Here is a 57671-nt window from a genome sequence, read left to right on the forward strand (position 1 = left end):
CCGTTGCCGTTGCCGTTGCCGTTGCCGTTGCCGTGATCATTATGACCACCCTGTCCGCCACCGCCATGGCCACCTTGCCCATTTTCATGCCCGCCACCGCTGCCGCCGTGACCATCATGGCCTGAGCTGCATCCCGTATGGCAAGAATTATCCGCAATAACAGGATCTATGCTGTTTCCTGCCCATGCCGCACTGCCGATTGCAAATAGAATGCTTACAGCCAGCATTTTAGGCATTGCTTGCGCAACTGGTGAATGTGGTTTTGGTTCACGCATCATGCTGTTTGAGAAATGAGTTGAATCTTCAAGCCCTGTAACTCTCAAACCATTTTCAGGAAGTTTCCTACTTTTGGAGCAGGTATTTATGAATACTTTTCTTAATATTCTATTCATGTCCTTATCCTTTTTTTGTACTTCTCCCCTCCTATTACACACATTCATTTATGTGACGTAAATCACATTTAATTACACTTTAGAGATTTAATTATTAGTAAAGATTTCAGGTTATTATTTATTTTTCTTGTGAATTTTTATTTGTTTTATTGAAATAAATCTTTTTGGAATGATTTGTTTGGCAAAAAAAAACCCGCAAAATTTGCGGGTTTTTTTCTATTAAAGCTTAAACTTCAACAGATACGTAGCGACGACCGAATTGGCCTTTCACTTCGAATTTGATTACGCCGTCAGCAGTAGCGAACAAAGTATGGTCACGGCCCATACCTACGTTTGCACCAGCGTGGAATTCTGTACCACGTTGACGAACGATAATGTTACCAGCAGTCACAGATTGACCGCCGTACATTTTAACACCTAACATTTTAGGATTCGAGTCACGACCGTTTTTAGTCGAACCACCGGCTTTTTTAGTTGCCATGTCTATTTACTCCTCGTAATTAGCCTGAAATAGCTGTAATTTTCAACTCAGTGAACCATTGACGGTGACCTTGTTGTTTACGATAGTGTTTACGACGGCGCATTTTGATAATGCGGATTTTGTCGTGACGACCATGGCTAACTACTTCAGCAGTAACAGTAGCGCCAGCAACAACTGGAGCACCGATTTGAATGCTGTCACCGTTAACAAGCATCAACACGTCATCAAACGTAATTGTTGCGCCAGTTTCAGCTTTCAATAATTCTACTTTAAGGGTTTCACCCTCAACCACACGGTGTTGTTTACCACCGCTCTGGATAACTGCGTACATAATGTACTCCAAACATGCCCGTGTCGCCGTGCCGGTAAAGGAATATACCGATCTTAAGACGATCGCCACTGGGGTCATACAAGGGCAAGGATTTTAAGCGATCTGCATAAAAACAACAAGCCATTTGCACAAAAAATTATCCAAAAGCAGCGGCTGTTTTATAAACAAATATTTTTAGCGCCTGCACATTCGCGCAACTGCAGAAAACATCTTTCAAAAATTCAAATAGATTTTTAAAATCAATTCGCTACTATAAGGCTTAAGATGAATCACAAAATGCCAGCCAGACTTACTTCACTCAGCATTTTATATTCACATCAGGTGATCTGAACTTAGCCTGATTTAAAATTATCATCTAATTTTAAATCAGCCGCCGAGCTTCATATCTGTAATTATTATACGAAATTGCTAAACTATAGTGGCAATTCAAAATTACTGAGGTTCTTCTTCACATGACCATCGACTTCAAGCAAGACATTCTCGCTCCTGTTGCTACTGACTTTGCCGCGATGGACAAATTTATCAATGAAGGGATTACCTCAAAAGTTGCTTTAGTCATGGCCGTCAGCAAACATGTGGTTGAAGCTGGCGGCAAACGCATGCGTCCCATTATGTGCTTACTTGCCGCCAAAGCCTGCGGCGCAGAAGACATCGCAGAGCACCGCAAATTAGCCGCCATTATTGAAATGCTGCATACTGCAACCCTGGTGCATGATGATGTTGTCGATGAATCAGGCTTGCGCCGCGGGCGCCCGACAGCCAATGCCACCTGGAATAACCAGACTGCGGTTTTGGTCGGAGACTTCCTGATTTCACGCGCATTCGACCTGCTGGTCGACCTGAATGACATGGTGCTGCTGAAAGACTTTTCTACTGGCACCTGTGAAATTGCAGAAGGCGAAGTCTTGCAGCTGCAGTCTCAGCATCAGCCGGATACTACGGAACAGACCTATTTAGATATTATTCACGGCAAAACTTCACGCCTGTTTGAATTGGCAACAGAAGGCGCAGCTATTCTTTCAGGTAAACCCGAATACCGCGAGCCGCTGCGAAAATTTGCCGGCCACTTTGGCAATGCCTTTCAAATCATTGATGATATTTTAGATTACACCTCAGATGCTGAAACATTAGGTAAAAATATCGGTGATGATTTAATGGAAGGCAAACCCACTTTGCCTTTAATCTCTGCACTGAAGAATACCTCTGGTGAAGAGCACGACATAATCCGCCGCAGCATCGCTACTGGCGGCACGGCAGACTTAGAACGGGTAATTTCCATAGTTCAGACTTCTGGCGCCTTGGATTACTGCAGCCGGCGCGCCACCGAAGAAACCAACGCAGCGCTGGATGCATTGAATGCGCTTCCTGACAGTGAATACCGCCAAGCGCTGATTAATCTCGCAAATTTGGCATTGCACCGCATTCAATAAACTAAAGAATCGTAACCGCTTGCTTATGCATATAAAATTGAATGATTTATTCCTGCAAATGCAGCACCAGCTTGACACCCGTCAGGCTGTGCTGGATCACAATCTATTGATCGAGCTGGTGAACCGCATCCGACCAGCAGACACCAAAAACACAGAAGAAATACATCAAAAATTTAAAGCCTTTTACACAGCCTTATTGTTGACGCCGGATGCCGCCTCTACGCTGCAAAGTTTTGTTCTTAAATTAATTAGCCGCTATAAGCAAACCAGCCTCTATGCGGATACCGGAATTCTGTCTTTAGATGGATTCTTTAATCAGCTGATGCAGCGTTTGGGCGCCCACTTTTTACCTTTAATTCATGACGAAAGCCAGCTGCAGGAACTATTGCGTCAAGTTTTTCATCAGCGCAGCGATAAATACTGGCTGGATGAAATTGACGATGCAGAATGGCAAAATCTGTTTAGGCTGTTCAATCAAGGCCATGGCAATCAGGATGAAAAAAAGCAAATCCGCCGTGAATTGATTAAAGCCATCACAATTTTGTCATACCGTGTCAGCGGCATCGGCTTATACCCTGAATTTATCAATGCGCACCCAGAATTGACCGAGTATGAATCGCCGTTTTTAGTTCAGAACCGTGAAATTAATGAGTTTATTCAGCAATATAAGCATCTGCACCAAAATGCGGAGCAAATGAGCGCCGTCGAGCCACCAGATGCATCGCAAGCGCTGGTGATGCTGGATCAATGCCGTGAAGTAACGCTTAAAATCCGCAGAGCCACCAAGCGCAGCGGGGTCAGCGTCAGCCTGACTTATTTACTGTCGTTACTGGAACAATGTTTGGAACGCATTGAAATTCTGCTGAACCTGATTGTGGAAGAAGATGATGTCCGCTACAGCTCGATTGGCGCATTGCTGGTTGATGTTACCGACGCCCTGTATAGTGAACGCAGCGTCCGTTCTTTATTAGCGACAAACAGTGAGTTGATGGCGCTGCAAGTCACCGAGAATGCCAGCAAGACAGGCGAACATTACGTCAGCAGCGATAAAAAGGGCTTTATTGCCATGTATAAAGCTGCTGCTGGCGCCGGCGTTATCATCGCGGTCATGGCGTCACTGAAAATTCTGGCAGCCCGCTTAACATTGGCGCCGCTGATGCAGGCCTTTCTGTTCAGCATGAACTACTCTTTTGGCTTTATGCTGATTCATGTGCTGCATTTTACCGTCGCGACCAAACAGCCGGCAATGACTGCAGCCGCATTGGCGGCCACGGTGCAACACCGGAAAGGCTCAAAAAATGCGCAAATAGCAGAATTGGCTGCGCTGATTATCAATATTATACGAACCCAATTTATCGCCATTTTGGGCAATATCTCAATTGCGATTCCAACGGCCGCACTGATTACTTATTTTTGGCAAGCCGCCATGCATGAGCCTTTGCTGAGCCATGCCAAAGCCTCTCACCTGCTGCACAGCTTAGACCCCTTTACCTCACTGGCGATACCGCATGCTGCGATTGCCGGCGTCTGCTTGTTCTTGTCTGGCTTGCTGGCCGGATATTTTGACAACATGGCCATTTACCGCAAAGTCGGGCCGCGCATTCAAGCCCACCCTGCGCTTAGGGAAATCATGGGGCAAGAGCGTTTAAATGCATTCGCGGCTTATATCGAACGCAATTTAGGGGCTTTGGCAGGCAACTTCTTATTTGGCATCATGCTCGGCAGCATGGGAACGCTGGGGTATATTCTCGGCTTGCCGCTGGATATCCGCCATATTGCCTTTGCATCCGCCAACTTTATTCAGGGTTTGATGTGCATCAATGGCGGACCTGAAATCGGCTTGGCGATTGTCTCGTTCTTAGGAGTGCTGTGCATCGGCCTGACCAACTTATTTGTCAGCTTTACCCTCACCATTATTGTGGCGCTGCGGGCGCGCCGTGTGCGCTTTGAGCAATGGAAACCCTTGGCAAAATTGGTGCTGACGCATTTCCTGACCCGCCCTAGCGACTTTTTCTGGCCGCCGAAACAGCCTTTGGAAATTGAAGATTCATCCCATGGGCAGAAGTAAAGTCATTAAAAAAATTGTTAATTTATATTATCAAGTGTTAAAAAAACACAAAAAAGAAATTAGCATAATTTACACACACTTGAAATAAAGTGTACTGATGAGTACACTTTACCACTTAATTTATTCGGACTTGTTCCTTATAAAACAACAAGGATTCAAGCATGCCGAAACTCTTGCTTTTCCTGAGTTTGTTATCATTGACAATCAGTATGTTGCTATACAAATCACCTGCCTTTAGCGCTTATGATTTAGGCGCTGTGGCATGGATGTACGAACACAGAACCCCTGTCTTAAATATCGCAGCTCAAGGGTTTTCTATCGCAGGCGGCATGCCATTTGTATTATTTTTAGCCACACTATGGTGTTTACGCCAAGCATGGTATAAAAAATATTCAGATATTGTTTTTATCAGTATAGGATTGGTTGGAAGTATTTGCATCGCTTGGGTGCTTAAGTATTTCGTCTCTAGACCGCGTCCACCTGAAATGTATTTCTTGGTGAAAACCTATGGAGATTCATTTCCAAGTGGACATAGCCTTTATGCGGCTGCTTTAGGCTGTTTGGCGATGTACATTTCCCAGCAGCATCCACGGCATAAACTGATCTGCCTCATTGCAAGTCTATGGATTTTGCTGATGGGCATTTCAAGAGTCTATGCCGGCGTGCATTTTCCTTCCGATGTCTTTTCTGGCTGGAGCATAAGTTTTATTTGGATCACGCTGCTGTATTTCGCACTCGTAAAATACCAGCAGCCTAAATAAATAATTTTAGATAAAAATCTAATATAGAGGTGAAAGAATGATGTCTGCAAAGCTTTGGGCTCCTGCCCTGACTGCTTGCGCATTAGCAACAAGTATTGCACTTGTCGGTTGTAGCAAAGATCCAAAAGACGCACAGCAAGCTGGCGCTGCTCAGCAGATGCCTCCAACTGAAGTTGGCGTGCTTGTTGCCCAGCCGCAAAGCGTAGAACAGTCTGTAGAACTTTCAGGCCGCACTACAGCATATGAAATTTCTGAAGTGCGGCCGCAAACCAGCGGTGTCGTTCTGAAACGTCTATTTGCTGAAGGCAGCTATGTCCGTGAAGGCCAAGCGCTTTACGAGATCGATTCCAGCTCAAACCGTGCGAATGTTGACAATGCGCGCGCGGCGATTGCCAGCGCTGAAGCAAATTTAAATGTTCTGCGTGTAAAAGAAGGGCGTTACCGCCAGTTGGTGGGTTCAAATGCCATTTCTAAGCAAGAGTATGACGATATTGTCGGTCAGGTAAAACTGGCTGAAGCAACGCTGAATGCTAACCAAGCGGTCTTAAAGAATGCGCAAATCAACTTGGGCTATTCAACTGTCCGTGCGCCAATTTCAGGTCAAACCAACCGCTCAACAGTCACTGTCGGCGCATTGGTAACCGCCAATCAGGCAGAACCGCTGGTGACCATTCAGCGCTTAGATCCAATCTATGTGGATATCAACCAGTCCAGCGCAGAATTGCTTCGCTTGCGTCAGCAGCTGAGCAAAGGCGCAGTGGACAGCAGCAACAACACCAAAGTGCAGCTGAAGCTGGAAGATGGCAGTGACTACCCTGTGGAAGGCCGTTTAGCATTCTCTGATGCCAGCGTGAATCCAGATACAGGCACAGTCACTTTGCGTGCCGTATTTTCCAACCCGAGCCACTTGCTGCTTCCAGGCATGTTCGCGAACGCAAAAATTGTACAGGCCGTTATTCCAAATGCGTACCTGATTCCGCAAGCCGCGCTTACCCGCACACCGACTGGCCAAGCAATGGCTATGTTAGTAAATGCAAAAGGCGCTGTTGAATCCCGCCCAGTAACCACTGTTGGCGTTCAAGGCAAAGACTGGATTGTCACTGACGGCTTAAAAGCCGGCGATAAAGTCATTGTAGACGGCATTGCGAAAGTGAAGCCTGAACAGCAAGTTACAGCTAAACCTTACCAGCCTCAAGCTGCTCAAGGCGCCGCTGGCCAAGCAAAACCAGCTGCTCAAGCTGCTGCCAAGCCTGAACAAAAAGCTACTTCAAATTCATAAGGGGTAGACTGAATGGCTCAATTCTTTATCCATCGCCCAATTTTTGCTTGGGTGATTGCGTTAGTCATTATGCTGGCGGGTATTCTCACGCTGACAAAAATGCCTATCGCGCAGTATCCAACCATTGCCCCGCCAACGGTAACGATTTCTGCAACTTATCCAGGTGCATCTGCAGCGACTGTTGAAAATACAGTAACGCAGATCATCGAACAGCAAATGAATGGCCTTGACGGTCTGCGCTATATTTCATCAAACAGCGCAGGCAATGGCCAGGCTTCTATTCAGCTGAACTTTAACCAAGGTGTTGATCCGGATATCGCGCAAGTTCAGGTGCAGAACAAATTACAGTCTGCAACTGCGCTTTTGCCTGAAGATGTTCAGCGTCAAGGGGTAAAAGTCACTAAATCAGGCGCAAGCTTCCTGCAAGTTATTGCATTCTATTCGCCTGACAGCAGCTTATCTGCAGATGACATTAAAGACTATGTAAACTCGAATATTTCAGAACCGCTCAGCCGTGTTGCCGGTGTCGGTGAAGTACAGGTATTCGGCGGTTCATATGCGATGCGCATTTGGATGGATCCTGCCAAAATGGCAAGCCTTCAAGTAACGCCAAGCGATATCGCCGCAGCATTGAAAACGCAAAATGCTCAAGTGGCTGTCGGCCAACTGGGCGGCGCACCGTCTGTGCAAGGCCAAGTGCTGAACGCAACTGTGAATGCGCAAAGCCTGCTGACAACGCCTGAAGAATTTAAAAACATCTTCTTGAAAAACACAACAAGCGGCGCACAAGTGCGTTTGGGCGATGTTGCCCGCGTCGAATTGGGTGCAGACAACTATCAGTTTGACTCCAAATTCAACGGCAAACCTGCCGGCGGTGTGGCCATCAAGCTCGCTACTGGCGCGAATGCCTTAGATACAGCCGCTGCAGTTGAAGCCCGCCTTGTAGACCTTCGTAAAAACTACCCGACAGGCATGCAGGACAAACTTGCATTTGATACAACGCCGTTCATTCAATTGTCAATTGAGAGTGTGGTTCACACCTTGGTTGAAGCGGTGATTCTTGTATTCCTGGTCATGTTCCTGTTCTTGCAGAACTGGCGCGCGACCATCATTCCAACAATGGCTGTGCCAGTCGTAGTATTGGGCACATTTGCTGTTATTAATGTCTTCGGCTTCTCTATCAACACGCTCACCATGTTTGCCATGGTGCTTGCGATTGGCCTTCTGGTCGATGATGCAATTGTTGTCGTGGAAAACGTTGAACGGATTATGGCCGAAGAGCATCTGGATCCTGTGGAAGCCACAGAGATCTCGATGAAGCAAATTTCCGGCGCATTGGTCGGCATTACTTCTGTACTGTCAGCGGTATTCGTACCAATGGCATTTATGAGCGGGACCACAGGTGTAATTTACCGCCAGTTCTCGATCACGCTGGTTACAGCCATGGTCCTGTCACTGCTTGTCGCGTTGACCTTTACCCCTGCCCTGTGTGCGACCATCCTGAAACAGCATGATAAAAATGCGGCGCCAAGCAACAGCTTGCCTGCGCGTTTCTTCCGCTGGTTTAATGAAACATTCGACAAAGTCGCCGGCAAGTATCAAAACGGCGTAAACCGCATGACGCACCATAAGCTGTTTTCAGGCTTACTGTATGGCGCCGTGATTGTGGTTTTAGGCCTTCTGTTTACTAAACTGCCGTCTTCGTTCCTTCCGGATGAAGACCAGGGTGTCGTGATGACACTGGTGCAATTGCCGCCAAACGCGACATTGGACCGCACAGACAAAACCATCAGCACCATGACTGACTACTTCCTGAACAAGGAAAAAGATTACGTTGAATCCGTATTCAGCGTATCGGGCTTCTCGTTTACAGGTGTCGGTCAAAATGCTGGTTTAGCTTTTATTAAATTAAAAGACTGGGAAGACCGGACCACACCGGAAGCTCAAATCGGTAAGATTATTCAGCGCGGCATGGCATTGAACATGATCGTTAAAGATGCTTCTTACATCATGCCATTGCAGCTTCCAGCAATGCCTGAATTGGGTGTGACTGCTGGCTTTAACCTGCAGCTGAAAGATTCAAGCGGTTTAGGCCACGAGCAGCTGCTAAATGCGCGTAATGCCATTTTAGGCATGGCTGCACAAGACAAGCGCTTAACTGGCGTGCGTCCGAACGGTCAGGAAGATACCCCTCAGTACAAAATCATTGTTGACCAAGCGCAAGCTGGCGCTATGGGTGTGAGCATCTCTGAGATCAACACCACAATGGGTATGGCATGGGGCGGTTCTTACATCAATGACTTTGTTGACCGCGGCCGCGTGAAAAAAGTTTATGTTCAGGGCGAAGCGGATTCCCGCATGATGCCTGAAGACCTGAATAAATGGTATGTCCGCAACAACCAAGGCACCATGGTTCCGTTCTCGGCATTTGCAACAGGCGAATGGACTTACGGTTCACCGCGTCTGGAACGCTATAACGGCATTTCATCGATGAACATTCAAGGCACACCTGCTCCGGGTGTCAGCTCTGGCGATGCAATGGCGGCGATGGAAGAAATCATTGCGAAACTTCCGTCTATGGGCCTAAAAGGCTTTGATTATGAATGGACAGGCTTGTCACTTGAAGAGCGTGAATCTGGTGCTCAAGCGCCGATTATTTACGCGCTGTCTTTATTGATCGTATTCCTGTGCCTGGCTGCGCTGTATGAAAGCTGGTCAATTCCATTCTCTGTACTTTTAGTTGTCCCTCTAGGTGTTGTCGGTGCAGTCGCATTAACCTTCCTTGGCATGGTATTGCTTAAAGATTCAAATCTTTCAAATAACATCTACTTCCAAGTCGCGATCGTAGCAGTCATTGGTTTGGCTGCCAAAAACGCGATTTTGATTGTAGAATTTGCGAAAGAACTTCAGGAAAAAGGCGAAGATCTGTTTGAAGCGACAATGCATGCCGCAAGAATGCGTTTGCGCCCAATCATCATGACAACCCTAGCCTTTGGTTTTGGTGTACTTCCGCTTGCGTTAGCATCTGGCGCGGGTGCAGGCAGCCAGCACTCTGTAGGTTATGGCGTACTGGGCGGCGTAATCAGCTCGACCTTATTAGGTATCTTCTTTATCCCTGTGTTCTACGTATGGATTCGAAGCATCTTTAAGTACAAACCAAAACAACAAAATAATCAGGAGCACACATCGTGATGCAAAATATATGGTCTATTACAGGTCGTAGCATTGCGGTTTCTTCACTTGCGCTTGCTTTGGCTGCCTGCCAAAGCATGCGCGGTCCAGAACCAGCAGCACAAGCAAACATTCCGCAAGGCTATACAGCAAGCGCGTCTGGCACTTCTGCTGCAGAGCAAGGCTATAAGGACTTTTTCTCAGACCAGCGTTTGGTTCAAGTTCTGGATTTAGCACTGGCAAACAACCGTGATTTGCGCACTGCAGCCCTGAACATTCAGCGCGCACAGCAGCAATACCAAATCACTGAAAATAACCAGCTGCCGACCATTGGCGCAAGCGGCAGTGTGCTGCGCCAAGATACCCTAAACTCACAAAAGCCAGTTACGTCGTATAACGTTGGCCTCGGTGTGACAGCGTATGAACTGGACTTATGGGGCCGTGTCCGCAGCTTAAAAGACAATGCCTTGGACAGCTACCTTGCAACTGCAAGCGCACGCGATGCAACTCAAATTGCATTGATCGGCCAAGTTGCGCAAGCATGGCTCAGCTATTCATTTTCAAATGCAAATTTGAAACTGGCTGATCAAACGTTAAAAACACAGCTTGAATCTTACAATCTGAACAAAAAACGTTTTGATGTCGGCATTGACAGTGAAGTTCCTGTTCGCCAGGCGCAAATCTCTGTAGAAACCGCCCGCAATGACGTTGCAAACTATAAGACTCAAGTGGCGCAAGCGAAAAACTTGCTGAATCTTCTGGTCGGCCAGCAAGTGCCTGACAACCTGATGCCAAATCAGCGGGTCACCCGCATTACCTCAGCCAGCGCTATCGGCTCTGGCTTGCCAAGCGACTTGCTGAACAACCGTCCTGATGTGCGCGCAGCGGAATACAAACTGTCTGCAGCTGGCGCAAACATTGGCGCAGCCAAAGCGCGCCTGTTCCCGACCATCAGCCTGACCGGCACTGCGGGTTATGCATCGACTGATTTGAGTGATTTGTTTAAATCAGGCAGTTTTGTCTGGGGCTTAGGGCCAAGCCTAGATATTCCAATCTTCGACTGGGGCACACGCAAAGCCAACATCAAAATTTCAGAAACAGAGCAGCAAATTGCGCTGTCTGATTATGAAAAATCAATTCAGTCTGCATTCCGTGAAGTCAACGATGCTTTGGCTGTGCGCCAAAACATTGGTGACCGCTTGTCTGCCCAGCGCCGCTTGGTGGATGCGACCAATACAACTTACAAACTGTCGAATGCCCGCTTCCGTGCAGGGATCGACAGCTACTTAACCGTATTGGACGCGCAGCGTACCTCATATGCCGCTGAACAAGGCTTGCTGTTGCTTGAACAAGGCAATTTAAACAGCCAAGTTGAACTGTATAAATCTTTAGGCGGCGGCATTAAAGCCAATAGCGGCGATGCTGTTCAACAGCAGCCCTCTACCGCTGAACGCAAGGCAGATGCCGCGAAATAAGCAGATTGCTTAAAACATAAACAAGCTCACTCCGGTGGGCTTTTTTATTGCCCAGCTGATTTATCAATCAGCAATCTTGCTTTTATTCAATACATTGCCTATCTTCAATGCATCTAAAATACACACATGAATCACCCTATGATTTTAAGCAATCTTGAGACTGTGCCTGGACATACCATTACCCAGCAATTGGATGTTGTCTATGGCAGCACCGTGCGCAGCAAACACGCTGGCCGCGACTTTATGGCTGGGCTGAAAAACATTGTCGGCGGCGAACTCAAAGGCTATACCGAACTGCTGGAAGAGTCACGCCAAGAAGCCATGAGCCGCATGATTGAAAAAGCCCGCGGCTTAGGCGCCAATGCCATTGTCGGCATCCGTTTTTCGACCTCAAACATTGCGCAAGGCGCATCTGAATTATTTGTTTACGGCACTGCCGTGCGGGCGGAAGCCAATATGCCGAAACTGGCTGACCCTTTCCCTGCCCAAGGCTAAAGCGATGGATGCTTTTTTATTTAAAGTCCTTGTTTTTGTGATTTTGTTTACGGTGGGATGGGCTTTCGGCCGCCATGCAGAACGCAAGCATTTAAACGAATTGGAGCTGCAGGAACGGCGCTTGGCCTACATCCGCATAGACAATAACCGCTTCAAAACCAGTGAGCATTTAGGTCAGCTGGTTTCAAGCAATGTGGTAATCTCGCATGATTATTTTAAATATGTGATTGCCAATATTCAGAACTTTTTCGGCGGCCGCCTGACCAGCTATGAAAGTGTCGTTGACCGCGCGCGCCGTGAAGCTGTCGTGCGTTTAAAACTGGAAGCTGAAAAAATGGGCGCCACCCATATCATGGGGCTGCGTTTGAGCACCACTGAATTAGGCATGCAAGGCGGCATGATTGAAGTCTTTGCATATGGGACCGCCATTCAAGGTCCTTAAATAGCGACTATTTACCCATCATCCATTCACTAAACTCAAACAGCATGAGCTTTCAAAATAGCTCATGCTCTCTCACCTTCTACCGCACACCTTGATGGCAGATTTCTCGCTAGAGCATAACGCTCTACACTGAACACAATAAAAATGGACATCACCTACACTGCAAAGAGGCCACAGATAATGAAATCTTTAGCACTGAAAATAAGTATGAGTGTACTTATTATGCTTCCACTTGCAGCCAAAGCTGAATTAATTGTACTGGCATCCCCTCAAAGCAATGATGCTTACTATGCAAAAATGATTGATGATATTTTCGATTTTCATGTCGATTATGCAAAAAAAATTATTAAAAACGGAGACAATGTCGTTGTTCTGGCGGATAAACATCTCTACCCCGACTATGTCAAAGCCTTGGGCAAAAAACATGTGGCGATCGCGCCGATGCATGATATTTGGATGCGCGACTTCACCAGTGCCAATCCAGCCCAGCCTGTCATGTTCCGCTACACGGCCGCAGGACAAGGTGGCGCTAAAAAAGCTCAGGCCATTTCAGATGAAGTGCAGGACGAGTTTAAATACTACAGCCAAAAGGCAGGCTTACAGTTTATTCAAAGCAAACTGTTGAATGATGGCGGAAACTGGGTTGAAGATGGTTATGGCAATGTCGTCCTCAGCACCAAATTCCTAGCGGATAACAAGCTCACTGAAAGCGAAGCCCGTAAAAAACTCATGGCATTGACTGGTGCCAAGCAGATTGCGTTCATTGAAGCCGATGAACAAGGGGGCTTGGAACATGCCGATGGCGTAGTCAGCTTTGTCGACCAAAACACCTTGGTGATTAATTCCTACCCAGATAATCCTGACTATGCCAAGCAGCTTAAAGCAGATTTAAAGCGCGGCCTTCCCAATGTTAAAATTCATGAAATCATCACGCCTTATGACGGTAGCGAAATCTACGATGAAAAATTTGGTTCTGCATGTGGCTTATACACCAACATGTTAGTTACGCCTGATCGGATTTACTTCCCGCAATTTGGTATTAAAGAGGATGCTGTCGCTTTACGGCAAATTCGCAGCGTAACCAAACGCACCGTGATTCCTGTACAGTCTTCTCATGTCTGTCATATGGGCGGCGGTGTGCGCTGTATGTCCTGGCAAGTGCGTGGGAAAAATGCGGAATTGTTCTTAAACTATTTAAATAACATCAGTAAGTAGGGCTGCTCTGTTCCCCTATCAAAACATCGGGGATGGAATATGGGAACAGCATGATCCCTAAAGGCAGGTGGAAGTGGCTTTCCTCCCGCCTTTTAAATTTACTTCACCTGCGCTTTACGGATCATTTTATACAGCATGCTTGGCGATAAACGCGAGACCCAAGTCCCCAAGACTTCTTTACGGCCGCCGACAACAATATATTCCTCACCTTTCAGCAATGCTTTTACTGTCATTTGCGCAAATTCATCGGCTTCCAAACCATTGGCTGTTGCTTCATTATCATAGCCCTGCGCCTTGCCCTCACCATTGAGCGCATTAATCGACACATTGGTTTTAACAAAACCCGGGAAAATTACCGAAACATTTACCCCGTCGTCAGCAACTTCTGCACGCAAGCTATTGGCCCACATGTGAATCGCCGCTTTGGCTGCAGAATAAGATGCGCGGTATTGCGTGCCTAATAAACCAGCCACACTGGACACAAAGACAATGCGTCCGGATTTTTGCTTTAAGAAAGCTGGCAATACGGTTTTGGTTAAAAAGACTTGAGAGAAATAATCCACTTCCATAATGGCGCGTTCAGTCTGCATGGTGGTGTCGGCAATCAAAGCGCGCTGGCTTAAGCCTGCATTATTCACCAGCCAGTCAATTCGGCTCTTGCATTCCAGCACTTTTTCATAGGCATGGCGGACTTGGCCCTCGTCGGTAATATCGGCTGGAATAGATACATGCTGATCCGGGTTCAGCAAACCGACCCGGACATTTTCCAGCTCCTCAAAACGGCGCGCCGTCAACACCACTTGCGCGCCCTGCAAAGCGCATTCCTGCGCCAAGGCTTTGCCCAAACCGGATGAAGCGCCTGTAATCCATACGACCTTACCCTTTAAATCATCCAGCTTTGCCATGATGCATTCCTTATGAAATCATTGTTTTATTAAAAAGTTGCTATCCCGCAGTTTAATCGTTTTTTTGCGTCTGCTCATTATTCAAAAAAACCAAAAAGTGGTCAAAATAACCGCTTATCGAGTTGGCATCATAAATTTTACCCAATTTATCAAAACGCTTATAGCCCAGCTGGGTCGTCACATGAATCACGCCATTGAGCGTTTTATCCACCACCACATTAAATTTCAGCATTTTTTTCGGCTCGCGGATTAAATGCGTGACCCCTTGATCCACCACTTCTGTAAATGCTTTTAATGCCGGCGGAACGCAGGCATTGTTGCCGTCTTTCATTTTCTCGACATGCCCCAGCAGCTCATTGGCCAAGCTATGGTCTATGGGATAGGTCACATAAAAATGCCCGTTCTTCTCTATGGTCAAATCACGCAGATAATTCACCATCGGCACCAGACGCTCATTAGCGAAAAATGAGACCGACCATGGCATATATTTACGGGTGGTGTCTAAAATCTGCTGAATTACTTTTTCAGATTCATGATCCCCAGAGGTCGACATTTTGGCAATATTGCCAAAGACCTGATCAATAATTTCACAGGCAATATCCGCCAAATTCTCCCCGAGCGGCTTTGCCAGGCTTTCTTGATCTCCTGCATTCAGCTTTCGATGCAAATCGGTAAAACGCTGATGTGTTTCCGGCAAAATTTTCAAAGAGATAGAATAACTCATGCACTGAACTCCTTTTTTTATAATGTGCTGCGAACCTTGCGCTTATATCTGCCCCTATCATAAAGCCTTAGATGAAAACTGCCAACTGGTTCTTATTTTCAGGCTGCAAACGGATAAAGTTTCCATGCGCGCAAAGTGCCTAAACCCCGTTTTTTTTTGCTACAATAGATGCAATTTTTTATCTACTTTTGATCTGTTTAGACTATGACTGATTCAGCGCAAAATATTGCTACGACCTACGATCCTACCGAGATCGAGAAAAAATGGTACAAGACTTGGGAAGAACGCGGCTACTTTAAGCCCTCTAAAAAAGGAGAATCATTCTGCATCATGATTCCGCCGCCTAACGTCACAGGCAATTTGCACATGGGTCATGGTTTCAACAATGCCATCATGGATGCCCTTACCCGCTACAACCGCATGTCGGGTAAAAATACTTTATGGCAGCCAGGGACTGACCATGCCGGTATTGCAACGCAAATGGTGGTTGAGCGCCAGCTGGGCGCGCAAGGTGTCAGCCGTCATGACTTGGGCCGTGAAAAGTTCATCGAAAAAGTGTGGGAATGGAAAGAACAATCGGGCGGCAACATTACCAACCAAATCCGCCGTTTAGGTTCATCTGTAGACTGGTCTCGTGAACGCTTCACTATGGATGAAGGCCTTTCAAACGCGGTTAAAGAAGTGTTTGTAAAACTTCATGAAGAAGGCTTGATCTACCGCGGCAAGCGCCTTGTAAACTGGGACCCTAAACTGCAGACTGCCCTTTCTGACTTAGAAGTTGAATCGGATAAAGAAGAAGCGGGTTCATTGTGGCACTTCAAATACTTCTTTGAAGACAAGTCACTGCGTACTCACGACGGCAAAGACCACATTGTGGTTGCAACCACTCGTCCTGAAACATTGCTTGGCGATACAGCCGTTGCGGTTGCCCTAGATGATAAACGCTATGCTGCATTGGTTGGCAAAAACATCATCCTGCCGATTACAGGCCGTGCTGTTCCTATCGTTAAAGATGAATATGTAGACAAAGAATTTGGTACAGGCTGTGTAAAAATCACCCCTGCGCACGACTTCAATGACTATGAAGTCGGCAAACGCTGCGAATTGCCAATCATCAACATCTTCAACAAAAATGCTGAAGTGCTGGCTGAGTTTGAATACATCGCAAAAGCGGGCGAACAAATTTCTAAAACCATCCCTGCCCCTGCAGACTACATTGGCTTAGAGCGTTTTGAAGCGCGTAAAAAGCTAGTCGAACAAGCGGAAGCGGAAGGCTGGTTAGACCAAATTCAACCGTATACACTGAAACCGCCTCGCGGTGACCGTTCGGGCGTGATCGTTGAGCCGTTACTGACGGATCAATGGTATGTAAAAATTGCACCATTGGCTGAACCTGCAATTAAAGCAGTGAAAGACGGCGACATCAAATTTGTCCCTGAGCAATACAGCAACATGTACATGGCTTGGATGAACAACATTCAAGACTGGTGCATCTCGCGTCAATTGTGGTGGGGCCACCGCATTCCTGCTTGGTATGACGCAGATGGCAACATCTATGTGGGCCGTAACGAAGCTGAAGTTCGTGAGAAAAATGGCATCCCTGCGGATGTGCAATTGGATCAAGACGAAGATGTACTCGATACATGGTTCTCTTCTGCGCTGTGGACTTTCTCAACATTGGGCTGGACTGGCGACGCGAAAAAAGATGCAGAAAACTATTTCTTAAATACTTTCCACCCGACGGATGTATTGGTGACTGGTTTTGACATCATCTTCTTCTGGGTTGCACGTATGATTATGTTTACGCTGCACTTTATGAAGAATGAAGACGGTACGCCGCAAGTGCCGTTCAAAACTGTATACGTACACGGTTTGGTGCGTGACGGTGAAGGTCAGAAGATGTCTAAATCTAAGGGCAACGTGCTTGACCCATTAGATTTGATTGACGGTGTGGATCTTGAAACTTTAGTACAAAAACGTACAACAGGTTTGATGAACCCGAAACAGGCATCGAAGATTGAAAAATCAACGCGTAAAGAATTCCCTGAAGGCATTCAATCTTACGGTACTGACGCTGTTCGTTTCACTTTCTGCGCGCTTGCCAATACAGGCCGTGACATTAAGTTCGACATGAAGCGTGTTGAAGGCTACCGTAACTTTGCCAATAAAATCTGGAATGCAACGCGTTTCGTAATGATGAATATTGAAGGCCAAACCATTGGTACTGAAGTTCGTCAAGACCTTTGGGAATTGCCTGAACAGTGGATCGTGAGCCGTCTGCAAAAAGCAGAACAAGCGGTGCAAACAGCGTTTTCAACCTACCGTTTAGACTTGGCTGCGCAAGCGATCTACGAGTTCATTTGGAATGAATACTGTGACTGGTATGTAGAATTAACCAAACCAGTTCTGAACGATGAAAATGTTTCTGAAGAGCGTAAAGCGGAAGTTCGCCGTGTTCTTCTTGCTGTAATGGAAGCGTCTTTGCGTTTAGCGCATCCGTTAATGCCTTACCTAACAGAAGAAATTTGGCAAACGCTTGCACCGAAACTCGGCATCTCTGGCGAAACGATTATGTTGGCGCAGTACCCTGTTACCGATGAAGCGAAAATCAATGAACAAGCTGAAGCAGATATGCAATGGCTGCAAGGTTTGATTGGCGCGGTACGTAACATCCGTGGTGAAATGGGCTTAGGTAATGCTCGCTTGTTGCCTGTTCTTCTTCAAAACACGACTGATACTGAAAAAGCGCAGATCGCTCGTATTGAGCCATTGTTCAAAGCATTGGCAAAAGTTGAAAGCATTACTTTCCTTGCTGATGGCGAACAACCGCCATTGTCATCGTCATCTGTAGTCGGACATGTGTCTGTATTCGTTCCAATGAAAGGCTTAATTGACCCGAAAGCGGAATTGGGCCGTCTGCAAAAAGACTTAGACAAAGTGCAAAAACAGCATGACCAAATTGCCACTAAACTTGGCAATGAAGGTTTTGTAGCGAAAGCACCTGCTGCAGTGGTTGAAGGCGAGAAAGTGAAACTTGCTGAATTTGCTGACCAGTTAGCGAAGATTAAAGCGAATATGGAGCAAATTGCAGCGCTTTGATGTGTTGTTAATTTAACCTAACCTGTAGTATAAAGGGCTGATTATTCAGCCCTTTATTTTTATAAATATGAAAGACTTATTAGAACCTATTTACCTTAATGAAAAGATGCTTCTCAACTGTGCTGGATATTTATTTGATGGAGTCGAAACCTCAACCAATATATCTCATACTAATTCTGATCAAAATAATAAGAGACTAAAAGGTACTGCCAATATTGGTACAAATGGCATTCTTGAATGGTTAGCGAAGGCTGAAGGAAATTTTGAAGGAAACTTAGATAATCAAAGCCATAACAATTATTCTAAGAGTTCAACAAAGTATTTAACCCTCGGTGCTATTCATATGAAAGTACTAAAGGAGTTATATGTAAATGAATATGTTCATGAAATTAAAGATCTTACAAAGATTGAAAGTGATATACCTTATAAGAAAATTGAGGGTATTTTACAACCTGTCGACTTTTTCGAAATTATACAAATAATTAAGTCTCTAACACCTCACTTTGAAACCATTTTCAATCTATTTGGTAATGAAATTTTTAGTAATAAAACAATTCCTCAAAAAGGGAATAAACCAAGTAATCAAGCCCTAAATGCAAAAAATGGTATTCAAATTTTAACTGGTGTTATCAATGAACTAGAAAAAAATTATTTAGAATCTAATTTACTTGAAATGATGATTTTAGATAATCAAGGAAAATGTATCGGTATTGTTGATTTAGACATTAATGATCAAGACCCTAAAAGAATCAAAGCCCAACTCACTGATGGATACTTTCACATTTATGGGAAAATCACAAAAACAGTTAGCCCTGATGGTGAAATTGATTTAATTCAACGTAGTTTAATCTCCCCATTACTTCGTATTCTTGAACAAGGTTTTATCGCTTGGCAAGAACATCAAAAAGCTATTCAATTTTTATTAGTGAAAGAATTTATTATGCAAAAATTAAATCAAGTTCTTAAATTAAAAATTCAGGGTCCCGCTGTGAGAATTCGAGCTATGTCGATTTGTATCTAATACCCTCACCCCAGCCCTCTCCCATAGGGAGAGGGAGCAACCTTTGTGAATTTCAGCGTTGTTTGACGCTCAATGAATGTTCCCTCTCCTTTTAGGAGAGGGTTAGGGAGAGGTCTGTTTTAATTCAGAATATCTCTGCCACAAATCCTCCAAAACTACATCCGTCCGCCCCAACACATCATGATTCCAATACCGTACAACTGTTAAACCCAAAGCCTCTAAAAACTTGGTTCGTTCAGTATCATATTCAATCGCATCGTCTGTGCCATGCTGACTGCCATCTAACTCAATGACTAAACCCAACTCATGACAGTAAAAATCCACAATATATGGTGCAATCACATGCTGTCTGCGAAATTTAAGGTTCATAAAACGCTTATTACGTAAAAGTTGCCACATTAAAATTTCAGCATCGGTGGCGGTGTGGCGCATGGATTTGGCAAACTCTAATAATGCAGGATCTATTTTCATTTTTATTTCCCTCTCCCCCTTGCGAAGCAGTGCTTCTCATCCCATAGGGAGAGGGAACTTTCATTGTGAATCTAATTTTTATTATGAAATTTTAGCCCCACCAATATATCGAAATTTATAACTTAAATTTGATATGTAATGGATTTCCCCTCTCCTTTCAGGAGAGGGTCAGGGAGAGGTGAATCTAAAAACAACCCCTCACCCCGACCCTCTCCCAAAGGGAGAGGGCGAAAAGCTTAAAGCACTTGATGCTCCAACAACATCTCCAACCCACTCTCTTTTCCCATATAGCCTAGCCGTTGCTTTTCTACTTTCACTTGCTGTTTTAAAGCCGAAGTGTCTGCATCAATCTGCTTATACAAGTCCTCAATTTTTAGTTTGCCTTTAGACTTTTGCACGGTAATTTTAGCGCTTTCAGACCATACCAAAGCATCAATCAAATCATCTATTTGGCTTTGCAGTTTCTGACATTGCGCATCCAGCGCCATTTTATAAAACTTGACCTGCTCGGCACTTAAACCCTTTTGCGAACTGCTTTGACTGGATTCCACCTGCAGCTGCAATTTCAGCAGATAAAACAAATCCTGCTGTTCATAGGCTTCATTGGCGCGCTGGAATAATTTGGTTTTTTCTAATTTTTTAGTTTCATCAGGTTCGCGGTCAGGGTGAATGCTGGCCGCAATTTTTAAATACACCGTTTTCAGCGACTGCTCGACTAGCTTTTCTGCCTGTTCGCGTTTTTCTTGCTGGCGTTTGAATTTGGCCTGTTCACGCGCTTGACTGTAATGCTCTCCGTTCCAATCCTCATGCTCCCACTCGGTATTTTCCCAATCCTCAGCCTCGTCCATTTCATTGGCTTCTTTAAAATCACCATTCAGATCTGAATACGCTGCATCATTTTTCTTTTTAGATTTCTTATTGAGCTCATACTCAGCCATTTGCTGATAATATGCATACAGCTCATCCACCTTTTCCAGCTGCGCTTGATTCAGCAGCTTTGAAGATTTCAGTATTTTGGCCAAGGCATAAATTTTATCATCCAGCTGCGCAGCATCGGCTTTGCTGAACTCATAACGGCTTAGGCTATTCCAAAGCTGTTCTAATTGCTTAAATAACACTTCATGCAGCGCTGCATACACCGGCATAAAGCGCTTGCGGCTATATAGTTGAATATCTGATTTTGCATTTTCCCATGCCGCCAGTTCCCGTTTCAGCTGTTCAATTTGATCAATTAAACGGTTGAGCTTTTTCTCAGGAGTAGAGCGCTCGATATTGGGCTGAACCGTGGTTTTTAAATCAAAAGCCATAAGTAAATGCAAAGCAAAAGAGCGATTATAGCGCAACTTTATGAATGAACACCCAAAGCCTGAATCGGCTATTAATGCCATATCGTTTCCATGCAATAGTTGGCACAATCAAGACAACAATAAAATGAGAATATTCAATGCCAACACAAGCAGATTTAATATTTAATCAAGAACTAGCCGCGTGGGTGCAAGCCGTCGGTTCCGTCATTGCCATTTTCGTGGCCATTAGTGTACCTCTATATTTAAACCATTTAGAACTACAGCGTGACCGCACATTGCAAAACATACAAAAGCAAAAATATTTTGTGACACTCCTGCCCACGCTCTACCGCATTAAGCGCTACAGTGACGATTTCCTTATACAAATGCAGCAAAATAAACAAAGTACCGAAAATATTTTGCATACCCTAGAAACCGAATATTTAGAACTCATTCCAGTCTTTGCCAAAGAACTGCATATTTTTGTGCATAGCCAAATATACGATGCCAATTTAAACCAGCTGGCTTTTGAACTGTTTCATTCTGAAGAAATCCTGCAACAGCATTTATTGTTAGCCAACGACAAAAAACAGATTAAACATCAAAATGCATTAATAGAGCATGGACAGCATATTCATCGCCTGAGCATGGCTTTAATTGAACACATAGAACAATATTATGAAACATCTAAATAAAGGCAACATCTGAATAATTGATTCAACAGAATAGTTTATTCTAATCAAAGCGAGCCTTAACCTTTTTACTTCTGCATCCCATAGTTCTATTTTTTTAAAAATAGCAGCCCTGTTCAGCAGGCTACTTTTGTCTAAATTGAAATTAAAAATCAGCATAGCTGGCACATATTGTGCTGTACTTTTCTTATATTTCTGCGCCATAAAAACTGTTTAAATCATAACCATTTACCGTTAACAAATCGTAAAAAAATTTGCTTGAGCAATTCTTCAAATCTCGCTTAAGATGAAATCTAATGTACGGTTTTTGTACATGTCAGAAATCATCTTTGCAACAACCTGATGGCTTTAAACCATCGACAATTAAAGCAATTGATGAACAAGCAATAAAAAGGAGTTTTGCCAATGATCTATAAACGCACCATGACCTCCCTGTTCTGTGCAAGTGCTCTCATGCTCGGTCTGAGTGCCTGCAGCGACAATAAAGCTCCATCTTCTGATAAGCCTGCGGGCGGCGAAGCAACAGCTTCCGACTCAGGTACTTTAGATAAAATCAAAAAGTCCGGCACCATTGTCTTGGGCTACCGCGACTCCTCTATTCCATTTTCATATATTGCCGATAATCCAAACCAGCCCGTTGGCTATGCGCATGACCTGCAGCTGAAAGTGGTAGAAGCGGTCAAAAAGAAATTAAACATGCCGGATTTAAAAGTCCGCTATAACCTTGTCACCAGCCAGAACCGTATTCCTTTAGTCTCTAACGGCACTGTCGATTTAGAGTGCGGTTCCACCACCAACAACAAAGAACGCCAGCAGCAAGTGGCCTTCTCTACAGGCTTCTTTGAAGTCGGTTCCCGCCTGCTTACCGCCAAAGATTCCGGTGTCAAAGACTTTGCTGACCTTAAAGGCAAAAAACTGGTGACCACTGCGGGCACAACATCAGAGCGCTACATCCGCCAGCATGAAAAAGAGCTGGGCATTGGTGAAGTCATTTCGGCCAAAGACCATGCGGAATCGTTCTTAATGCTGCAGAATGGCCGCGCGGCAGCCTTTATGATGGATGACATTCTACTGGCAGGTGAAAAATCGAAGGCACAAGATCCAAATAAATGGGAAATTGTCGGCACTGCGCCGATTCATGAGATTTACGGCTGCATGATGCGTAAAGGCGATACAGGCTTTAAGCAGGTTGTTGACGATGCCATTAAAGCGACTTACAGCTCAGGCGAAATCAACGAAATGTATAAGAAATGGTTCCAAATGCCAATTCCGCCTAAAAATATTAACTTGAATTTCCCAATGTCCGATCAGCTGAAGGCGCTTATCAGCAATCCGCATGACCGTGACGAATAATCATCCCTAAACATTCTGTAAATGCTTAAGCCAAAAGGAATTTGGCTTAAGCTAAAAAGGGAGTTTCTATGAATTATAGCTGGAATTGGGGTGTGCTCTTCCAATCCACAGGTGTGGGAGATTCCACATATCTGGAGTGGATTTTAATTGGCCTGGGCTGGCTGTTTGTGATTGCGCTGGTCGCATGGAGCATTGCCATGGTGCTCGGCAGCATTTTAGGCATCATGCGGACTTTGCCCAGCCCGGTTGCCCGCGGCATCGGTACGGCCTACGTAACCATTTTCCGAAATGTGCCGCTGTTGATTCAACTCTTTATCTGGTTTTATGTGGTGCCTAATTTCCTGCCGGCTGGAATTAAAAACTGGTGGATGAATGATTTAGGCGCCAACACCACGGCGTTAATCTCGGCCAGTGTCGGCTTAGGCTTATTCACCGCCGCCCGCGTTTGTGAACAGGTGCGTACGGGCATTGAAGCTTTGCCTGTCGGGCAAACCAATGCGGGCTATGCGATGGGTTTTTCCACAGCTCAGCTGTACCGCCACATTATTTTGCCACAGTCTTTCCGCACCATTTTGCCGCCGCTCAGTTCTGAACTGACCAACTGTGTAAAAAATACCTCGGTCGCCTCTTTGGTTGGGGTCGCAGAAATTATTGCGCAAATGAAAACTATCAGTGAGTACACGCAAAACACCATCGAAATTTACACCTATGTCACCATTATTTTCATGGTCATTAATGTTTGCCTGATTGGCTTTATGACCTATCTGGAAAAACGCCTGCGTGTTCCTGGCCTAATTGCAGGAGATAAATAATGGATTGGCTGACTTCATTTATTCAAGATTTGCAGCAGTCTGGCCCTGCTCTGTGGCATGGTTTAAGCATCACGCTCAAAGTGGTGATCAGCGCAACGATCGGCGGGGTCTTTATTGGCACGCTGCTCGCATTGATGCGTTTGTCTTCCATTAAAGCGCTGAATTGGTTTGCCAAAGGCTATGTCAATTTATTCCGCTCCATTCCACTGCTTTTGGTCTTAATGTGGTTTTATTTTGCGGTGCCTTTTATCTATACCGGAATTACAGGCAATTACCTCACCATCGACACGGCGCTGGTATCCAGCATTGTGGCCTTTATGCTGTTTGAAGCGGCCTATTTTTCTGAAATTGTCCGTGCCGGCATTCAGTCCATCCCTAAAGGGCAAACTTCAGCGGCTTATGCGCTGGGCATGAGCTACAGTCAAGCCATGCGCTTGATCATTCTGCCTCAGGCATTCCGCAAAATGACGCCTTTGCTGCTGCAGCAAACCATCATTCTATTTCAGGATTCCACCATGGTTTACGCCATTGGACTTTTGGACTTTTTCCGCACCAACTACGTGCGCGGCGACTTAATGTCCCTGCTTACTCAATATATTTTATTCGCTGGTTTGGTGTATTTCACCATCAGCATGATCGCAACGTATGCAGTTAAAAAATTGCAGCGGAGGTTAAGTGTATGACAGATCAAAAAGTAATGATTGACCTCCAAAATGTCAGCAAATGGTATAAAGACTTTCAGGTATTGACTGACTGCACTACGCAGATTTGCCAAGGCGAAGTGGTTGTCGTTTGCGGGCCTTCAGGTTCTGGAAAATCGACCCTCATTAAAACAGTGAATGGTTTAGAGCCTTTTCAGTCCGGCACCATTTTGGTAGATGGCATTTCCATTAATGATCCGAAAACAGATTTAAATAAGCTGCGCAGCCGTGTCGGCATGGTGTTCCAGCATTTTGAGCTATTCCCGCATTTATCCATTACTGAAAACCTGACCATTGCGCAAGTTAAAGTTTTAGGCCGTTCGGAAGAAGACGCCAAGAAAAAAGGCTTGGCCTATTTAGATCGTGTCGGCCTCAGCGCGCAGGCCGCTAAATTCCCTGCACAGCTGTCTGGCGGACAGCAGCAGCGTGTTGCCATTGCCCGGGCGCTCAGCATGGATCCGATCGCCATGCTGTTTGATGAACCGACCTCGGCCCTAGACCCTGAAATGATTAATGAAGTGCTGGATGTAATGGTGCAGCTGGCCAAAGAAGGCATGACCATGATGTGCGTCACGCATGAAATGGGCTTTGCCCGGCAAGTTGCCAACCGCATTATTTTTATGGATCAGGGCAAAATTGTCGAAGACTGCACCAAAGATGAGTTCTTTAATACTCAGCGCGGTGAACGGGCGCAGCAGTTCCTTAACAAAATTTTGCATTGATTCAGCACCATCAAAAGCAGATCTGCGGATCTGCTTTTTTTTTATCCATCATTAGACCTCAGCATGTTGCAAGCCAAATCTCCCCGTGTATTCACCCGTACAGCATGCAATCCTAAAAGAGCATTGCTGCCATCACAGCACATTTTCACTGAAGGCTAAAATAAGATTGCTTTGATTCATATGCCTGCTCCAGTGCCGCCGCTGATGCATTGCAGAGTTTTCATAAGGGATAGTTTTCACGTGCAAATACGGCTTATTGGAGTGACAGGCTTTTTTTAATTTTTAATCATTGCGCCCAATGCGCTTAAAATTCACATCATAAAAAATAGATGTTAACGGCCTTGAGCTAAAATTGGTTTATCTCGGTGCATTAAGCGCGGACTACTCTGAATAATTTTGCATTTTGTTTATGCAGCGGACATTCGTTAAATTGGGGACAATGATGCACCTTTGCAAAACACTGAAATAAAATCCACTATTTAATAAATATAAATATATGAAATAAAATAAATTTATAGAAATTAATTAACATAAAAAACGCACTAATATAGTGCAACATCTAAGTATTTGCTTTATATCGAGTCTTGCATATTTTTAATCTAAATTAATCAAAATTTCCCTTAATCAATCCTCTTTTCGAAATCGCCTGCATCGATATACTGGGTTTCTTTTGTGACACTACGCACTAAATTAGGACTCACAATGCAAAATATTGACTTACTTTTTCTCCTCCTTGGTGCAGTTTTAGTGCTTGCAATGCATGCTGGATTCGCGTTTCTTGAACTCGGCACTGTACGCCATAAAAACCAAGTGAATGCGCTCAGTAAAATTTTAACGGACTTCTCCCTTTCCGCCATTGCCTATTTTTTTATTGGCTATTATATCTCCTACGGTCAGCATTTTTTCCATGCAGGCGCAGCCCTGGCTGCCGATCACGGCTACAATTTAATGCGCTGCTTCTTTTTACTGACCTTTGCCGCAGCCATCCCCGCCATCATTTCAGGCGGCATTGCGGAACGCGCCAAAATGCGCTCTCAGGCGCTGGCCACTTTACTGCTGGTGGCCTTGGTTTATCCATTTTTTGAAGGCATGATCTGGAACAGCAACTTTGGCTTCCAAAGCTGGCTGCAGCATACTTTTGGCGCCAGTTTCCATGACTTTGCAGGTTCCGTCGTGGTGCATGCCATGGGCGGATGGATTGCGCTGGCGGCGGTGCTTTTGCTTGGCCCGCGCTATGGGCGCTATAAAAAAGATGGCCGCATCAGCGCTCACCCGCCCTCTTCTATTCCATTTCTGGCCCTCGGTTCATGGATTTTAATCGTCGGCTGGTTTGGCTTTAACGTCATGAGCGCACAGCGTCTAGATGCCATTTCAGGGCTGGTGGCCATTAATTCACTGATGGCCATGGTGGGCGGCACGATTTCAGCAAACTTCATGGGCAAAAATGACCCCGGCTTTTTGCATAATGGCCCACTGGCAGGCCTCGTCGCGATTTGCGCAGGCTCAGATATTGTTCATCCTGTAGGCGCATTAATCATTGGCGCGGCGGCAGGCATTATTTTTGTCAAACTGTTCACATATACCCAAAATAAGCTGAAAATTGATGATGTTCTGGGAGTCTGGCCATTGCATGGCGTATGCGGCGCATTCGGCGGCATTGCTGTGGGAATTTTCGGTCAGCAATGGCTAGGCGGCCTCGGCGGCGTTTCTTTGCTTTCACAAATTCTTGGCACCGCTCTGGCGATTGCTATTGCGCTTGCAGGCGGCTTTACGATATACGGCCTTCTAAAAGTCACCATGGGGATCCGCCTCAGCCAAGAAGAAGAATTCCGCGGCGCAGACCTCTCTATCCACCGCATCAGCGCCAACTCAGAAGATGCTATGTTCTAAGTAAAGGAATCCTGTCCGGCAATTTAAGCAAAGCGGCCAAATTCAACCGCTTTGCTTAAATTGCCTGCCTTTTGATTGCAGCCTAGCCTAAAAATGTCCAGATCTGATCCAGCTGCTGTATGCGGTTAGAAACCATCAGCTGATCTGTATCTGCCGGATGAAAACCTTCCAGCAGAATGGCCTGCATGCCTGCACCTAAGGCCCCCTGCACATCATTCACGGGATGATCGCCAATAAACAGGCAGCGCTCTGGCGCTATGCCCAACTTCGCGCTGGCCTGCAGAAAAATTTCAGGTTTCGGTTTACTGATCCCCGCCAATTCAGAACTGACAATTTCATCAAAATAATGCGTAAAGCCTAAACCCTGCAAAATATTCAGCCGTGTAGCATGGCCGCCATTTGAAATGACGGCCAATTTATAGCGTTTTTGCTTTAAATTTTGCAGTAAAAACTCTGCACCCGGCATTGCAACCGCATGCCGTCCAAAGTGTTCAAACCAGAACGCGCTCAATTCCTTCAAATCCGGCACGGTTTTCCAGTGCAGTTCCTGCAATAAGGCATAGGCAACCGATGCGCCAATGCTGGGATGCGTTAACTCTTCTTTTTTAGGATAGCCGCCATTGTCTATGCGGTTAATAATGCGCTGAATTTTAGGCAAATCCATCTCCAGCAGCTGTGCTGCATAGCGCTGCGCAAGAAACTGGCTATAAGCGCCGATACTCTGCCCGCGGTGAGTCAAGGTATTGTCCAAATCAAACAGTACGGCTTGTATGCTCATAAGGATTCATTCGCTATCGGCATGTTTTGACTTACTTTAGCATGGCTGGCTTTCGCGCCTTTGCCGCATGTCTGATAAGCATATTACAAAGCTGAAAATAGCTTTCCATGCTGCCATTTTAAGCGCAATTTAAGCTGACTTTGCTGCAATGAAGCATCCTTAAAATTCATACACGTTACATGACTGATCAACAGCGTTTTACTTTTATTCAAGCCAGCCTGCTGCTCTGCTGCAGCGCCGTGCTTTGGGTGTTTTTTCCTGTGGGCGGCGCGCTGGACTTAAGCCTGATTGAACCCTGGATGAGTGAAGCCGGTGAATTCCCGCTGCGCTATGATTGGGCCTTGGCCGTATTGAATCACAGCTGGGTCAAAAATGTGCTGATTGCCGCCTATGTGGTGATTCTTCTGCAATGGCTGGCCTCCTTTAAATTTGCCCCCTTAAAGCCTCGACGATTTGAATTAGGCTATTTCTTTTGGGTGGCTATGCTGTGCACGGCTGTCGTTGGCATTTTAAAGTCTCAGTCTGCGCATGCCTGCCCTTGGTCGATGACCGCTGCTTTGCCGCACGGATTTCTTTGGGTGCTTAAAAATGAAAACGGACACTGCTTTCCTGGCGGGCACGCTTCTACTGGCTTTGCTTTTATGACAGGATATTTTGTCTATCGACTCTCCAATCCCAAACGCGCCTATTTCTTTTTATTTTCTGGATTTATTTTAGGCTTTGCCATGGGCTGGGCGCAAATGATGCGCGGCGCGCATTTCCTCAGCCACAATCTATGGACGGCATGGGTGGTATGGCTGGTCAATGTCCTTATTTACGGCATTTTCTATAAGCGCATTGCGCTGCAGGCGCAGCCGGTCAGCCGTCTGAGCAGCGGCGGCGCTGAGCCGCATACGCCTCTGCCCTAACCCTTTAAATATTAGGCTTTGGGCAGCTGCACATTGACTTGCAAACCGCCCAAACTGGCGCTGCTGCCAAAACTTAAACGGCCATTCAAGCGCTCTACGGCTTTATCGACAATAGACAGCCCCAGCCCGCTGCCCACTTCCTGATGGTGATGCACGCGGTAAAACCGCTTTAAAATTTGCGCATGCAGGGCGGGATCAATCCCCGGCCCGCTGTCCTCTATCTGCAGGATAGCCATGCCATCTTGCTGAAAGACAGAAACATTAATCACGCCATGCTCCGGTGTATATTTAATGGCGTTATCTATTAAATTATAGATCACTGAATGCACCGCCGTTTCTTGCAGATTGACCATGAGCGCTTCATTGCGCTCCATGCCCAGATCAATATCTTTCTGCATAGCCAAATGCATCAGAGCTTCAACGCAATGCACCGCGGTTTCATTTAAATAAAATGGATGCTTGTTTTCCAGTTCAGGCAAAGACGCATCCTGTTTTGCCAAACTCAGCAGCTGCGCAACCAAATGCTGCATGCGGATTAAGCCTAAAGCTAAATTATTTAATGCTTTATGTTCTGGAAATTCCTGCAGCAGCACTTTAACTTGCAATGTTAAAGCTGTGATTGGCGTACGCAGCTCATGCGCGGCATCGGCAATAAATTGGCGCTGTTCCTGCTGCGCCAATGAGATGCGCTCAAACAGAGCGTTCATTTCGTCAATGGTGGGCGCAATTTCAATAGGATAATGCTGCGATTGAATCGGGTTCAGTGCTTTGGAATCGCGCTGCGTCAACTCAGCTTTAAAGTCATCCAGCGGCTGTAAAATCCGGCTGATCATCCAGCCTAATCCCCAAAGCATAAACGGCATAAACAGTAAATAGGGAATAAACATGCTGCCCGCCAGCTCAATCGCCAGATTTTGACGCACAGACTGCTGCTGGCTGACCTGAACCTGATAGTCTTTTAAAGGCAGGACATATGTGCGCCATGTGCCATGGGATGTTTTATGAGTATAAAAGCCTGCTTTACGGATAGGCTGAATCAACAAGTTGAATTCATGATACTGATGCGACTGCTGCGAATAAGGCCATACATCCACAAACAAATCTTCTTCATGATAATGCTTTTCAGGATCAAACTGACTCTGCATCAATTCTGGCGAATGCGCAGCAACCCGCTCTGCCAAATTTTTCATCTGCGCATCTAAAATTTCTTTGGTCTCTTCCAGTGAAATTTTGTACGCAGACACCATCAGCAGGCAGCCTAGAACCACACTGAAAAATGAAGTGTACAGAATCAGCTTCCGCTTTAACGAATTGCCTGTCAGCAGCGCCATATTTTGAAAGATCCTAAAGGTTTAAAGCTGCCCCAGACGGTAACCCAAGCCACGAATTGTCCGGATGAAATCTTTACCCAGCTTATTGCGCAAATGATGCACATAGACTTCGATAGTATTGCTGCTGATTTCACTGTCGAAGTCATAAAGCTTATCTTCCAAATTGGTTTTGGAAAAGATTTTATTCGGATGCGTAACCAAGGGAATCAGGATTGCCCACTCCCGATTCGAGAGATCAATATATTCGCCTTTAAATTTGGCCAAATGCTGTTCAATATCCAAGATCAAATCGCCATAGCTTAAAATTGACTGGCTGTTTTGCAGCTGTACTTTTCCGCTGCGGCGCAGCAAGGCATGCAGGCGCGCCAGCAATTCATCAAATTCGTATGGCTTGATCAGATAATCGTCGGCCCCTTGATTCAGGCCATCCACCCGCTGCTGCAGCTGGTCGCGCGCCGAGATGATCAATACAGGCAGTGCCGGATGGATTTGCCGGATCTGCTTCAGCACCTGCATGCCATCCATCATTGGCAAGCCTAAATCCAGCAGCACAGCATCAACCTGCTCCTGCTGGATCTTTTTAAGACCATCGATGCCGTTATTCACCCAAATCACCTCAAAACCCTGATATTGCAGCAGGGTTTGAGTCGATTCAGCAATCATAAAGTCATCTTCAATGATTAGTATCTTGCTCATCAGTTCAGTACTCTCTTAAGCAGCCGGTGCGCAGTGTTGCAGCATGTTATTTTTTTCATCAATGACGTTGCTTTGCACGTCCAGCAGGCTCAGCAAGCTCGAAAATAAATTGTCTTGGCTTAATTCTTTGCTTTTTTGCGCGCTGAGGCAAGCAATTTGCTGTGCATTTTTCGTTTTCCAGTCTACCGAAAACCACATCAGCATCGGCACATGCGTTTGCTGCTCAGGGGCAATGGCATACGGCGCGCCATGCAGATACATGCCATGTTCACCGGTTGATTCTCCATGGTCTGACAAATACCAGAATCCTGTTTGGTATTTTTGGCTGCCCTGCAATGTGCCGATAATTTTGCTCAGCACATAGTCCGTATACACAATGGAGTTGTCATATGTATTGATTAAAGCCTCCTGCGTGCAGCCCTGAATGGCATTGGTGTCGCAAGTCGGCTTAAATGGCTGGTGCTCCGCGGTGGTGCGGGCATAATACGCCGGGCCATGGCTGCCCATCTGGTGCAGCACAATCAGGCGCGGCGTCAAGTCATTCGCCGGAATGGCATCAAGATACTGCTTTAAACCGTCTGCCAGAATTTCGTCTTGGCATTCCCCTTGGGTGCCGCTGCACCATTTTTTCTTTAATTCAGGGCTGAACTGCACTTGCTCAATGCGGTTGCATGTCCCTTTACAGCCTGAGTTATTGTCCAGCCAAGCCACTTTATAGCCTGCACGCTTAGCAATATCCAAGAGCCCCTCACGGTGGCTGGCCAGCTGCTCATCATAGTCTTTGCGCGGCATGCCAGAGAACATGCATGGTACAGAGACTGCAGTTGCAGTGCCGCAAGAGCTGACTTGGCTGAAGTTAATGATGTCTAATTTAGAGAGCTGCGGATTGGTATTTTTCGCATAGCCATTTAAGGAAAAGCTTTCAGCCCGCGCTGTTTCACCGACAACCAGCACCATCAGCTTAGGCTTGCCGCCATGCGATGCAGGCACATTGCGGTGCGCATCTGTGCCGTAAGCAACCAAAGGCAGGTTTTCTTTTGGCGCCTGATGACGGTAATATGACACGCCCGATGCAATGGCATTTTGCGGTGACAGCATGCCTTTCAAATCCCGGTGCTCACGAAAAATGGCTGCGTAATCAACATAAAAGACGAACAGCAGCCCGCCAATAACTGCAAATGACGCAGCAATGCTGAGCGCTTTTTTCAGCAGCACCTTTGATATTTGCTCTTTTTGAATTTTGATTTGCGAAAAAACAGCGATCGGCAAAATCACCATCAGCACAGTCCAAAACAGCAGATGGACCGAAGCTAAATCTTTTAGCTCATTGGGATCTGTTTGCACCGCATTTTGAATTTGATCAGGAGAAATGACCACGCCTAGACTCGCCACAAAATATGCGCTGAAGCCGCCAATAAAAACCCAAATGAAAGCCAGAATCTTGGCATTCCAGCGCCATTGCAGCAGCTGAAGGAGCGCATTATACAGTGCAATAACCACCGCAACCGTAGCCGCGATAAAGAGCTGCGCCTTGATCCCTTGATAGGGCGTGAGCGCTTGAATTTTTTGATAAAAAACCACATTGAGCGCCAAGCCAAGCCACAGCGCTACAAAAAAATTAAACCAGCCTAAAGAGATTGGCGGAATTTTGTTCTTCAAATTCGTTAACTGTGTCAGCATCTAAATTCATCATGGGCTTTCATGGATGCTGTTAAGGTAAATGTTCAAACTTAAAACTGGCTTAATTGTTTTTCAGGCCAGCCTTTGACGCGCGCATGCACCGATGGAATGCTTTTCTTTCACTCTTTCCAATTGAACGCCGATATCAGGCCTGCATGCTTCCATCGGCAGATTTAGCCTGCAAAAATTTCCAGCCCCATTCGGCCAATTAAGAACAGCAGCAGAATAAAGAAAAATATTCGGATAAAACCGCTGCCGTAACGCAGCGCCAAAAAGGTACCGCAGATAGAACCGGCAATATTGCATAGCGCCACCATGCCGCCGATCATCCAAAGTACATGCCCAGAAGGAATAAAGAACAAGAGAGATGCGCTGAATGTGCCTAAATTGACCAGTTTGGCCGATGCAGAAGCATTCAAAAAATCAAATCCGAATACTTTTACAAACAAGAAAAGCAGAAAACTGCCGCTGCCGGGGCCAAATACACCGTCATAAAAACCAATCAGCGCGCCAAAGCCAATGCCCAGCATAATTTGTTTTTTCCCGCACTGAATTTGCGTGTGCAGCTTGCCCAGATCCTTTTTTATAAAGGTGTAAACAGCCATCACAATCAGCAGAAAAAACACTGCATATTGCATCAAAGCCTTTGGAATATAAGCCACAGACATTGCGCCAAAAAATGCAAAGACAAAGGCCGCCAGCATAGTCTGCAGCAGCAGCGCCCAAACAATTTTTATCCTCTGCATATAGCTGAAGAATGATGAAAAGGTTCCGGCTAAAACCGCCAGTTTATTGGTGCCGAACACTGTCGCAAGGCTGTATTGAGGCAAGGCATGCATCAATGCCGGCAATTGAACCAGCCCTCCGCCGCCCACGGCGGCATCAATCAATCCGCCGCAAAATGCAAAAAAGCCTAACGCGATAAAGACCGGTTCAATATCCATATTGAAATATGCGCAAAATATACTCAGCTATCTTTGGCTATTCTGCCGGCTCTGTCAATTCACGCGTTTTAAAAATACAGCGTCCCCAGCGATAAATCGGAATTAAGCACACCGCAGCAATCAGCGTAATAATAATCAAATAATTGCTATACCCCAAAGCATCCGCCGCAATACCGCTTAAGCTGTACAGCACGCCGCTGACGGTCGCCAGCAGCGACACATGAAAGGTAAAATCTGTAGCGGCCAAATGCCTGCGGCTGTATTGCATGACCACCGTCAGCATCACCACCAAAAGCATGGCAGACACCGTATCTTCCAATGCATTAATGGCATAAATGACCCGCGGCGGCACCGATTGCTGGGTATCATATTGCCAGGCCAGCCATGCATAAGCCGCTAAACTGCATACTTTAAGCATGGAAAAAATCAGCAGCGCCTGAAAACGCGAGCAATACTTTAAAGCAATGCCTGCCAAACCGGCGCCTGCAAGCGCAGCAGCGGCCCCCAGCATGCTGACATAAACGCCTATTTGGCTGAAACTCAGCCCCATATCCACCATCAGCGGCTTTAAAATAGGCCCCGCCAAACCGTCAGCCACCTTGAAAGTGATCAGTACCCACAGCCATCGCCTCAGCTCAGCGCTTTCAACGAAATAGCCCAGATAATGCCGGATCTCCGCCCACTTTTGTTGCAGCGGCGCCGGCTGTTGAGCATTCATTAAAGCGGACACATCATGCGCAATTGCACTCGTGCGCGGCGCTTCCTCATATATCAAAACAGGCCAAGTATTGATCAGCACCAAGCCAGCCAAAATTAAAAATGTAGGCTGCCACTGCAGCCAGTCCAAGGCCCATAAAATCGCCCCGCCGCCAACAATGAAGCCAAGGCGGGATCCCACCACCTGAAACGTATTGCCCCAATGCTGCTGTTCGCCTTTCAAGATATTGACAGCCAGGCCGTCTGTCGCAACATCCTGTGTTGCTCCAATCAAATTCATGCTCAGCAAAACTGCAAAAAAAACCAGCAGATACAGCGGCTGATTTAAGGCCTGAATGGGTAAAAAAGACAGTCCGATGAGCACAAATACTGTCAACAGCTGCGCTGGAATAATCCATGACCGGTAATGGCCCTGCTTCGCGCTGCCGATGCGGTCGACCCAAGGCGCCCAGAAAATCTTGATTGACCACGGCAGCATCAGCAGGCCAAAACCGCCAATATGCGCCAAAGACACCCCCTGCGCTCTTAAAACCACTGGCAGCGCATGCGTCATAAAGCCGACAGGCAAACCCTGCGCCCAATACAGTGAAAACAGCAGCAGATAGACATTGCGCATTTGAAGCATGAAATTTCCTTGCGGTTTTGGAAAGCATCGGCAGAGACTGCTTCGGCACGTGACACCGCTGATCAGGGCCATTGGTCAGACTGCACAATCTTGCCAATGCAGTCCCAAGATCAACAGCCTATGATAATGTAAATAAATGGATATCAATGATAAAAACAATGACCCAGTATTTTCCAGCATTGCCAGACCAAGTGCCTGCACGCGGTTCTGCATTAACCAAACGGATCTTTAGGCAAATTTTTTTGGCTCAAGGCTGGAGCTTTGAAGGCGAATTTCCCAATTTGCCTAAAGCGGTCGCCATTATTTCACCGCATACCTCCAATATAGATGCATGGCATGGCTTTACCGCCCTGCTCGGACTCGGCATTCAAATCACGATCTTTGGCAAGCACACCTTGTTTAATACGCCTTTAAAGCCGCTGCTGGAATGGATTGGCGTAATTCCGGTCAACCGTGCCAGTCAGCAGGGCCTGACCAAACAGATTGCCGAAATTATTCACGCAAAAGACCGGATTTGGGTAGGCATGGCGCCTGAAGGCACCCGTAAAAAAGCCGATAAAATCAAAAGCGGCTTTTATTATATTGCCTATGAGGCCCGCATTCCGATTGTGATGTTCTCCTTTGATTATGAAAATAAAACAATTCATTGCTTAGGCGTTTTTGAGCCGACAGGCCATTTTGAACAGGATTTAGAGCAGATTCTGCAGCGCTACGAAGGCAAGTTTTCCCCTAAAAATCCAGATTGGCTGGCCAAGCCGTTACAAAAGCAATGGAAAAAACACTAGCTATATCTGCATTTTTTTGCTGAGATGTGCGCCTATTTGAACAGAACTTAATCAGTTTTAATTTTATGAGATTATTGCATTACTCTTTGATTGGGCTGCTGGGCCTTAGCCTTGCAGGCTGTGACAAAGTTGTGAACACCCCCGTCAAAACCACGCCGATTAAAGCCCGTGAACCCGTGATCGCCATTGCGCTGGGCGGCGGCGGCGCCAAAGGCTTTGCCCATATCGGCGTTTTAAAAGTTTTAGAATCGCACGGCATTAAGCCGAAAATCGTCACTGGCACCAGCGCCGGCAGTTTCGTCGGCAGCCTGTACGCCAGCGGCAAAACACCGTATCAGATGCAGCAAATTGCTCTTGGCTTCAAAGAATCCGATATCCGTGACCTGACCTTAAACCGCCAAGGGGTAATTTTGGGTCAAAAGCTGCAAGACTATGTCAATAAAAACGTCGGCCATAAGCCAATCGAAAAATTTCCAATCCGTTTTGCCGCTGTAGCCACCCGCTTAGACAACGGTCGTAAGGCAGATTTTATGAAAGGCAATGCAGGACAAGCCGTGCGCGCCTCCTGCAGCATTCCCAACGTCTTTGTCCCTGCCACGATAGGCGGTTTAAAATATGTTGATGGCGGCTTGGTCAGCCCTATTCCTGTCAAAACGGCAAAAGATATGGGCGCTGACATCGTGATTGCCGTCGATATTTCTGCCCGTCCAGACGGAAGCAAGGCGCTGAATATGCTTGGCGTGCTGGATCAAACCCTGAATATTATGGGCCAGCAAAGCATTAATGAAGAATTGGACCGCGCGAATATTGTGATTCAGCCCAAAGTCGGCCACATTGGCACACTGGATTTAAAAGCCAGCAATGAAACCATTTTAGAAGGCGAAAAAGCCGCTCAGCTGAAAATCCGATCCATCCAAAAAGCCATTGCAGATTTTAAGGCGTCTCCAGCAGCGCTCAAGCCTGCGCCGGCTTCTAAATTTAAAATTTAGTATTCTTTTAAATATTCAAAAACTTATTCATCTGCTACATTGATATAGATGCTTGGTCATCTATATCAATTACGGCAATACACGGGCAGATGTATGGAATTTGTTTTAGAACCTTGGCACTGGTTTGTTTTAGGCGTTTTGCTGATTCTGTCAGAACTGCTGCTGCCTGCATTTGCGGCGCTGTGGTTTGGCATTGGCGCCATCATGGTTGGCGTTTTATATTTTCTTTTTCCAATGATGGGCACCACCACCCAGTTTGTGACCTGGATCATTCTGTCTGTGCTATGCACCATCGCATGGTTTAAATTCATTAAACCCTTATCGACAGACAGAACCAAAGCCGGTTTGTCCCGCGAAGCCACGATTGGCCAAGTCGGCATGGTGATTCAAACCAATTTAGAGCATGAGCAAATCAAGGTGCGCTTTCCAATGCCGGTCTTGGGTTCAGATGAATGGAACTGCCGCAGCTTATCCGCAGTTCAAGTGGGTGACCGGGTCCGAGTCGTCGACATTTTAGGCAATGACCTCGTTGTGCAATTGCACAATCAAACTGACAACGAAAAAAGTGAGTAAATAAATGAGCGCAGCTACGATTGTTGTATTTGCCCTGCTGGCCTTTGTTGCCGTCACCATTTTTAAAGGTGTGCGCATTGTGCCGCAAGGCTATAAATGGATTGTTCAACGTTTAGGCAAATATCACACCACCCTCAGTCCAGGCTTGAACTTTGTCATTCCTTATGTCGATGAAGTCTCTTACAAAGTCACCACCAAAGACATTGTGCTGGATATTCCGTCTCAGGAAGTCATCACCCGCGACAATGCTGTTTTATTGATGAATGCTGTGGCCTACATCAACCTGACCACGCCTGAAAAAGCAGTGTACGGGATCGAAAACTACACATGGGCAATTCAGAACCTCGTGCAGACAGCCTTGCGTTCCATTGTCGGTGAAATGGATTTAGATGATGCGCTTTCATCACGCGATCATATCAAAGCCCGATTGAAAGCCAGTATTTCCGATGATATTTCGGACTGGGGAATTACGTTAAAAACCGTAGAAATTCAAGATATTAAACCATCAAGCACTATGCAGTCCGCAATGGAAGAACAGGCAGCGGCTGAACGTCAGCGCCGCGCCACGGTCACCAAAGCGGATGGTGAAAAACAGGCCGCCATTTTAGAAGCAGACGGCCGTTTGGAAGCATCACGCCGCGATGCGGAAGCGCAAGTGGTCTTGGCGGAAGCCTCGCAAAAAGCCATTGAAATGGTGACCTCGGCAGTAGGCGACAAAGAAATTCCTGTCGCTTACCTTCTAGGCGAGCAGTATGTGAAAGCCATGCAGGATATGTCGAAATCCAATAATGCTAAAACAGTGGTTTTACCTGCAGACATTATGAATACCATTCGCGGCGTGATGGGCCGAAATAACTAATTCATCATGCTTTTCAAAACAATAGACAGCTTTTTTGCTGTCTATTTTTATTTAAGCTGATAAAAAGCCAGCAAAATTTGTTTATTTATGGTTAAATTTCGCGTTAATTTTTGAAATCTCTTGAATTGATGGCAGTTTATTTTGCCTTCAATTGGCTCTCCCTTTGCTGTCAATTCATATTTCGATCTGCTGTCCAACTCGAAAATGGATATTGTATGAGCTCCCTGAATCCAACCTTAATCACCTTTCTTTTTTATATTGCCGCCATGATCGTGATTGGCTTGATGGCATACCGGGCAACAAGCAATTTTTCCGATTACATTTTAGGGGGCCGCCGTCTAGGAAGTTTTGTTACCGCCCTTTCTGCAGGCGCATCTGACATGAGCGGCTGGCTGCTGATGGGCTTGCCGGGCGCCATTTACCTTTCAGGCTTATCTGAAATGTGGATTGCCATCGGTTTAATTATTGGCGCATGGCTAAACTGGCTGCTCGTTGCCGGACGGCTGCGCGTGCATACTGAAGTGCAGCACAATGCCTTAACCCTGCCCGATTATTTCTCCAACCGCTTTAACGACCAGAAAAAAGTTTTACGCATCGTTTCAGCAGTTGTCATCTTGGTGTTCTTTGCTATTTACTGCGCTTCCGGCATGGTTGCCGGCGCACGCCTGTTTGAAAGCATGTTTGACATGTCCTACAGCACCGCGCTGTGGATCAGCGCGATTGCAACCATCAGCTATGTCTTTATTGGCGGCTTTCTTGCTGTCAGCTGGACAGATACCATTCAGGCAGGCTTAATGATTTTCGCCTTGCTGCTGACCCCGATTGTCGCGCTCATGTCCTTCTCAGACATGAGCCAGGTGACTTTGGCGCTTGAAGCCGCCCGTCCGCAAGCCACCGATATCATCGGCAATTTAAGTGTTGTTACCATCGTGTCACTCATGGCATGGGGCTTGGGCTATTTCGGTCAGCCGCATATTCTTGTCCGTTTTATGGCCGCAGATTCGGTGAAGTCCATTCCCAATGCACGCCGCATCGGCATGACGTGGATGACACTCTGCCTAGGCGGCGCAGTCGCAGCGGGTTTCTTCGGCATCGCCTACTTCCAGCAGCATCCAGAACTGGCGGGCGCAGTAAATGCGAACCCTGAAACCGTGTTTATGGAACTGACCAAAATCCTGTTTAATCCGTGGATTGCCGGCATCGTACTGGCGGCTATTTTGGCTGCGGTCATGAGTACTTTAAGCTGTCAGCTTTTAGTATGCTCAAGCACCTTGACAGAAGATTTCTATAAGTCTTTCCTGCGTAAGCATGCGTCACAGAAAGAATTGGTGTGGGTCGGCCGCCTGATGGTGCTCTTGATTGCCTTGCTGGCCATTTGGATGGCAGGCAATCCTGAATCTAAAGTTTTAGGCTTAGTGGCTTATGCATGGGCCGGTTTTGGCGCGGCATTTGGCCCATTGATTATTCTTTCACTGTTCTGGAAACGCATGACCCTAAATGGCGCTTTAGCCGGCATGGTCGTTGGCGCAGTCATGGTGATTTTATGGAAGAATGTTTGGGGTGATACTGGCGTTTATGAAATTATTCCTGGCTTTATCTGCTCATTCATCGCCATTATTGCGGTCAGCTTAATGGGCAAAGCACCTAGTAAAGACATTACCGAGCGTTTTGAAGAAGCGGAACGGATTTACAAAGAAAGCTTATAAGCGTATTAAACAAAAAAAGGAGAACAGCTTGTTCTCCTTTTTTGTTTTCATTCTTTAATCTCAACTGAGATCAGCTTTTCCGCGACAGCAGAAATTGGGTGATTTGGCTTAATTGCTCAGCTTTATCACCAAAATAAGCCAATGCGCCTATCGCCTGATTATGCAAATCCTGAGCATAAGCCTTGGCTTGTTCCAGCCCCATCAAGGCGGGATAAGTTGATTTCTCAACCTGCTGATCTTTGCCAGCCGTTTTTCCCAGAACTTCAGTCTCGGAAACAATATCCAAAATATCATCCTGAACTTGGAAAGCCAGCCCAATCGCCTGCCCATACTCTCGCAGTTTCGGAATCGCCTGATCAGTCCCTTCAAACAGCGTTACGGCAGCCATCATCACGGCTGCCGTAATCAGCGCCCCAGTTTTATTGCGGTGAATGTTTTCTAATGCATCCTGTGTAATTTTTTTACCTTCAGCCTGCAAATCCAGAACTTGGCCATTCACCATTTTTGAAGACGCTGTCGCTAGAATCTGCATTTGTTTCAGCACAATAGACGCTTCAACGGCTGGCCCCTGATCAAACAAGCGGCTGCCTAAAATTTCAAAAGCCATCGACTGCAGAATATCTCCAGCCAATAGCGCCGTGTCCTCGCCAAAAGCCACGTGGCATGTCGGCTGGCCGCGGCGCAGCAGATCATTGTCCATGCAGGGCAAATCGTCATGCGCCAATGAATAGCAGTGAATAAACTCTATGGCAACCGCTGCGCGGCGCACCGCTGCGGCATTCGGATTTTGCTTTAATGCGCCGGCTGCATAGCAAAGCGCTGGACGCACCCGCTTGCCGCCCAGCATAACGGCATGGTGCACTGCGCCTTTTAACGGTTCTGGAATTGCAAAGGCATCCAGCGCAGTCAGTAAATCCTGCTGAATGCGGTTCTGTGCTTCTGTCAGTGCATGAGCCTGCACATCAGTTAAAGACGACACGTTCACCTCAATTTTTTTATCTAAGCGGTATGACAAACTGGCGCTGCATAGAGCCTTAAAAATTTGGCCTGCATCAGTTTCTGGCTTGTTGCATCATACTGCTTTTGCCTTGTTTTCTCTATCACGAAACTGAATTCTTAAAACTTAAATCTATAATCATGCTCTTTCTGCTAAACGAACCGCAAATTACTCTAAAGCCATGAATCTGATCTTGAGGTGAAAGGCTGCAGCGGGTGATTCGATGCTGATTGTTATTTTATCCATGCCGTTGAATCGATGAATTGAGCGCTCTGCGTAACAGCTCATAGAACGTTCTTAAACTGATCTCAAAAATAAAGCCCCTGTTCAGGGGCTTTAAAATATTTTCAATCAATTACATGCACATTGAATTACACAATCACGCGATATCAATCGATGATTATTTCAAGGCATCTTGCGGAATGCGCACCCAGCCTTCCATCAATACGCGCGCGCTGCGGCTCATCACCGCTTTCTTCACAGCCCATTGTCCATTTTCCTGTACGGCTTGCGCGCCAACACGCAAAGTTCCGGACGGATGGCCAAAACGTACAGCTTCCCGCTCACCGCCGCCAGCCGCCAAATTCACCAACGTGCCGGGAATCGCCGCGGCTGTGCCGATTGCGACAGCGGCAGTTCCCATCATTGCATGATGCAATTTGCCCATCGACAGTGCGCGTACCAGAAGATCTGTATCCTGCTCGCCAATGGCCTTTCCGCTGGAAGACACATAGCTTTTCGGCCCAGAGACGAAGGCAATTTTTGGCGTATGCTGGCGTTTTTCCGCTTCAGCAATATCTTGAATTAAGCCCATTTGCTTAGCGCCATACGCGCGGATTTTCTCAAAACGCGCCAAGGCTGCGGCATCACCGTTAATTGCATCCTGCAGTTCGGTGCCTTCATAACCGATATCTGCTGCATTTAAGAAAATTGTTGGAATGCCGGCATTAATGAAGGTCGCTTGAAACTCGCCAACCTCTGGTACAAGCAAGGTATCAACCAGATTGCCTGTTGGGAACATCGCGCCGCCATCTTCACCGTCATCTGCTGGATCTAAAAATTCAATCTGCACTTCTGCTGCAGGAAAAGTGACGCCATCCAGTTCAAAATCACCTGTTTCCTGCACCTGACCCTGAGTGATTGGCACATGCGCAATAATGGTTTTTTGAATATTGGCCTGCCAAATATGCACCGTGCAAATGCCATTTTCCGGGATTTTTTCCGCCGCGACTAAACCATTTGCAATTGCAAAAGCGCCTACGGCAGCAGTTAAGTTGCCGCAATTGCCGCTCCAGTCTACAAAAGCGCTGTCAATGGACACCTGCCCAAATAAATAATCCACATCATGATGCGGCTGCGCGCTTTTATCTAAAATAACTGTTTTACTGGTGCTGGATGTTGCGCCGCCCATGCCGTCAATTTGCTTGCCGTAAGGATCTGGACTGCCAATGACACGAAGCAGCAGCTGATCACGAATAGCGCCTGCCTGCTGCGCGGCTTCCGGCAGATCACTGCGCTTAAAAAATACACCCTTACTGGTGCCGCCACGCATATAAGTTGCTGGAATTTTAATTTGGGGAGCAAATGGCATATTCTGAATCCTTATTTATCATTGTATTGCACAATACCAATCCGATATTGATCGCGCATTATCATAACGGCTTTTACTGAAAATACATTAGCCACAGGACTTAAGTATAAAAAAACGGCATCTGTCAGATTTCCGCCGGCAGCACAGATTCATCTTTCATAAATAAAATAAAATTAATCTGTTGATTCATTTATTGTTTAATGATTAATTTTATTAAAAAATATTTAATGAAACCTATAACTTTTTTTCATATTTTTTGAGCTACTAGGCTATTTCTTCTTGATCTATTACAATCCAAATCACATATTCATTGTCGGGCTGAAATAACTTGAATAAAGAGTCGTCTCAACTTCAGCGTGGCTTAAAAAACCGTCATATTCAATTGATTGCCATGGGTGGTGCAATTGGTACTGGCTTATTTTTAGGTTCCGCACACGTGATTGAATCTGCCGGTCCATCCATTATTTTGGGTTATGCGATTGGCGGATTAATTGCTTTTTTAATTATGCGTCAACTCGGGGAAATGATTGTTGAAGAGCCTGTAGCAGGCTCATTCAGTCATTTTGCGAACAAATACTGGGGCAAATTCGCCGGTTTTCTTGCAGGCTGGAACTATTGGATTTTATATGTCCTCGTTGCCATGACAGAACTGACCGCCGTCGCGAAATACATCAATTATTGGTGGCCTCACATTCCTGCCTGGGCATCGGTGCTGACCTTCTTTGTCATTATCACCTTAGTGAACCTTGGCAATGTAAAATTTTATGGCGAATCTGAATTCTGGCTCTCTATTGTTAAAGTCACTGCTGTTGTCGCGATGATTGTATTCGGTATTTACTTACTGGTTACAGCAGGCCCGGATTCCACCGCATCTTTCAGCAATCTTTGGACGCATGGTGGCTTCTTCCCGCACGGCTTTGAAGGTTTGTTTTACATGCTGGCCTTCCTCATGTTCGCTTTTGGCGGTATTGAGCTGATTGGCATGGCGGCAGCTGAAGCCAAAGATCCGCAAAAGACCATTCCAAAAGCCATTAACCAAGTCGTTTTGCGTATTCTGGTTTTCTATGTCGGCTCAATGACGATTTTACTGTCGCTTGTGCCATGGAACGAACTGCAGCTGGGCGGTTTAGACAAAAGCCCATTTGTAATGATCTTCAGCCAGCTGGGTATTGGCTGGGCCGCGCATTTGCTTAACTTTATTATTTTAACGGCGGCGCTTTCTGTTTATAACAGCGGCATGTATGCCAACAGCCGCATGCTGTTTGGTCTAGCGCAGCAAGGCAATGCGCCGAAAATCTTTACGCAGACCAATAAGCAAGGTGTGCCAATTCCTGCCGTTCTGTTTTCTGCCTTGCTTATTTTTGGCTGTGTATTACTAAACTACTTTGCACCGGAAGATGCTTTAAGCAACCTGATTTATATCGTGGTTGGCGCTTTAGTCTTAAACTGGGCAATGATCAGCTTAACGCACCTTAAGTTCATTAAAGCAATGAAAGCAGAAACTAAGGTATCGCAATTCCCTGCGCTTTGGTCGCCATTCAGCAACTACCTGGTTCTTGCCTTCATTGCGGTTGTGCTCTACATCATGTGGACGCAAGGTTTAAGCGGCGCCGTGATCATGATTCCAATTTGGATTGCGCTCATGTTTATTCTATTCAAAATACTTTATAGAAAAGCGTAATTTTCTTAAGCGTTTAAAAAGTTATTGTTTCGGCAATAACTTTTTTTTTGTTTGAAATTGGAGTAAATTAACTGCGTTTTACGCGCCCTTAGCTTAACTGGATAGAGCAGTTGCCTCCTAAGCGACCGACGTGGGTTCGAGTCCCGCAGGGCGTACCATCTTGGTGTTTCTTTTGATCTGCAGTATTCCAAATAAATAACAAAACCAATTAAATTCAATAAATTAATAAAGAATATCTAAATGCCTCTTACAAAATCTAAAAGTGCATATGTATTCCCTGTAGCCACATCTAACTTCAAGCCGATATCAGAAAGCACCATTAATCAGGCACTGCGTCGTTTAGGCTATATCTGTGAACAAGCCTGTAGACATGGCTTCCGTGCTTCAGCACATCCGATTTTAGAAGAAGTTTTAGAATGTACAATTGAACTGATTGAGCGGCAATTGGCCCATCAGATCAAAGATATGCATGGCTGGGCTTATCACCGTACTCAACATTTGGAAAAGAAAAAAAGCAATGATGCAGAAGCGGACAGATTATTGTGGTGGGTGAAATAATAAGCCTCCATGTATTGATTTTCACACACACATCTTATTATTGAATAGTGCTAAGCTTTTGGCGGTATTGAGCAAGTCATTCAGAGCCTCCGAAGCCAAATAAGCAATGATGACCAATTATTTGAATTATCCAATCATATTTTTGATGGCCTTTATGCCAACCTATCTAGAGAATAATCATGGAACAAGAACTGATTCCTCCCCCAGAAGCGGAAATAAAAACTGTTTCATTTTGGCAGGCCTTTCTGTTTTGGCTTAAATTAGGATTTATTAGTTTTGGCGGACCTGCAGGTCAAATCGCGGTCATGCACCAAGAACTGGTTGAACAGAAGCGCTGGATTTCCGAGAAGCGTTTTTTGCATGCGCTGAACTACTGTATGTTGCTGCCTGGGCCTGAAGCACAGCAATTAGCGACCTATATCGGCTGGTTAATGCACAGAACCGCTGGTGGATTAGTTGCAGGCATTCTTTTTGTCTTGCCCTCCCTGTTTATTTTAATCGGCCTTTCATGGGTCTATGTCAAATTTGGTGATGTCCCCATCATCGCTGGACTTTTTTACGGCATTAAACCCGCTGTGGTTGCCATTGTTTTTCATGCAACTCACCGGATCGGCAGCCGGTCACTCAAGAATAATTTTTTGTGGCTGATTGCCACGCTCTCATTTATCGCGATTTTTTTCTTCAGCGCACCTTTTCCTTTAATCGTTTTCTCTGCCGCGATCATTGGATATCTGACCAGCAAAAAGTATCCGGCCCTATTTTCTAATGGAAACACGCATCAGCAGAGTAAAAAAGACTATGGGGCTGCATTAATTGACGATGATACTCCCACACCAGCACATGCGATCTTTAGCTGGAAACGATTGGGGAGTATTGTTCTGATCGGCGCTCTGCTGTGGCTGATTCCGATCATCAGTCTAAGCTTAACGCTTGGATGGGATCATGCGTATACGCAAATGGCATGGTTCTTTACTAAAGCTGCGCTGCTGACCTTTGGCGGTGCATATGCCGTTTTACCTTATGTTTATCAAGGGGCTGTGAACTATTATGGCTGGTTAAGCCCAACGCAAATGATCGATGGTCTTGCACTGGGTGAAAGCACACCAGGCCCACTGATTATGGTGGTGGCATTTGTTGGCTTTTTAGGGGCATTCAATCATGCGCTCTTAGGCTCGGATCATCTATTCTTGGCAGGCGCAATTGGCGCAACAATCGTCACTTGGTTTACCTTTTTATTTTCTTTTATTTTTATCTTTGCTGGCGCACCGATTATTGAATCGACACATAACGAGCTCAAATTTACGGCGCCACTAACCGCCATTACAGCAGCGGTTGTCGGCGTGATTCTTAACCTTGCACTATTTTTTAGCTATCACGTGCTTTGGCCAACCGGTTTTAGCGGTTCCTTTGATTTCGTTGCGGCGCTCATTGCCTGTGCTGCCCTGATTGGACTGTTCTATTTTGAGTTGAAAGTCATGTATGTCCTTGCTGCTTCTGCGTTAATTGGCTTGCTTTGTTTTAGCTTTCTTTAATGTATATCAATTGAATGAAGGCCTTCTTTTCTGGGATTTGATTGAATCAATCCCACAATATTTTTAAGTCCCTTGTGTTCTCTTGAAGTTGATCGCTAGGATTCACCCAAAAAACGCAACCCCACGCCTGCAATGGTAAAAATATATTTTGGAGTGACCGCAGAATCTCCAATTTTGCTGCGGAGTTTTTTCACCAAGATTCGAAGATAATGGGTATCTTCTTCATGACTAATACCCCATAACTCCGTCATAATTTGTTTTTGTGTGACGATCTTGCCCTGATGGCGAATCAAGAGTGCTAACAGTTGAAATTCTTTTTTGCTGAGCACAATTTCTTCCTGTGCAAACCTCACCACATGTTCAGCCACATCCACAGATAATTGACCATCATCAAATACAATATTCTGTTCAGACTGTTGCGGTTTATTGCGAAACATCACCCGAATACGGGCACATAATTCCTGAATGCTAAACGGTTTGGTGACATAATCATTTGCACCTGCATCGAGCAATTTAATTTTTTGATTTTCATCAGGACGTGCAGATAACACAATCACAGGAATATCTGACCACTGCCGCATCTCGGTCAACACCTGCTGTCCTTCCATATCAGGTAAACCCAAATCTAAAATCAGTAAATCCGCGCCTCGTGTTGCCAAAATTTCTAAGCCTTTCATGCCATTTTCAGCAACATGCACCTGATAGCCTTGTGCGCGTAAAGCAATGTCTAAAAATTTTCGAATTTGAGGTTCATCATCAATAATTAAAATTGATGCACTCGGATAGATTGTTTGTGGCATAAAAGATCATTTAACCCAGATGTAACGGTAATCGTATGCGAATTAAAGTACCTTGACCATCTGTTCCAGCAAAAGCTTCAATACTGCCCATATGAGCGCCAATAATGGCTTTGACAATCGCAAGTCCTAAACCTGTACCTGTTTTCCCTCGATCACCGCGTTGCATGGTGTAGAACATATCAAAGATTTGCTCACGTTCATGTTCAGGAATTCCTATCCCTTGATCCATAATGTCAATTTGCAGAAATTGTTCCTCTTGCTGAATCTTCACTTCAATCGGGACATCATCTGGTGAAAATTTAGCGGCATTTTCTAAGACATTAAAAATAGCTTGTTCAATTAAAGCAGGATGCACATACAATTGCGGAAGTTCATCAGCTAAAGCAACTTCGATTTTTACCTCAGGCTGATAGCGTTTAAGACGTTGCGTTGCCGAGCCAATCAGTTCATCCACACCAATCCAAGCACGACTTAAAGTCAAACCCTGATGACCTAATCGAGTCATATCCAACAGGTTTTGAATATAACGATCCAATCGTTCCCCTTCAATGTGAATGGTGTCTAATAATTCATGGCGATCACTTTCAGGCATCTGTTCACCATAATATTTAAGCGTATCTGCTGAACCAATCATCGCGGCTAAGGGTGAACGTAAATCATGCGATACCGAAGACAGCAAGGCGGAGCGGAGCTTTTCCGTTTCAGCCACTACTCTAGAATTTTCTAACTGTAACGAGAGTTGAACCCGAGCAACGGTTTGCGCAATATCTTCAATCATCAACTCAGTTAAACGCTGCAATTCAAAACTGATGCTTTGAGCATTTTGATGAAAGCGAATTGCAATCACGCCATATTCTTTCACCAAATTTAACGGAATAAACCACCAATCAGAATTGGTCAACGTATTGGTAAAACGTCCACAGGGTTTCGCATTCTTCTGCGTCCAATCTGCGGCAATTTGATCTTTTTCATTTAATGCGGATGGATCACCTAAAGACTGATTTTCAACTTTTAACCAGACCGTGGCATTTAATGAAGTTTCCAAATGTTGTTTGGCAATGATTAGTACTTGCTCAATATCTACACAGGTCGATAGCTTGCGCTCTAATTCTTGTAACTGTAACGACACTGAATTTGCAGCACGTAGGCTAAGCACCTGAGCACGTAATTGATTGGCTAAACGCCCAACCAGTAAGGCTGAAACAATAAACGTGATAATGGTAATCACGCCACGTTCAGCACTAATCATAAAGGTAAAGCGAGGTTCGATAAAAAAGTAGTTGTAGAGTAAAAAACAGACGAATACGCTGATAATCGTAATCAACATGCGTGCGCGTATCGCAACAAGTAATACAGTCACAATAAAAATTAAAGCTAAATCACTATACCCAATAAAATGATCACTGATTGCAGCCACAATCAATCCTAGCAATACAATGATAATACTTTCAAACACTTCACGTTGATTAAACGCTAAGCCTTGTTCCAGCCAAGATGAATAAGCCACATCTTTCTGCAAACGCTTTTCATTATTTTTGGCTTTTAAAGGCTGAACAAAGGTGATTTCAAAAGGATGCTGTTTCTCTAACAGTTGATCGGCAATATGATCTGAAAATAGGCGCTGCCATAGCGATTTTTGAGGGCTTTTGCCGAGTAAAATATTAGATGTACCATAATCATAAGCTGCCTGTAAAATGGTCGATGCAATATGATTGTTATACAGCAAATAGGTATCTGCACCGAGCTTACGCGCTAGATTAAAGGCTTTAGTCACAGCAAAAGCTTGGGCCGTTTCAACCTTACTTTTTTGAATCGAAATGACGCTCCACGTTGCATTGAGCCTTTCTGCAATCCGATGGGCACGGCGCACCAAATCTTCAGAGAATTCAGAACCATCTATCGCCAACATGACATGATTTTGAATCGGGATAATCTGCCCTTGTGCAACAAATTTTTCTCGATAATCAATATCGACCTGCCCTGCAACAGTTTGAATTGCCAGATCACGTAACGCTGTCAAATTTGCAGCTTTAAAAAAACCTTGTAATGCATGGGGGGCAACATCGGCGAAATAAATCTTGCCATGATTCATTCGTTCTAATAATTCAGGAACAGGTAAATCAACCAGTCGAATATCTTTCAAACGTTTAAGTAGTGCATCGGGGACAGTTTCAGTTACCCGAATCCCCGTAATTTGAAAAACCACATCATTGAGGCTTTCCAAATGCTGAATATTTAAGGTGCTATAGACATCAATGCCTGCATCCAACAACTCATTGACATCTTGCCAACGATATTCATGCCGACTATTGGGTACATTGCGATGGGCAAGTTCATCAACAAGTACAATTTGAGGCTTTAATTTAAGAATTTGGTCGAGATCCATCTCATCCAACATTCGCCCCTGATATTCCACAGGCTTCCTTGGAATAACATTCAGCCCTCGAATCAAACGTTCGGTATCAGATCGACCGTGAGTTTCCACCACGCCGACCACCACATGCTGCCCTTGTTGCATCAGTTCATGCGCTCGGGTCAGCATGGCATAGGTTTTCCCTACCCCAGGTGCTGCACCCAAGAAAATGGTCAAACGTCCAGATTGTTCACGCTGACTATGTGCCAACCATGCATCTGCTTTGTTATTACGGTCGATCTGCATAATTACGCTCTATCAACGTGTGGTCGATGACAATTGATCTAAGGCTAAATTTAACTGCAACACATTCACTCGCGCTTGCCCATAGACGCCGAATTGTGCAGGCTGAATTTGTTGTTGTACCAAATCACGCACTTGCTGCTCAGGTAAATGGCGTTGCTGTGCCACGCGTTTCACCTGTAATAAAGCACTTTCAGGTGAAATATCTGGGTCAATTCCGCTGCCTGATGCTGTGACCATATCGTTCGGTACCTGTTGCTCTGAAATATGATTATTTTGCGCAAATTGCATCGTTCTTTCTTTCATTTGTTTTTGTAAATCAGGATTCGAGATGGCCAAATTACTCCCCGCCATCCCATCAACATTGTAACTTACAGCACTGGGACGGCCATGGAAATATTGTTCACCAACAAAGTTTTGTCCTACCAAGCTTGAACCAATAATTTTACCATCCAGTTCAATGACACTACCATTGGCTTGTTTGGGAAAGATCAACTGCGCAATGGAGACACTTGCTGTAACGTACAACATGCCTGCAATGAAAAAACCAACCACAATCAAACCAAGACTCGGACGTAGGACTGAATGTCCTAGACTAGATAATGCTAAGTCCTGTTGATTCAATTGCTCATGACTCAATAAAGTATTCATATCTCGCTCCTAAATCCACAATGACACAACAAGATCAATGAGCTTGATCGCAATAAACGGAAAGATCACCCCACCTACACCGTAAATCAGCATATTACGGCGTAACAATTGCAGCGCACTGGCAGGTTTGAATTGAACGCCTTTGAGTGCCAATGGAATCAGCATGGGAATAATCAAGGCATTAAAGATCAATGCAGAAATTACTGCGCTGCTCGGGCTACTCAACTGCAAAATATTCAGTATCCCAAGTTGTGGAATCGCCACGGCAAACAAGGCAGGTAAGATCACAAAGTACTTAGAGACATCATTTGCCAAGGAAAAAGTGGTTAAAGCACCGCGGGTAATCAGTTGCTGCTTCCCAATTTCGACCACATCTAGCAATTTGGTCGGATCGGAATCCAAGTCCACCATATTGCCAGCTTCTTTGGCTGCTTGGGTACCCGAATTCATGGCTAAGCCAATATCTGCCTGCGCCAAGGCTGGTGCATCATTGGTACCATCACCCACCATTGCGACCAATTTTCCTGCTACTTGCTCATTACGAATACACGCCAATTTGTCCTCAGGTCTCGCTTCTGCAATATAGTCATCCACCCCTGCTTCGGCAGCAATCGCAGCCGCGGTTAATGGATTGTCTCCTGTGACCATAATAGTTTTGATGCCCATCTCACGTAACAGTGCAAAGCGCTCTTTAATGCCTTTCTTAATCACATCTGAGAGTTCAATCACGCCTAAAATACTGTGATTTGAAGCCACCACAAGAGGTGTTGCACCTTTAGAAGCCACTTGCTCTACACGGGTTTTAAGCTCAATGTTGTCTTTGATTTCTTGATGGGTAAATTTAAGAATGGCATCGACAGCACCTTTACGAATCGTTTGTCCCGTAGCCAAGTCCACACCCGATAAACGTGTTGAGGCACTAAACTGAATGAACTCAACATCTTTCGGCTCTTGGATGCTTTCACCTAACTCTTTCCCAAGGCTGATGACCGACTTACCTTCAGGGGTTGGATCAGCAAAAGAAGTGAGCATTGCTGCTTGGCGTAACTCACTTGGTGTCACACCTGCCAATGGATAAAAAGCGGTGGCTTGGCGATCTCCATAGGTGATCGTGCCTGTTTTATCCAATAGCAACACATCAATATCACCCGCAACTTCAACCGCTTTACCTGATTTTGCTAAGACATTGGCTTTTAAAGCACGGTTCATCCCCGCAATCCCAATCGCAGGCAGCAAGCCGCCAATCGTAGTTGGAATCAAACAGACCAATAGGGCAATCAACAAGACCATACTGATTTTGATCCCGACCATTGAACCAATCACAGGTAAAGTCAGCACCACCACAATAAAAGTAATGGTCATGATGTTGAGCAAAATACTGAGTGCAACCTCATTCGGTGTTTTTTGACGGTTGGCACCTTCAACCAAAGCAATCATACGATCTAAGAAGCTATGACCTGCTTCATTACTCACGCGAATAATAATTTCATCGGACAAGACCTTAGTCCCACCAATCACCCCTGAACGATCGGTATGAGCTTCACGCAATACGGGCGCAGACTCACCAGTAACGGCTGATTCATTGATAGTCGCAAAGCCCTGAATAATTTCACCATCCGCAGGGACAATCTCACCCGCTTTAACAACGACGAGATCATCTTTTTTAAGTAGATTGGCAGAAATCGTATTCGGTACCGCATTTAAATCGAGAATGCGATTTGCGGTTAAGTTTTCACGGGCCTGACGTAAAGATGCAGCTTGTCCACGACCTTTGGCTTCTGCGACTGCTTCAGCATAATTGGCGAATAAGACGGTGATCAATAAAATCAAGCTTAGGACTAAACCAAAACCTAAACTGGCATTTCCCATCAAAGTGGCAACAAGGGTTAAAACTGTTCCCACCCAGACACATGCCATCACTGGATTTTTAAAAGCATGTTGAGGCAACAATTTATGGAAAGTTTGCTGAATAATTTCTTTATTCAAAATATCCATGTGTTGTGTCGCATTTGAATGTTTCATTGTGCTTGCTCCACGCTTAAACTTTTATCGATAAATAGTCAGCAATTGGCCCAATCACCAACACTGGCATGAATTGCAATAAGGTCAGAATCAGTACGATCCCAATTAAAGTCAGAGCAAAGGTGGGAGATTCGATCTGTAAAGAACCTCTGCTTTCGGCTGCTTGTGGTTTGGTTGCTAAACTCACTGCAATCAATACTGGGATAATCAATACGCTATAACGTCCTGCCAATAACGCGACACTGGCACTCAGGTTCCACCATAAAGTGTTATCGCCTAGGCCTTCAAAACCAGAACCATTATTGGCGTAGGCAGAGACATACTCATAAAACACTTGGCTAATGCCGTGAAAAGCTGGATTTGAACTTCCTGTCATTGATGGGAATGCAATTGCAATCGCAGTCAAACCAAGAATCACCACAGGTTGCAGTAGAATTACGAAAGCCAATAACTTAATTTCAGCCACTTCAACTTTTCGCCCAAACAATTCAGGGCTACGCCCTGTCATCAAGCCTGCGATAAAGACCGCTAAAAACAGGTAAATAAAGAACTGTAATAGCCCACAACCAATCCCCCCCCAAATGGAATTAATCAGCATATTGCACAGTTCAACCAATCCAGTCAGTGGTGAGGCAGAGTCATGCATCATATTCACAGAGCCGTTATTCACTTGCGTGGTCAAGCTTCCCCACAATGCAGATGCATCCGCACCGAGACGAAGCTCTTTCCCTTCCATCAACGCAGCATTAACACTTAAAGATGATTTTTCGGTCCACAACGTTAATGAGGTTGAAGCCAACGACATCAGCAACATGCTGCCAAAAATCATCCACATCAATTTCTTGCGTTGAATAAAACGCCCAACCATAAACACCGTAGAAAGTGGAATCAGTAAAATTGCGATCATCTCAATCACATTGGACAACGGGGTTGGGTTTTCTAAAGGCACAGTACTGTTTGGCCCATACCAACCGCCACCATTACTGCCGAGTTGTTTAATCGCCACCATCGGTGCAACAGGACCAAGCGGAATATGCTGAGTTTTGACTTCTGTGCTTTGCTCTAAAACTTGCGCTGTTGGACCTGCGGATAGTGTTGCAGGGACACCTTGAAAGGTCAGTAGCAAAGAAAAAATAAGACCTAATGGAATAAAAAATCTAAATAATGGGCGAATGATATCCATCCAATAATTACCTAGATTAATATGATTCCAATTCTTTGGATCTGAATCTTCCGCTTGGCATGATTGCAGGAATAAAGCCCTTAACATTGCAACCAATAAAGCCAGTCCAATAATTGGAGACAAATATTGCAGTCCAACAATGACTGTCATTTGCGATAAATAAGACAGTTGCGCTTGGCCTGAATAATGCTGCTGGTTGGTATTGGTCAGGAATGAAATGGTGGTATGTAATGCCAGATCCCAATTCATATTTGGAATATGGTCGGGGTTTAAAGGTAACCATGCCTGAGTCATCAAAACTGCGACACTGGCGCCAAGCAATAAAACATTACTCAGGACAAAAGCACCCAGATACTGCCGCCAATTCATACCGACCTGCTTCACATTTAGAACAGCGTAAATTGGTTGTTCAATCCATTTAAAGAATCGGTCGCTTTTCATTGGTTTTGCCTGCATCACATCGGCGAGGTAAGCACCAAACGGATAAGCCAGTAGCAATGAAAAGACAAATACAGAAATAAATTCCCACATAGCAAATGCCATTTAAAATAGGTCAGCATTAGTATGGAAATTGAGGGCGTAAATTCTCTATATTCAAAAATGTGGATGGCGTAAATTTTGCGTAAATTCTGAAAGAAAAATTTTATTTTTTACCCAAAGAAAAAAGCAGATACTCCGCTGCTTTTGTTTTTAGAATCAAGCATTTTTATAAGACAAGCATAATGACAATCCCAAGTATAATCTTGTAGCAAGCAAAGACTCTTGAGGTATGCTTTTCAACAAACCGAACCCGTACTTTTACGACAAATAATGCTGAATACGATGCTCGCTAAGTTATCTTTAATCAGAACACTGATCCCAGACAGTATAGCGGACAACAAACCCTCTAAATTCTTAAAATCTTTCTGCTCAAAAGCTTCAGGGCTTAGCCAGCCATTTGCAGAATGTCTTCTAACCCAATTGTCATAACTCCCAATAGAGTCAAAAAAGACAGCATTAATTAAGATTAAAATTCACATATTTTTGTTTTTTTTATAACTCACTAGTTCTCATTTAAATTTATTTTTTCCAATTTAAAAACAGATAGTTATAAAATCACACTTTAAATAATTAGTGCAATTACTCCAAACAGACGCATTTTTATTCTGATTTTTTTATCTAGAGCATTTACTCTTATTTTTTTTGTGCTATTTTTGTCACATGGAGTAACAATTCAGCGCATTGGAAGCCAAAGATTTATCCATAGCCAATGCCCCTGTAACTCAAATAAAAATGCAGTAACTTCAATTTGTACACCAAGGAAAGATGAAGAATGAAATTAAAAAAGCTAACGACAGCATTAATTCTTGCAACATTACCAGCCACTGGCGTATTTGCAGCAGCGCTAGATCGTTCTGGTCAATCCATTGCTGCATTTTTACAGCCTGGCAACTACTTTGAAGCAGGCATCTCAGTTTTAGATCCAGATGTTTCAGGAACCACCCTTCCAGCCCTAGGCAATCAAAATACTGGTGATATGGCTGGCGATTACTATTTCCCAAGTGCTGCGCTTAAACTTCAATTAACTGATCACTTCTCTTTTGGCCTTCTTTATGACCAGCCATTTGGTGCTGATGCTGAATATACCCAGTCTGTTGCTTTTACTCATCCTTCACAAGGAAACACCAGTGTTGAAGTTGATACTCAAAACATCTCAATGATTTTTGGTTTCCAGCCAACAGAAAATTGGAATATTTATGGCGGTGGTGTTTACCAAACTGTAAAAGGCAACGTCCATCTGCGTGGCGCAGCATATAGCGTATATGGCGGATATAGTGGCAGCACAGCTGCCCCAGCAACTGCTATTCCAGCATATGATGCAAATATTGGTGAAGATTCATCAGCTGGCTGGTTAGCAGGTTTTGCATATCAAATTCCTGAAATCGCTTTGAAAGCCTCGCTTACATATCGCTCAGAAATTAAACATGACATCAATGTTCAAGAAACAATTGTCAATCCAGCCAATATAAATTTACCAACATCGATTATCGCAGGATACACCGATGGTTCAACTGAGATTACAACACCTCAATCTGTGAACTTAGATTTTCAAACTGGCATCATGACGAATACCGTAGCATTTGCAAATTTACGCTGGGTTAACTGGAAAGATTTTTCAATTCGTCCCGATAAATTTGGTCAATTAGCAACAGCACTAACTAAAGCAGGGCAAGTTCCTGGAAAAACAAACGGCTTTGACCTCGTTGCTTATTCTGATGATCAAATCAATGCTACAGTTGGTGTTGGCCGAAAACTCAATGACAAATGGGCTGGTAATGTCTCTGTAGGCTGGGATTCTGGTGCTGGCAACCCAGTTACAACTTTAGGTCCAACCGAAGGATACTGGAACGTAGGTTTAGGCATGCAGTATAGTCCAGCAGCGAATTACTTTATTGCTGGCGGTGTTAAATACTTCTGGCTAGGCGATGCTGATGCTCAATCAGGCGCTCAATTTGGCACACCTGCTACCGTAGCAAAATTTGAAGACAATACAGCTTGGGCTTATGGCTTAAAAATCGGTTATAGATTCTAATTAATTAAAATTGTAAGAAGACCCTAGTTTGCTAGGGTTTTCTTCTTATTTCTTCACAACGAATCAATTGCTTTAAAAACACCCATTTAATTTTTTTGATAATAAAATATAAAAATTAAAATAAATACTCTATTTTCCTATTAAAAATCATTTAGATAGATTACTCCAAATAGACTTTTTACTCTATACAACTACTTTTTTTGCATTCCCGCGTTCATTTCTAGAGCACTCCTGAGTATTTACTCATTTTTATATTATGTTACTTTCCCTGCATTGATCGATTACTAAAAGTTACAAACAGGGAAAACTATGCAGCTCAGCCAGTTATCTAAAGCGATTCTCATCAGCTTATTGCCAGCCACTTCTGTTTTTGCAGCAGGATTAGACCGCTCTGGTCAGTCTATTTCAGCCTTCCTTCAACCTGGAAATTATGCTGAAGCAGGTTTTACTGTCCTTGACCCGACAGTAGAAGGTAAAGATATCGCTGGCAATAAAGTAAGTGATATGGGCGATGATTACTACTTTCCATCTGCTGCAATCAAAGTGCAAGCAACTGATAAAATTTCATTAGGTTTAATTTATGATCAGCCCTATGGTGCCGATGCAACTTATGTAACCGAAAACAGTATTTTTGCAGAAATGTCAAAAAACCAAGGAACACATGTAGAAGTTAGAACCAATAACATCACGGCATTAATTGGCTACCAGCCAAATGAAAATTGGAATTTTTATGCAGGCCCTGTTTATCAAACAGTTAAAGGCCAAGTGTCACTGCGCGGCCAAGCCTACGGCGGCCCAACTAAACTAGGCGGCTATGACATTAACCTTAAAGAAGATGATGCATTCGGCTGGATTGCAGGCGCAGCATACTCTATTCCTGAAATTGCATTGAAAGCCGCCGTCACTTACCGTTCTGAAATCAAACATGAATTAGAATCATCTGAAACATTCGGTTTTGGTTCTGTCATTTATCCAAATAGCCAGACAGAAGTTGTGACTCCTCAATCAGTCAATTTAGACTTACAGTCAGGTATCGCAAAAAATACTTTGGCTTTTGCTAATATCCGTTGGGTACATTGGGATCAATTTGCGGTGAAACCTGCATATTTAGCAGCATCTACATTACTCGTTCAAGGCAAAGCGCAAAATTTGATCGACTACTCTGATGACCAATGGTCTATTAACACAGGTGTTTCCCGCAAGTTTAATGACAAATGGGCAGGAACTGCTTCAGTCGGTTATGATTCTGGCGCAGGCAACCCTGTAACTACACTTGGCCCAACAGAAGGCTTTTGGAGTGTAGGCTTAGGCGGTCAATACAGCCCTGCTGAAAGCTATTTCATTGCCGCTGGTGTCAAATACCTGTGGTTAGGTGATGCTAAAGCACAAACAGGCGGAAATGTTGTTGGCAGCTTTGAAGACAACAATGCAATCGCTTACGGCATGAAAATCGGTTACCGCTTCTAATTGATATGACTTGAATTAGAATGCAAAAAAGGGCGCCAACGGCGCCCTTCTCTTTTTCAGCAATAAAATGTCTGCAGGGTTAAATCAAGCAGGAATATTGCGCACAGATGATTTACGGATCGCTTCTTTCAGTGCTTCATAGCCATGAATCGGC

General features: G+C 45.0%; 48 protein-coding genes, 1 tRNA gene and 4 pseudogenes (1 of these 53 only partly in view). 30 read left to right on the plus strand and 23 right to left on the minus strand.

From position 1 onward, the window contains the following. From F941_RS16680 to rplU, 3 genes are all read right to left on the minus strand, one after another. The coding region (locus F941_RS16680) for a hypothetical protein (protein ID WP_005011529.1) at positions 1-392 on the minus strand (392 nt) is incomplete at its 3' end. A gap of 226 nt (positions 393-618) precedes the next feature. Then, entirely contained in the window at positions 619-873 is a 255-nt protein-coding gene (gene rpmA / locus F941_RS11765) for a 50S ribosomal protein L27 (RefSeq protein WP_005011531.1), read from the minus strand. Positions 874-892: 19 nt separating this feature from the next. After that, complete coding sequence (gene rplU / locus F941_RS11770) at positions 893-1204, minus strand: 50S ribosomal protein L21 (protein WP_005011534.1); 312 nt, start codon at positions 1202-1204, stop codon at positions 893-895. 452 nt (positions 1205-1656) lie between these two features. Here rplU and sdsA point away from each other — a divergent pair, with 452 nt between their 5' ends. The 9 genes from sdsA (at position 1657) to F941_RS11815 (ending at position 13540) form a co-directional block, all read left to right on the plus strand. Further along, the gene (gene sdsA / locus F941_RS11775) at positions 1657-2634 is read left to right on the plus strand and encodes an All-trans-nonaprenyl-diphosphate synthase (RefSeq protein WP_005011536.1); all 978 of its coding nucleotides are present in this window, start codon (positions 1657-1659) and stop codon (positions 2632-2634) included. Positions 2635-2659: 25 nt separating this feature from the next. Then, positions 2660-4702 (plus strand): site-specific recombinase, encoded by a 2043-nt coding sequence (locus F941_RS11780; RefSeq protein WP_005011538.1) that lies wholly within the window; start codon positions 2660-2662, stop codon positions 4700-4702. 161 nt (positions 4703-4863) lie between these two features. Then, on the plus strand, positions 4864-5463 hold the full coding sequence (locus F941_RS11785; protein WP_005011544.1) for a phosphatase PAP2 family protein: 600 nt from the start codon (positions 4864-4866) through the stop codon (positions 5461-5463). 37 nt (positions 5464-5500) lie between these two features. Next, complete coding sequence (locus F941_RS11790) at positions 5501-6742, plus strand: efflux RND transporter periplasmic adaptor subunit (RefSeq protein WP_005011545.1); 1242 nt, start codon at positions 5501-5503, stop codon at positions 6740-6742. Positions 6743-6754: 12 nt separating this feature from the next. Beyond that, positions 6755-9934, plus strand: coding sequence for an efflux RND transporter permease subunit (locus tag F941_RS11795; protein WP_005011546.1), 3180 nt, complete (start codon positions 6755-6757; stop codon positions 9932-9934). Beyond that, positions 9934-11388, plus strand: a complete 1455-nt coding sequence (gene adeK / locus F941_RS11800; RefSeq protein WP_005011547.1) for a multidrug efflux RND transporter AdeIJK outer membrane channel subunit AdeK — start codon at positions 9934-9936, stop codon at positions 11386-11388. Before F941_RS11795 ends, adeK begins: the two co-directional genes overlap by 1 nt. 138 nt (positions 11389-11526) lie before the next feature. Further along, the gene (locus F941_RS11805; protein ID WP_018573093.1) at positions 11527-11883 is read left to right on the plus strand and encodes a YbjQ family protein; all 357 of its coding nucleotides are present in this window, start codon (positions 11527-11529) and stop codon (positions 11881-11883) included. A gap of 4 nt (positions 11884-11887) precedes the next feature. Beyond that, the gene (locus tag F941_RS11810) at positions 11888-12325 is read left to right on the plus strand and encodes a YbjQ family protein (protein WP_005011549.1); all 438 of its coding nucleotides are present in this window, start codon (positions 11888-11890) and stop codon (positions 12323-12325) included. A 180-nt stretch (positions 12326-12505) separates the two neighbouring features. After that, positions 12506-13540 carry an agmatine deiminase family protein gene (locus F941_RS11815; RefSeq protein ID WP_005011550.1) on the plus strand — a complete coding sequence of 345 codons (1035 nt, stop codon included), beginning with the start codon at positions 12506-12508 and terminating at the stop codon, positions 13538-13540. A gap of 98 nt (positions 13541-13638) precedes the next feature. Here F941_RS11815 and F941_RS11820 read toward each other — a convergent pair whose 3' ends face one another. After that, a complete protein-coding gene (locus F941_RS11820; protein ID WP_005011556.1) occupies positions 13639-14445 on the minus strand; it encodes an SDR family oxidoreductase in 807 nt (268 codons plus the stop codon). 52 nt (positions 14446-14497) lie between these two features. Further along, a complete protein-coding gene (locus F941_RS11825) occupies positions 14498-15169 on the minus strand; it encodes a hypothetical protein (RefSeq protein WP_005011559.1) in 672 nt (223 codons plus the stop codon). A 204-nt stretch (positions 15170-15373) separates the two neighbouring features. Between F941_RS11825 and F941_RS11830 the strand changes: the two genes are divergently transcribed. After that, complete coding sequence (locus F941_RS11830) at positions 15374-18268, plus strand: valine--tRNA ligase (protein ID WP_005011560.1); 2895 nt, start codon at positions 15374-15376, stop codon at positions 18266-18268. 67 nt (positions 18269-18335) lie between these two features. Further along, positions 18336-19289 carry a DUF6414 family protein gene (locus F941_RS11835; protein WP_005011561.1) on the plus strand — a complete coding sequence of 318 codons (954 nt, stop codon included), beginning with the start codon at positions 18336-18338 and terminating at the stop codon, positions 19287-19289. A 102-nt stretch (positions 19290-19391) separates the two neighbouring features. Here F941_RS11835 and F941_RS11840 read toward each other — a convergent pair whose 3' ends face one another. Together F941_RS11840 and F941_RS11845 are read right to left on the minus strand one after the other, a co-directional pair. Then, a complete protein-coding gene (locus F941_RS11840; RefSeq protein WP_005011562.1) occupies positions 19392-19760 on the minus strand; it encodes an endonuclease domain-containing protein in 369 nt (122 codons plus the stop codon). A gap of 236 nt (positions 19761-19996) precedes the next feature. Further along, positions 19997-21067 carry a hypothetical protein gene (locus F941_RS11845; protein WP_018573095.1) on the minus strand — a complete coding sequence of 357 codons (1071 nt, stop codon included), beginning with the start codon at positions 21065-21067 and terminating at the stop codon, positions 19997-19999. A gap of 137 nt (positions 21068-21204) precedes the next feature. Between F941_RS11845 and F941_RS11850 the strand changes: the two genes are divergently transcribed. The 6 genes from F941_RS11850 (at position 21205) to F941_RS11875 (ending at position 27216) form a co-directional block, all read left to right on the plus strand. Continuing rightward, the gene (locus tag F941_RS11850) at positions 21205-21741 is read left to right on the plus strand and encodes a hypothetical protein (protein ID WP_005011564.1); all 537 of its coding nucleotides are present in this window, start codon (positions 21205-21207) and stop codon (positions 21739-21741) included. A gap of 402 nt (positions 21742-22143) precedes the next feature. After that, positions 22144-23091 carry a transporter substrate-binding domain-containing protein gene (locus F941_RS11855; protein WP_005011565.1) on the plus strand — a complete coding sequence of 316 codons (948 nt, stop codon included), beginning with the start codon at positions 22144-22146 and terminating at the stop codon, positions 23089-23091. 68 nt (positions 23092-23159) lie between these two features. Then, the gene (locus F941_RS11860) at positions 23160-23903 is read left to right on the plus strand and encodes an amino acid ABC transporter permease (RefSeq protein WP_005011567.1); all 744 of its coding nucleotides are present in this window, start codon (positions 23160-23162) and stop codon (positions 23901-23903) included. Further along, the gene (locus F941_RS11865) at positions 23903-24586 is read left to right on the plus strand and encodes an ABC transporter permease subunit (protein WP_005011568.1); all 684 of its coding nucleotides are present in this window, start codon (positions 23903-23905) and stop codon (positions 24584-24586) included. The genes F941_RS11860 and F941_RS11865 overlap by 1 nt, the downstream gene beginning before the upstream one ends. Before the next feature lie 14 nt (positions 24587-24600). After that, positions 24601-25326, plus strand: a complete 726-nt coding sequence (locus F941_RS11870; protein WP_171065529.1) for an amino acid ABC transporter ATP-binding protein — start codon at positions 24601-24603, stop codon at positions 25324-25326. Positions 25327-26028: 702 nt separating this feature from the next. After that, positions 26029-27216: an ammonium transporter gene (locus F941_RS11875; RefSeq protein ID WP_005011574.1), complete on the plus strand. Its 1188-nt coding sequence runs from the start codon at positions 26029-26031 to the stop codon at positions 27214-27216. 82 nt (positions 27217-27298) lie between these two features. Here the strand turns inward: F941_RS11875 and F941_RS11880 are convergent, their stop codons facing one another. Next, positions 27299-27994, minus strand: coding sequence for an HAD family hydrolase (locus tag F941_RS11880; protein WP_005011576.1), 696 nt, complete (start codon positions 27992-27994; stop codon positions 27299-27301). A gap of 179 nt (positions 27995-28173) precedes the next feature. Between F941_RS11880 and F941_RS11885 the strand changes: the two genes are divergently transcribed. Next, positions 28174-28902, plus strand: a complete 729-nt coding sequence (locus F941_RS11885) for a phosphatase PAP2 family protein (RefSeq protein ID WP_005011577.1) — start codon at positions 28174-28176, stop codon at positions 28900-28902. A gap of 11 nt (positions 28903-28913) precedes the next feature. On the opposite strand, the gene F941_RS11890 is transcribed toward F941_RS11885, so the two are convergent. The 5 genes from F941_RS11890 to F941_RS11910 form a co-directional block, all read right to left on the minus strand. Continuing rightward, complete coding sequence (locus F941_RS11890; RefSeq protein WP_005011579.1) at positions 28914-30233, minus strand: ATP-binding protein; 1320 nt, start codon at positions 30231-30233, stop codon at positions 28914-28916. A gap of 21 nt (positions 30234-30254) precedes the next feature. Then, a complete protein-coding gene (locus F941_RS11895) occupies positions 30255-30929 on the minus strand; it encodes a response regulator transcription factor (protein WP_005011581.1) in 675 nt (224 codons plus the stop codon). A 15-nt stretch (positions 30930-30944) separates the two neighbouring features. Continuing rightward, positions 30945-32609, minus strand: coding sequence for a phosphoethanolamine transferase (locus tag F941_RS11900; protein ID WP_005011583.1), 1665 nt, complete (start codon positions 32607-32609; stop codon positions 30945-30947). A gap of 173 nt (positions 32610-32782) precedes the next feature. Then, the gene (locus F941_RS11905) at positions 32783-33553 is read right to left on the minus strand and encodes a sulfite exporter TauE/SafE family protein (protein ID WP_005011587.1); all 771 of its coding nucleotides are present in this window, start codon (positions 33551-33553) and stop codon (positions 32783-32785) included. Positions 33554-33590: 37 nt separating this feature from the next. Further along, entirely contained in the window at positions 33591-34886 is a 1296-nt protein-coding gene (locus F941_RS11910; RefSeq protein ID WP_026253461.1) for an MFS transporter, read from the minus strand. Between the two features lie 167 nt (positions 34887-35053). Between F941_RS11910 and F941_RS11915 the strand changes: the two genes are divergently transcribed. The 5 genes from F941_RS11915 to putP all read left to right on the plus strand — a co-directional run bounded on the left by F941_RS11915 (position 35054) and on the right by putP (position 39807). Next, a complete protein-coding gene (locus tag F941_RS11915) occupies positions 35054-35680 on the plus strand; it encodes a 1-acyl-sn-glycerol-3-phosphate acyltransferase (protein WP_018573097.1) in 627 nt (208 codons plus the stop codon). 65 nt (positions 35681-35745) lie between these two features. Then, complete coding sequence (locus F941_RS11920) at positions 35746-36669, plus strand: patatin-like phospholipase family protein (RefSeq protein ID WP_005011594.1); 924 nt, start codon at positions 35746-35748, stop codon at positions 36667-36669. 93 nt (positions 36670-36762) lie between these two features. Continuing rightward, positions 36763-37242, plus strand: coding sequence for an NfeD family protein (locus tag F941_RS11925; protein WP_005011596.1), 480 nt, complete (start codon positions 36763-36765; stop codon positions 37240-37242). Positions 37243-37246: 4 nt separating this feature from the next. Next, positions 37247-38101 carry an SPFH domain-containing protein gene (locus F941_RS11930; protein WP_005011598.1) on the plus strand — a complete coding sequence of 285 codons (855 nt, stop codon included), beginning with the start codon at positions 37247-37249 and terminating at the stop codon, positions 38099-38101. A gap of 215 nt (positions 38102-38316) precedes the next feature. Further along, positions 38317-39807, plus strand: a complete 1491-nt coding sequence (gene putP / locus F941_RS11935) for a sodium/proline symporter PutP (protein WP_005011600.1) — start codon at positions 38317-38319, stop codon at positions 39805-39807. A gap of 70 nt (positions 39808-39877) precedes the next feature. On the opposite strand, the gene F941_RS11940 is transcribed toward putP, so the two are convergent. Then, complete coding sequence (locus tag F941_RS11940) at positions 39878-40786, minus strand: polyprenyl synthetase family protein (RefSeq protein WP_005011610.1); 909 nt, start codon at positions 40784-40786, stop codon at positions 39878-39880. Between the two features lie 418 nt (positions 40787-41204). After that, positions 41205-42395 carry a 2-methylaconitate cis-trans isomerase PrpF gene (gene prpF, locus F941_RS11945; RefSeq protein ID WP_005011613.1) on the minus strand — a complete coding sequence of 397 codons (1191 nt, stop codon included), beginning with the start codon at positions 42393-42395 and terminating at the stop codon, positions 41205-41207. Between the two features lie 328 nt (positions 42396-42723). Between prpF and F941_RS11950 the strand changes: the two genes are divergently transcribed. The 5 genes and pseudogenes from F941_RS11950 to chrA all read left to right on the plus strand — a co-directional run bounded on the left by F941_RS11950 (position 42724) and on the right by chrA (position 46166). Further along, positions 42724-44076, plus strand: coding sequence for an amino acid permease (locus F941_RS11950; protein ID WP_005011614.1), 1353 nt, complete (start codon positions 42724-42726; stop codon positions 44074-44076). A gap of 82 nt (positions 44077-44158) precedes the next feature. Beyond that, positions 44159-44234 (plus strand) — tRNA-Arg (locus F941_RS11955). Between the two features lie 94 nt (positions 44235-44328). Further along, positions 44329-44629, plus strand: a pseudogene (locus F941_RS11960) (tyrosine-type recombinase/integrase); the annotation flags it as partial. A gap of 68 nt (positions 44630-44697) precedes the next feature. Beyond that, positions 44698-44811 (plus strand): annotated as a pseudogene (locus F941_RS16400) (chromate resistance protein ChrB domain-containing protein); the annotation flags it as partial. A 2-nt stretch (positions 44812-44813) separates the two neighbouring features. Further along, positions 44814-46166, plus strand: a complete 1353-nt coding sequence (chrA, locus tag F941_RS11965) for a chromate efflux transporter (protein ID WP_005011619.1) — start codon at positions 44814-44816, stop codon at positions 46164-46166. 95 nt (positions 46167-46261) lie between these two features. Here the strand turns inward: chrA and F941_RS11970 are convergent, their stop codons facing one another. From F941_RS11970 to F941_RS16410, 7 genes and pseudogenes are all read right to left on the minus strand, one after another. Continuing rightward, positions 46262-46966 carry a response regulator gene (locus tag F941_RS11970; RefSeq protein ID WP_005011621.1) on the minus strand — a complete coding sequence of 235 codons (705 nt, stop codon included), beginning with the start codon at positions 46964-46966 and terminating at the stop codon, positions 46262-46264. A 10-nt stretch (positions 46967-46976) separates the two neighbouring features. Next, positions 46977-49625 (minus strand): sensor histidine kinase, encoded by a 2649-nt coding sequence (locus F941_RS11975; RefSeq protein WP_005011623.1) that lies wholly within the window; start codon positions 49623-49625, stop codon positions 46977-46979. A 12-nt stretch (positions 49626-49637) separates the two neighbouring features. Continuing rightward, positions 49638-50273, minus strand: coding sequence for a potassium-transporting ATPase subunit KdpC (gene kdpC / locus F941_RS11980; RefSeq protein ID WP_005011626.1), 636 nt, complete (start codon positions 50271-50273; stop codon positions 49638-49640). Between the two features lie 9 nt (positions 50274-50282). Further along, on the minus strand, positions 50283-52295 hold the full coding sequence (gene kdpB / locus F941_RS11985; protein ID WP_005011628.1) for a potassium-transporting ATPase subunit KdpB: 2013 nt from the start codon (positions 52293-52295) through the stop codon (positions 50283-50285). A 16-nt stretch (positions 52296-52311) separates the two neighbouring features. Continuing rightward, complete coding sequence (gene kdpA, locus F941_RS11990; protein WP_005011631.1) at positions 52312-54009, minus strand: potassium-transporting ATPase subunit KdpA; 1698 nt, start codon at positions 54007-54009, stop codon at positions 52312-52314. 175 nt (positions 54010-54184) lie between these two features. Then, a pseudogene (locus tag F941_RS16645) lies at positions 54185-54304 on the minus strand (undecaprenyl-diphosphate phosphatase); the annotation flags it as partial. A 55-nt stretch (positions 54305-54359) separates the two neighbouring features. Continuing rightward, positions 54360-54476: pseudogene (locus F941_RS16410) on the minus strand (IS3 family transposase); the annotation flags it as partial. 314 nt (positions 54477-54790) lie between these two features. Between F941_RS16410 and F941_RS11995 the strand changes: the two are divergent. Further along, positions 54791-56050 (plus strand): OmpP1/FadL family transporter, encoded by a 1260-nt coding sequence (locus tag F941_RS11995; protein ID WP_005011633.1) that lies wholly within the window; start codon positions 54791-54793, stop codon positions 56048-56050. A gap of 309 nt (positions 56051-56359) precedes the next feature. Beyond that, positions 56360-57517: an OmpP1/FadL family transporter gene (locus F941_RS12000; protein ID WP_005011635.1), complete on the plus strand. Its 1158-nt coding sequence runs from the start codon at positions 56360-56362 to the stop codon at positions 57515-57517. 84 nt (positions 57518-57601) lie between these two features. Here F941_RS12000 and thrH read toward each other — a convergent pair whose 3' ends face one another. Further along, on the minus strand, positions 57602-57671 hold the 3' end of the coding sequence (thrH, locus tag F941_RS12005; protein ID WP_005011640.1) for a bifunctional phosphoserine phosphatase/homoserine phosphotransferase ThrH. Its footprint extends 548 nt past the window's final position; only the last 70 of its 618 coding nucleotides appear in the window; its start codon lies off the right edge, out of view; its stop codon occupies positions 57602-57604.

This window comes from Acinetobacter bouvetii DSM 14964 = CIP 107468, assembly GCF_000368865.1.
GTDB lineage: Bacteria > Pseudomonadota > Gammaproteobacteria > Pseudomonadales > Moraxellaceae > Acinetobacter > Acinetobacter bouvetii.

What these genes read in the sequence shown, in the direction of transcription:
- F941_RS11815 (WP_005011550.1), top strand. Translation starts at nt 12,506, where the DNA reads ATGAAATCTTTAGCACTGAAAATAAGTATGAGTGTACTTATTATGCTT.
- F941_RS11925 (WP_005011596.1), top strand. Translation starts at nt 36,763, where the DNA reads ATGGAATTTGTTTTAGAACCTTGGCACTGGTTTGTTTTAGGCGTTTTG.
- prpF (WP_005011613.1), bottom strand. Translation starts at nt 42,395, where the DNA reads ATGCCATTTGCTCCCCAAATTAAAATTCCAGCAACTTATATGCGTGGC.
- kdpB (WP_005011628.1), bottom strand. Translation starts at nt 52,295, where the DNA reads ATGAAACATTCAAATGCGACACAACACATGGATATTTTGAATAAAGAA.
- F941_RS11970 (WP_005011621.1), bottom strand. Translation starts at nt 46,966, where the DNA reads ATGCCACAAACAATCTATCCGAGTGCATCAATTTTAATTATTGATGAT.
- F941_RS11810 (WP_005011549.1), top strand. Translation starts at nt 11,888, where the DNA reads ATGGATGCTTTTTTATTTAAAGTCCTTGTTTTTGTGATTTTGTTTACG.
- F941_RS11890 (WP_005011579.1), bottom strand. Translation starts at nt 30,233, where the DNA reads ATGGCGCTGCTGACAGGCAATTCGTTAAAGCGGAAGCTGATTCTGTAC.
- rpmA (WP_005011531.1), bottom strand. Translation starts at nt 873, where the DNA reads ATGGCAACTAAAAAAGCCGGTGGTTCGACTAAAAACGGTCGTGACTCG.
- F941_RS11835 (WP_005011561.1), top strand. Translation starts at nt 18,336, where the DNA reads ATGAAAGACTTATTAGAACCTATTTACCTTAATGAAAAGATGCTTCTC.
- F941_RS11885 (WP_005011577.1), top strand. Translation starts at nt 28,174, where the DNA reads ATGACTGATCAACAGCGTTTTACTTTTATTCAAGCCAGCCTGCTGCTC.
- F941_RS11825 (WP_005011559.1), bottom strand. Translation starts at nt 15,169, where the DNA reads ATGAGTTATTCTATCTCTTTGAAAATTTTGCCGGAAACACATCAGCGT.
- F941_RS11930 (WP_005011598.1), top strand. Translation starts at nt 37,247, where the DNA reads ATGAGCGCAGCTACGATTGTTGTATTTGCCCTGCTGGCCTTTGTTGCC.
- F941_RS11910 (WP_026253461.1), bottom strand. Translation starts at nt 34,886, where the DNA reads ATGCGCAATGTCTATCTGCTGCTGTTTTCACTGTATTGGGCGCAGGGT.
- putP (WP_005011600.1), top strand. Translation starts at nt 38,317, where the DNA reads ATGAGCTCCCTGAATCCAACCTTAATCACCTTTCTTTTTTATATTGCC.
- F941_RS11840 (WP_005011562.1), bottom strand. Translation starts at nt 19,760, where the DNA reads ATGAAAATAGATCCTGCATTATTAGAGTTTGCCAAATCCATGCGCCAC.
- F941_RS11790 (WP_005011545.1), top strand. Translation starts at nt 5,501, where the DNA reads ATGATGTCTGCAAAGCTTTGGGCTCCTGCCCTGACTGCTTGCGCATTA.
- F941_RS11870 (WP_171065529.1), top strand. Translation starts at nt 24,601, where the DNA reads ATGATTGACCTCCAAAATGTCAGCAAATGGTATAAAGACTTTCAGGTA.
- sdsA (WP_005011536.1), top strand. Translation starts at nt 1,657, where the DNA reads ATGACCATCGACTTCAAGCAAGACATTCTCGCTCCTGTTGCTACTGAC.
- F941_RS11845 (WP_018573095.1), bottom strand. Translation starts at nt 21,067, where the DNA reads ATGGCTTTTGATTTAAAAACCACGGTTCAGCCCAATATCGAGCGCTCT.
- rplU (WP_005011534.1), bottom strand. Translation starts at nt 1,204, where the DNA reads ATGTACGCAGTTATCCAGAGCGGTGGTAAACAACACCGTGTGGTTGAG.
- F941_RS12000 (WP_005011635.1), top strand. Translation starts at nt 56,360, where the DNA reads ATGCAGCTCAGCCAGTTATCTAAAGCGATTCTCATCAGCTTATTGCCA.
- F941_RS11915 (WP_018573097.1), top strand. Translation starts at nt 35,054, where the DNA reads ATGACCCAGTATTTTCCAGCATTGCCAGACCAAGTGCCTGCACGCGGT.
- F941_RS11905 (WP_005011587.1), bottom strand. Translation starts at nt 33,553, where the DNA reads ATGGATATTGAACCGGTCTTTATCGCGTTAGGCTTTTTTGCATTTTGC.
- kdpC (WP_005011626.1), bottom strand. Translation starts at nt 50,273, where the DNA reads ATGAATACTTTATTGAGTCATGAGCAATTGAATCAACAGGACTTAGCA.
- kdpA (WP_005011631.1), bottom strand. Translation starts at nt 54,009, where the DNA reads ATGTGGGAATTTATTTCTGTATTTGTCTTTTCATTGCTACTGGCTTAT.
- F941_RS11900 (WP_005011583.1), bottom strand. Translation starts at nt 32,609, where the DNA reads ATGCTGACACAGTTAACGAATTTGAAGAACAAAATTCCGCCAATCTCT.
- F941_RS11920 (WP_005011594.1), top strand. Translation starts at nt 35,746, where the DNA reads ATGAGATTATTGCATTACTCTTTGATTGGGCTGCTGGGCCTTAGCCTT.
- F941_RS11860 (WP_005011567.1), top strand. Translation starts at nt 23,160, where the DNA reads ATGAATTATAGCTGGAATTGGGGTGTGCTCTTCCAATCCACAGGTGTG.
- F941_RS11830 (WP_005011560.1), top strand. Translation starts at nt 15,374, where the DNA reads ATGACTGATTCAGCGCAAAATATTGCTACGACCTACGATCCTACCGAG.
- adeK (WP_005011547.1), top strand. Translation starts at nt 9,934, where the DNA reads ATGCAAAATATATGGTCTATTACAGGTCGTAGCATTGCGGTTTCTTCA.
- F941_RS11875 (WP_005011574.1), top strand. Translation starts at nt 26,029, where the DNA reads ATGCAAAATATTGACTTACTTTTTCTCCTCCTTGGTGCAGTTTTAGTG.
- F941_RS11850 (WP_005011564.1), top strand. Translation starts at nt 21,205, where the DNA reads ATGCCAACACAAGCAGATTTAATATTTAATCAAGAACTAGCCGCGTGG.
- F941_RS11820 (WP_005011556.1), bottom strand. Translation starts at nt 14,445, where the DNA reads ATGGCAAAGCTGGATGATTTAAAGGGTAAGGTCGTATGGATTACAGGC.
- F941_RS11895 (WP_005011581.1), bottom strand. Translation starts at nt 30,929, where the DNA reads ATGAGCAAGATACTAATCATTGAAGATGACTTTATGATTGCTGAATCG.
- F941_RS11865 (WP_005011568.1), top strand. Translation starts at nt 23,903, where the DNA reads ATGGATTGGCTGACTTCATTTATTCAAGATTTGCAGCAGTCTGGCCCT.
- F941_RS11780 (WP_005011538.1), top strand. Translation starts at nt 2,660, where the DNA reads ATGCATATAAAATTGAATGATTTATTCCTGCAAATGCAGCACCAGCTT.
- F941_RS11805 (WP_018573093.1), top strand. Translation starts at nt 11,527, where the DNA reads ATGATTTTAAGCAATCTTGAGACTGTGCCTGGACATACCATTACCCAG.
- F941_RS11795 (WP_005011546.1), top strand. Translation starts at nt 6,755, where the DNA reads ATGGCTCAATTCTTTATCCATCGCCCAATTTTTGCTTGGGTGATTGCG.
- F941_RS11785 (WP_005011544.1), top strand. Translation starts at nt 4,864, where the DNA reads ATGCCGAAACTCTTGCTTTTCCTGAGTTTGTTATCATTGACAATCAGT.
- F941_RS11995 (WP_005011633.1), top strand. Translation starts at nt 54,791, where the DNA reads ATGAAATTAAAAAAGCTAACGACAGCATTAATTCTTGCAACATTACCA.
- chrA (WP_005011619.1), top strand. Translation starts at nt 44,814, where the DNA reads ATGGAACAAGAACTGATTCCTCCCCCAGAAGCGGAAATAAAAACTGTT.
- F941_RS11975 (WP_005011623.1), bottom strand. Translation starts at nt 49,625, where the DNA reads ATGCAGATCGACCGTAATAACAAAGCAGATGCATGGTTGGCACATAGT.
- F941_RS11855 (WP_005011565.1), top strand. Translation starts at nt 22,144, where the DNA reads ATGATCTATAAACGCACCATGACCTCCCTGTTCTGTGCAAGTGCTCTC.
- F941_RS11880 (WP_005011576.1), bottom strand. Translation starts at nt 27,994, where the DNA reads ATGAGCATACAAGCCGTACTGTTTGATTTGGACAATACCTTGACTCAC.